This window comes from Curtobacterium sp. VKM Ac-2852 (assembly GCF_013205045.1).
Taxonomy (GTDB): Bacteria; Actinomycetota; Actinomycetes; order Actinomycetales; family Microbacteriaceae; genus Curtobacterium; species Curtobacterium flaccumfaciens.
The window spans coordinates 55772-112849 of the sequence record NZ_JABMLI010000004.1; the positions used below are offsets into that span (position 1 = coordinate 55772).

At 70.3% G+C, this 57078-nt stretch carries 53 protein-coding genes and 1 tRNA gene (2 of these 54 only partly in view); 15 read left to right on the forward strand and 39 right to left on the reverse strand.

The window, feature by feature from the left end:
• The 7 genes from HQQ79_RS15330 to HQQ79_RS15360 form a co-directional block, all read left to right on the forward strand.
• Window positions 1–815: the 3' portion of a carbohydrate ABC transporter permease gene (locus HQQ79_RS15330; protein ID WP_173035462.1), read on the forward strand. The gene continues 163 nt to the left of window position 1, outside the view; the window shows 815 of its 978 coding nt (coding positions 164–978); the start codon falls outside the window, past its left edge; it ends in the stop codon at window positions 813–815.
• 1 nt (window position 816) lies between these two features.
• Window positions 817–1632, forward strand: a complete 816-nt coding sequence (locus HQQ79_RS15335) for a carbohydrate ABC transporter permease (RefSeq protein ID WP_367948112.1) — start codon at window positions 817–819, stop codon at window positions 1630–1632.
• A gap of 48 nt (window positions 1633–1680) precedes the next feature.
• Window positions 1681–3603: a glycoside hydrolase family 127 protein gene (locus tag HQQ79_RS15340; RefSeq protein ID WP_173035464.1), complete on the forward strand. Its 1923-nt coding sequence runs from the start codon at window positions 1681–1683 to the stop codon at window positions 3601–3603.
• A gap of 129 nt (window positions 3604–3732) precedes the next feature.
• On the forward strand, window positions 3733–5460 hold the full coding sequence (locus HQQ79_RS15345) for a CBM35 domain-containing protein (RefSeq protein ID WP_173035466.1): 1728 nt from the start codon (window positions 3733–3735) through the stop codon (window positions 5458–5460).
• A gap of 837 nt (window positions 5461–6297) precedes the next feature.
• Complete coding sequence (locus HQQ79_RS15350; protein ID WP_216852632.1) at window positions 6298–7101, forward strand: hypothetical protein; 804 nt, start codon at window positions 6298–6300, stop codon at window positions 7099–7101.
• Window positions 7101–8279 carry a sensor histidine kinase gene (locus HQQ79_RS15355; protein WP_173035470.1) on the forward strand — a complete coding sequence of 393 codons (1179 nt, stop codon included), beginning with the start codon at window positions 7101–7103 and terminating at the stop codon, window positions 8277–8279. Before HQQ79_RS15350 ends, HQQ79_RS15355 begins: the two co-directional genes overlap by 1 nt.
• The gene (locus tag HQQ79_RS15360) at window positions 8276–8938 is read left to right on the forward strand and encodes a response regulator transcription factor (protein ID WP_173035471.1); all 663 of its coding nucleotides are present in this window, start codon (window positions 8276–8278) and stop codon (window positions 8936–8938) included. Before HQQ79_RS15355 ends, HQQ79_RS15360 begins: the two co-directional genes overlap by 4 nt.
• A gap of 91 nt (window positions 8939–9029) precedes the next feature.
• On the opposite strand, the gene HQQ79_RS15365 is transcribed toward HQQ79_RS15360, so the two are convergent.
• Window positions 9030–10712: a 2-isopropylmalate synthase gene (locus tag HQQ79_RS15365; protein WP_254066350.1), complete on the reverse strand. Its 1683-nt coding sequence runs from the start codon at window positions 10710–10712 to the stop codon at window positions 9030–9032.
• 279 nt (window positions 10713–10991) lie between these two features.
• On the opposite strand from HQQ79_RS15365, the gene HQQ79_RS15370 reads away from it, so the two are divergent.
• Entirely contained in the window at window positions 10992–11660 is a 669-nt protein-coding gene (locus tag HQQ79_RS15370) for a FadR/GntR family transcriptional regulator (protein WP_173035472.1), read from the forward strand.
• A gap of 724 nt (window positions 11661–12384) precedes the next feature.
• Window positions 12385–12717, forward strand: a complete 333-nt coding sequence (locus HQQ79_RS15375; protein ID WP_176709612.1) for a hypothetical protein — start codon at window positions 12385–12387, stop codon at window positions 12715–12717.
• A gap of 395 nt (window positions 12718–13112) precedes the next feature.
• On the opposite strand, the gene HQQ79_RS15380 is transcribed toward HQQ79_RS15375, so the two are convergent.
• From HQQ79_RS15380 to HQQ79_RS15395, 4 genes are all read right to left on the reverse strand, one after another.
• A complete protein-coding gene (locus HQQ79_RS15380; RefSeq protein ID WP_173035475.1) occupies window positions 13113–14138 on the reverse strand; it encodes a S66 peptidase family protein in 1026 nt (341 codons plus the stop codon).
• Between the two features lie 243 nt (window positions 14139–14381).
• Window positions 14382–14455 (reverse strand) — tRNA-Pro (locus HQQ79_RS15385).
• A 137-nt stretch (window positions 14456–14592) separates the two neighbouring features.
• Window positions 14593–15174, reverse strand: a complete 582-nt coding sequence (locus HQQ79_RS15390) for a hypothetical protein (protein ID WP_173035477.1) — start codon at window positions 15172–15174, stop codon at window positions 14593–14595.
• Entirely contained in the window at window positions 15171–16001 is an 831-nt protein-coding gene (locus HQQ79_RS15395; RefSeq protein ID WP_173035479.1) for an endonuclease/exonuclease/phosphatase family protein, read from the reverse strand. The genes HQQ79_RS15390 and HQQ79_RS15395 overlap by 4 nt, the downstream gene beginning before the upstream one ends.
• Before the next feature lie 70 nt (window positions 16002–16071).
• Between HQQ79_RS15395 and HQQ79_RS15400 the strand changes: the two genes are divergently transcribed.
• Window positions 16072–17547, forward strand: coding sequence for a hypothetical protein (locus tag HQQ79_RS15400; RefSeq protein ID WP_173035481.1), 1476 nt, complete (start codon window positions 16072–16074; stop codon window positions 17545–17547).
• A 75-nt stretch (window positions 17548–17622) separates the two neighbouring features.
• Entirely contained in the window at window positions 17623–19779 is a 2157-nt protein-coding gene (locus HQQ79_RS15405; protein ID WP_216852633.1) for an ATP-dependent DNA helicase RecQ, read from the forward strand.
• Between the two features lie 240 nt (window positions 19780–20019).
• Here HQQ79_RS15405 and HQQ79_RS15410 read toward each other — a convergent pair whose 3' ends face one another.
• The 15 genes from HQQ79_RS15410 to HQQ79_RS15480 all read right to left on the reverse strand — a co-directional run bounded on the left by HQQ79_RS15410 (window position 20020) and on the right by HQQ79_RS15480 (window position 34166).
• Window positions 20020–20541, reverse strand: coding sequence for a hypothetical protein (locus HQQ79_RS15410; RefSeq protein ID WP_071244988.1), 522 nt, complete (start codon window positions 20539–20541; stop codon window positions 20020–20022).
• A gap of 139 nt (window positions 20542–20680) precedes the next feature.
• On the reverse strand, window positions 20681–21307 hold the full coding sequence (locus tag HQQ79_RS15415) for a hypothetical protein (RefSeq protein WP_173035483.1): 627 nt from the start codon (window positions 21305–21307) through the stop codon (window positions 20681–20683).
• 137 nt (window positions 21308–21444) lie between these two features.
• Complete coding sequence (gene der, locus HQQ79_RS15420; protein WP_027464783.1) at window positions 21445–22965, reverse strand: ribosome biogenesis GTPase Der; 1521 nt, start codon at window positions 22963–22965, stop codon at window positions 21445–21447.
• 146 nt (window positions 22966–23111) lie between these two features.
• A complete protein-coding gene (cmk, locus tag HQQ79_RS15425) occupies window positions 23112–23807 on the reverse strand; it encodes a (d)CMP kinase (protein ID WP_051596569.1) in 696 nt (231 codons plus the stop codon).
• A 197-nt stretch (window positions 23808–24004) separates the two neighbouring features.
• Window positions 24005–25117, reverse strand: a complete 1113-nt coding sequence (locus tag HQQ79_RS15430; RefSeq protein ID WP_173035485.1) for a prephenate dehydrogenase — start codon at window positions 25115–25117, stop codon at window positions 24005–24007.
• Between the two features lie 58 nt (window positions 25118–25175).
• Window positions 25176–25964, reverse strand: a complete 789-nt coding sequence (locus HQQ79_RS18755) for a pseudouridine synthase (RefSeq protein ID WP_231495626.1) — start codon at window positions 25962–25964, stop codon at window positions 25176–25178.
• Between the two features lie 1297 nt (window positions 25965–27261).
• Window positions 27262–27951 (reverse strand): SMC-Scp complex subunit ScpB, encoded by a 690-nt coding sequence (gene scpB, locus HQQ79_RS15440; RefSeq protein ID WP_216852634.1) that lies wholly within the window; start codon window positions 27949–27951, stop codon window positions 27262–27264.
• Window positions 27941–28744: a ScpA family protein gene (locus HQQ79_RS15445; RefSeq protein WP_171907825.1), complete on the reverse strand. Its 804-nt coding sequence runs from the start codon at window positions 28742–28744 to the stop codon at window positions 27941–27943. The genes scpB and HQQ79_RS15445 overlap by 11 nt, the downstream gene beginning before the upstream one ends.
• Window positions 28728–29603 (reverse strand): ParA family protein, encoded by an 876-nt coding sequence (locus tag HQQ79_RS15450; protein WP_017885900.1) that lies wholly within the window; start codon window positions 29601–29603, stop codon window positions 28728–28730. Before HQQ79_RS15450 ends, HQQ79_RS15445 begins: the two co-directional genes overlap by 17 nt.
• A 115-nt stretch (window positions 29604–29718) precedes the next feature.
• Window positions 29719–30534 carry an SseB family protein gene (locus HQQ79_RS15455; RefSeq protein ID WP_173035489.1) on the reverse strand — a complete coding sequence of 272 codons (816 nt, stop codon included), beginning with the start codon at window positions 30532–30534 and terminating at the stop codon, window positions 29719–29721.
• 4 nt (window positions 30535–30538) lie between these two features.
• Window positions 30539–31285, reverse strand: coding sequence for a bifunctional 1-(5-phosphoribosyl)-5-((5-phosphoribosylamino)methylideneamino)imidazole-4-carboxamide isomerase/phosphoribosylanthranilate isomerase PriA (gene priA, locus HQQ79_RS15460; protein ID WP_017885902.1), 747 nt, complete (start codon window positions 31283–31285; stop codon window positions 30539–30541).
• Window positions 31286–31383: 98 nt separating this feature from the next.
• Window positions 31384–32022 carry an imidazole glycerol phosphate synthase subunit HisH gene (hisH, locus tag HQQ79_RS15465; protein WP_071405609.1) on the reverse strand — a complete coding sequence of 213 codons (639 nt, stop codon included), beginning with the start codon at window positions 32020–32022 and terminating at the stop codon, window positions 31384–31386.
• Complete coding sequence (hisB, locus tag HQQ79_RS15470) at window positions 32019–32621, reverse strand: imidazoleglycerol-phosphate dehydratase HisB (protein WP_027464776.1); 603 nt, start codon at window positions 32619–32621, stop codon at window positions 32019–32021. The genes hisH and hisB overlap by 4 nt, the downstream gene beginning before the upstream one ends.
• Complete coding sequence (locus tag HQQ79_RS15475; RefSeq protein WP_173035492.1) at window positions 32618–33724, reverse strand: histidinol-phosphate transaminase; 1107 nt, start codon at window positions 33722–33724, stop codon at window positions 32618–32620. Before HQQ79_RS15475 ends, hisB begins: the two co-directional genes overlap by 4 nt.
• 64 nt (window positions 33725–33788) lie before the next feature.
• Window positions 33789–34166 (reverse strand): LysM peptidoglycan-binding domain-containing protein, encoded by a 378-nt coding sequence (locus tag HQQ79_RS15480; RefSeq protein WP_173035494.1) that lies wholly within the window; start codon window positions 34164–34166, stop codon window positions 33789–33791.
• 236 nt (window positions 34167–34402) lie between these two features.
• On the opposite strand from HQQ79_RS15480, the gene lexA reads away from it, so the two are divergent.
• Window positions 34403–35047 (forward strand): transcriptional repressor LexA, encoded by a 645-nt coding sequence (lexA, locus tag HQQ79_RS15485; protein ID WP_027464773.1) that lies wholly within the window; start codon window positions 34403–34405, stop codon window positions 35045–35047.
• A 212-nt stretch (window positions 35048–35259) separates the two neighbouring features.
• Here the strand turns inward: lexA and hflX are convergent, their stop codons facing one another.
• On the reverse strand, window positions 35260–36801 hold the full coding sequence (gene hflX / locus HQQ79_RS15490) for a GTPase HflX (RefSeq protein ID WP_173035496.1): 1542 nt from the start codon (window positions 36799–36801) through the stop codon (window positions 35260–35262).
• A gap of 61 nt (window positions 36802–36862) precedes the next feature.
• Here hflX and HQQ79_RS15495 point away from each other — a divergent pair, with 61 nt between their 5' ends.
• Window positions 36863–37474, forward strand: coding sequence for a class I SAM-dependent methyltransferase (locus HQQ79_RS15495; protein WP_173035499.1), 612 nt, complete (start codon window positions 36863–36865; stop codon window positions 37472–37474).
• 158 nt (window positions 37475–37632) lie between these two features.
• On the opposite strand, the gene dapF is transcribed toward HQQ79_RS15495, so the two are convergent.
• The 14 genes from dapF to HQQ79_RS15565 all read right to left on the reverse strand — a co-directional run bounded on the left by dapF (window position 37633) and on the right by HQQ79_RS15565 (window position 52377).
• Window positions 37633–38523: a diaminopimelate epimerase gene (gene dapF / locus HQQ79_RS15500; protein ID WP_173035501.1), complete on the reverse strand. Its 891-nt coding sequence runs from the start codon at window positions 38521–38523 to the stop codon at window positions 37633–37635.
• Window positions 38520–39491, reverse strand: a complete 972-nt coding sequence (gene miaA, locus HQQ79_RS15505) for a tRNA (adenosine(37)-N6)-dimethylallyltransferase MiaA (protein ID WP_367948113.1) — start codon at window positions 39489–39491, stop codon at window positions 38520–38522. Before miaA ends, dapF begins: the two co-directional genes overlap by 4 nt.
• Entirely contained in the window at window positions 39478–40971 is a 1494-nt protein-coding gene (gene miaB / locus HQQ79_RS15510) for a tRNA (N6-isopentenyl adenosine(37)-C2)-methylthiotransferase MiaB (RefSeq protein ID WP_173035503.1), read from the reverse strand. The genes miaA and miaB overlap by 14 nt, the downstream gene beginning before the upstream one ends.
• A gap of 26 nt (window positions 40972–40997) precedes the next feature.
• Window positions 40998–41912: a regulatory protein RecX gene (locus HQQ79_RS19215; RefSeq protein ID WP_173035505.1), complete on the reverse strand. Its 915-nt coding sequence runs from the start codon at window positions 41910–41912 to the stop codon at window positions 40998–41000.
• On the reverse strand, window positions 41909–42970 hold the full coding sequence (gene recA / locus HQQ79_RS15520) for a recombinase RecA (RefSeq protein WP_027464767.1): 1062 nt from the start codon (window positions 42968–42970) through the stop codon (window positions 41909–41911). The genes HQQ79_RS19215 and recA overlap by 4 nt, the downstream gene beginning before the upstream one ends.
• A 272-nt stretch (window positions 42971–43242) precedes the next feature.
• A complete protein-coding gene (locus tag HQQ79_RS15525; RefSeq protein WP_027464766.1) occupies window positions 43243–43467 on the reverse strand; it encodes a DUF3046 domain-containing protein in 225 nt (74 codons plus the stop codon).
• A gap of 86 nt (window positions 43468–43553) precedes the next feature.
• A complete protein-coding gene (locus tag HQQ79_RS15530) occupies window positions 43554–43862 on the reverse strand; it encodes a helix-turn-helix domain-containing protein (protein WP_027464765.1) in 309 nt (102 codons plus the stop codon).
• Between the two features lie 154 nt (window positions 43863–44016).
• The gene (locus HQQ79_RS15535) at window positions 44017–44544 is read right to left on the reverse strand and encodes a CinA family protein (RefSeq protein ID WP_173035507.1); all 528 of its coding nucleotides are present in this window, start codon (window positions 44542–44544) and stop codon (window positions 44017–44019) included.
• Window positions 44541–45194 (reverse strand): CDP-diacylglycerol--glycerol-3-phosphate 3-phosphatidyltransferase, encoded by a 654-nt coding sequence (gene pgsA, locus HQQ79_RS15540; protein WP_027464763.1) that lies wholly within the window; start codon window positions 45192–45194, stop codon window positions 44541–44543. Before pgsA ends, HQQ79_RS15535 begins: the two co-directional genes overlap by 4 nt.
• On the reverse strand, window positions 45191–48124 hold the full coding sequence (locus HQQ79_RS15545; protein ID WP_173035509.1) for a DNA translocase FtsK: 2934 nt from the start codon (window positions 48122–48124) through the stop codon (window positions 45191–45193). Before HQQ79_RS15545 ends, pgsA begins: the two co-directional genes overlap by 4 nt.
• A 96-nt stretch (window positions 48125–48220) precedes the next feature.
• Window positions 48221–49897: a ribonuclease J gene (locus HQQ79_RS15550; protein WP_027464761.1), complete on the reverse strand. Its 1677-nt coding sequence runs from the start codon at window positions 49895–49897 to the stop codon at window positions 48221–48223.
• 49 nt (window positions 49898–49946) lie between these two features.
• Window positions 49947–50924, reverse strand: coding sequence for a 4-hydroxy-tetrahydrodipicolinate synthase (dapA, locus tag HQQ79_RS15555; RefSeq protein ID WP_017885921.1), 978 nt, complete (start codon window positions 50922–50924; stop codon window positions 49947–49949).
• 125 nt (window positions 50925–51049) lie between these two features.
• Entirely contained in the window at window positions 51050–51538 is a 489-nt protein-coding gene (locus HQQ79_RS15560; RefSeq protein WP_367948114.1) for a dihydrofolate reductase, read from the reverse strand.
• 8 nt (window positions 51539–51546) lie between these two features.
• Entirely contained in the window at window positions 51547–52377 is an 831-nt protein-coding gene (locus HQQ79_RS15565) for a thymidylate synthase (protein ID WP_035807687.1), read from the reverse strand.
• Between the two features lie 38 nt (window positions 52378–52415).
• Here HQQ79_RS15565 and HQQ79_RS15570 point away from each other — a divergent pair, with 38 nt between their 5' ends.
• Entirely contained in the window at window positions 52416–53330 is a 915-nt protein-coding gene (locus tag HQQ79_RS15570) for a TIGR01777 family oxidoreductase (protein WP_163343442.1), read from the forward strand.
• Between the two features lie 18 nt (window positions 53331–53348).
• Here HQQ79_RS15570 and HQQ79_RS15575 read toward each other — a convergent pair whose 3' ends face one another.
• Together HQQ79_RS15575 and HQQ79_RS15580 are read right to left on the reverse strand one after the other, a co-directional pair.
• Window positions 53349–53813: a tetratricopeptide repeat protein gene (locus tag HQQ79_RS15575; RefSeq protein WP_173035514.1), complete on the reverse strand. Its 465-nt coding sequence runs from the start codon at window positions 53811–53813 to the stop codon at window positions 53349–53351.
• A 14-nt stretch (window positions 53814–53827) separates the two neighbouring features.
• Window positions 53828–54574 (reverse strand): 4-hydroxy-tetrahydrodipicolinate reductase, encoded by a 747-nt coding sequence (locus tag HQQ79_RS15580; RefSeq protein ID WP_027464757.1) that lies wholly within the window; start codon window positions 54572–54574, stop codon window positions 53828–53830.
• 23 nt (window positions 54575–54597) lie between these two features.
• Here HQQ79_RS15580 and HQQ79_RS15585 point away from each other — a divergent pair, with 23 nt between their 5' ends.
• Entirely contained in the window at window positions 54598–55119 is a 522-nt protein-coding gene (locus HQQ79_RS15585; RefSeq protein ID WP_173035516.1) for a GNAT family N-acetyltransferase, read from the forward strand.
• Window positions 55120–55168: 49 nt separating this feature from the next.
• Here the strand turns inward: HQQ79_RS15585 and HQQ79_RS15590 are convergent, their stop codons facing one another.
• Both HQQ79_RS15590 and HQQ79_RS15595 read right to left on the reverse strand, forming a co-directional pair.
• Complete coding sequence (locus HQQ79_RS15590; protein ID WP_027464756.1) at window positions 55169–55771, reverse strand: histidine phosphatase family protein; 603 nt, start codon at window positions 55769–55771, stop codon at window positions 55169–55171.
• Between the two features lie 8 nt (window positions 55772–55779).
• Window positions 55780–57078 carry the 3' portion of a pitrilysin family protein gene (locus HQQ79_RS15595; RefSeq protein ID WP_071245003.1) on the reverse strand. The gene runs 36 nt beyond the window's last position, so only the last 1299 of its 1335 coding nucleotides appear in the window; its start codon lies off the right edge, out of view — the gene reads right to left on this strand; it ends in the stop codon at window positions 55780–55782.

Consider the following 57078-nt stretch of genomic DNA (forward strand, 5'->3'; position numbering starts at 1 on the left):
TCTACGCGTACCCCCTCTACAAGAACGTCGAACTGAGCCTCCGCCAGTACACAGTGACGTCGTTCATCAGCGGCGACGCCCCGTTCGTCGGGCTCGAGAACTTCCAGGCTGTGTTCACCAACCCGACGTTCCCGCCCGCGATCTGGCACACGGCGGTGTTCGTCCTCGTGTCGATCGCTGTCCAGTTCGCCCTGGGCCTCGCGCTCGCGGTCTTCTTCCACAACCGATTCCCGTTGTCGGGGCTCCTCCGAGCGCTGTTCCTGGTGCCGTGGCTGCTGCCGCTGCTCGTGTCCGCGTCGACCTGGTCGTGGATGATGAACAGCGATTCCGGCATCGTGAACGCCTTCCTCGAGTCCGCCGGGATCGGACAGATCAACTGGCTCACCTCGCCGACCTGGTCCCTCATCGCGGTCCTCGTCGCGAACATCTGGATCGGCATCCCGTTCAACCTGGTGATCATGTACTCGGGCCTGCAGGGGATCCCGGAAGAGCTCTACGAGGCGGCGTCGCTCGACGGTGCGAACGGCTGGCAGCGGTTCTGGCGCATCACCTTCCCGCTGCTGCGTCCGGTCACCGCGATCACCCTGCTGCTCGGCTTCGTCTACACCCTCAAGGTGTTCGACATCATCTGGATCATGACCAAGGGCGGCCCGGCTGGGTCGAGCACGACCCTGGCGATCTGGGCCTACCAGCTGGGCTTCGGCAATCTGCTCCCCGACTTCAGTTCCGCCGCGACCGTGGGCAACGTCCTCATCCTCGTCGCCCTGGTCGTCGGTCTCGTCTACGCGCGCATGCAGCGCCGTCTGGAGGTGTGACGTGCTCCGTCGTCCCTGGTGGCAGACCACCCTCGGCATCGTCCTCACCGCGGTGATGCTGTTCCCCGTGTACTGGATGATCAACGTGTCACTGACGCGCGACCAGGACATGCGGAAGAGCCCGCCGAACCTGTTCCCGATCGACCCGACCCTGCACGGGTACACGACGGTACTCGGGCAGCAACTGCCGTTCCTCGGCACCAGCCTCGTGGTCGGCCTCGGCACGGTCGCCCTCACGCTGGTGCTCTCCGCTCCGGCCGCGTACTCGCTCGCGAAGCTCAATCCCCGGGGCGGCGGCGCGATGAGCTTCGTCCTGCTGATCGCCCAGATGATCCCGGCGATCATCATGGCGATGGGCTTCTACACGATCTACGTGAAGCTCGGGATCCTCGACACCGTCTGGGGGCTGATCCTCGCCGACTCGACGATCGCGGTGCCGTTCGGTGTCCTCATCTTCTCGGCGTTCATGCGCGGGATCCCGGACGAGCTGCTCAACGCGGCGCGGATCGACGGCGCGAACTCGTGGCGCACGTTCACCTCGATTGTGATGCCGGTCAGTCGGAACTCGCTCGTCACGGTCTCGCTGTTCTCGTTCCTCTGGGCGTGGTCGGACTTCCTGTTCGCCAACACACTCGACGGCGGTGGCGACGCCAAGCCGATCACCCTCGGCATCTACGCCTACATCGGCAACAACAACCAAGAGTGGAACTCGATCATGGCGACGGCCGTCGTCGCGTCGATCCCCGCGGCCGTCCTGCTCGTCCTCGCTCAGCGCTACGTCGCGGCCGGGGTCACAGCCGGCGCCGTCAAGGACTGACCGGTTCCCCATTCCCGCCCACTCCAGTCGCACCTCGAAGGAACCCCCATGTCACTGACGCACACCACCGCACCGGCGTCCGGACCGGTCTCACCCTCGTCCTCAACGCTCCGACCGCTGCCCCTCGGCGCGGTCCGGCTCGTCGGCGGGTACTGGGCTGAGTGGCAGCAGCGGAACGCCGACACCGTGCTCGCGCACTGCGAGACCTGGATGGAGCGGATCGGCTGGGTCGGCAACTTCGACCGCGCTGCGAGCGGGGAACCGTTCGAGCACGCGGGCATCGAGTTCGTCGACTCGGAGGTGTACAAGCTCCTCGAGGCGATGGCGTGGGAACTCGGCCGGACGGGCGACCAGGCTCTGGCGGACCGCTACGACCGGCTCGTCGACCGTGTCGCCGCGGCGCAGGAACCCGACGGCTACTTGCACACGAGCTTCGGCAGAACCGGCCAGCCCGAGCGGTGGTCGAACCTCGAGTGGGGGCATGAGCTCTACAGCATGGGGCACCTGATCCAAGCGGCCGTCGCCCGGCTCCGCACAGCCGGCGGCGGGCGGCTGGTCGACGTGGCCGTCCGGCTCGCTGACCACCTCGTCGAGGTGTTCGGGGACGGCGGACTGAACGCCGTGTGCGGTCACCCAGAGATCGAGCCGGCACTCGTCGAGCTCGGGCGGGCGACCGGCGACCACCGGTACGTCATGCTCGCGCGGACCTTCGTCGAGCGCCGCGGGCGGGGGCTGCTCCGGCCGATCGCGTTCGGGCCGGAGTACTTCCAGGACGATGTGCCGGTGCGCCGTGCCACGGTGCTCCGCGGACACGCTGTCCGAGCGCTCTACCTCGCCGCGGGGGCTGTCGACGTGGCAGTGGAGACCGGCGACGTCGATCTCCTGCGCGCAGTGGAACGGCAGTGGGAGAACACCGTCGCCCGACGCACCTACCTCACCGGAGCGATGGGCGCGCACCACCAGGACGAGGCGTTCGGCGCCGACTTCGAGCTGCCACCGGATCGCGAGTACGGCGAGACCTGCGCGGCCATCGCATCGAACATGCTGTCGTGGCGCCTGCTGCTCGAGAGCGGGGACTCGAAGTACGCGGACCTCATCGAACGGACGCTGTACAACGCCGTGATGGTCGCGCCGCGCGAGGACGGTCGCGCGTTCTTCTACGCGAACACCATGCACCAGCGCGTCGAAGGGACGGCCCCGCCGGAGGGTGAGATCAGCGCCCGAGCGCTGTCGAGCCTGCGCGCACCGTGGTTCGAAGTGTCGTGCTGCCCGACGAACCTGGCCCGCACTCTCGCGAGTGTCGAGTCGGTCTTCGCGACGATGACGGACACCGGATTGCAGCTGCACCAGTACGGCGACTTCGACGTGGACGTCACGCTGCCCGGAGGGACGCCGATCGGCTTCGAGGTGCGCTCCGGCTGGCCGTACGACGGCGACGTGGTGCTCACCGCGACGACCTCGACGGACGCCCCGGTCGTGGTCGAGCTGCGGGTGCCGGCGTGGGCCGAGGGCGCCGAGCTCGAGACACCGGAGGGCCGGCGCTCCGTGCCTGCCGGCCGGCGGGTCACCATCGAGCGGGCTTTCTCGGCGGGGGACCGCCTGACCCTCACCGTGCCCGTCCGCGCACGCATCACCGTGCCGGACCCGCGGATCGACGCCGTGCGCGGCACCGTCGCCGTCGAGCGCGGTCCCCTCGTCTATGCGCTCGAGTCGACCGACCTCGGGCACGACGTCCGCGACGTCCGCGACGTCCGCGACGTCGTCATGATGCCGGAGGTCCCGGTCACTGACCATGGTGCGGACGACGTGCGCGTCGCGGTCGCGACCCGATCCGTCGAAGCCGGGTCGGGCCTCCCCTACGGCGATCCGGAGACCGAGACCACCTTCGTCGACACAGTCCGGCTCGTGCCGTACGCCACCTGGGGCAACCGCGGACCGTCCACGATGCGGGTCTTCATCCCCACCATCTGACCTGCCGCGCCGCCGGGTGCCTGATCTCCCCGGCGGTGCGGGTCGGGGCGGCCTGCGCCCCATCCGACAGCGGCCGACCGTCGGCCGCCGACCGGACCCGAGACGGTCATCCAGATGCAAAGGAGCATCATGCACTCGCTCATCCGCCGATCACGCCGATCAGTCCCGTTCCTCGCCGGGGCCACGGTCCTCGCCACCGTCCTCGCCGGTGCCGCCCCGGCACACGCGGACACCAACACGCTCGTCGTGAACGCGGCCGGGTCGCTCGGCCCGGTCACGCACGTGGCATCTGGTGGGCTGTACGCCCTCGCGACGAACACCACGCCTGACCCGTCGCAGCTCCCACCGCTGCACCTGAGCCAGCTCACGCAGCCCGCTCCTGGCGTCCAGCAACTCGGCAACGGTGCCACGACGCCAACCGGGGACGCGCTCAAGGTCGCCGGCAGCGCCACCGACGTCGGCGCGCAGGTCACCATCCGGATGCCTGACGTCTACAACGGATTCCCGTACCAAGGCGTGACGGTGCCGGACTACCTGCAGAAGGTCGACACGATGGTCAAGGCGCGGCTCGCCGCGACCTCCACCACGAACCTCAACGGGTGGGAGCTCTGGAACGAACCGGACGGCACCTGGGACACGAACACGAACGGGCCGTTCAACGACGCCTGGACGCAGATCTACCGTGAGGTCAAGAAGTACGACACCGTCACGCCGATCGTCGGTCCGAGCATCAGCCAGTACAACCACGCGACGATGCTCGCGTTCATGCAGAACGCCGTGGCGACCGGCACCGTTCCGGACGTGACGAGTTGGCACGAGCTCGACAGCGGTGCGAACGGGTGGAACCGCATCACCGGAGACGTCACCGACTACCGCGCGATCGAGAAGACACTCGGCATCAGCCCCCGGCCGATCTCGATCAACGAGTACGCCGCACCCGACCAGGTCGACGTCGCGAGTGCCTCGCTGCACTACATCGCACAGTTCGAGCGTGCGGGCGTGCGCGACGCCGAACGTGCCTACTGGTTCGAGTCCGGCACGATGAACGGGCTGCTGTACAACGACAAGCCCACCGCGAGCTACTGGATGTACAAGTGGTACGGGGACATGGCTGGCCGGATGTTGCCGGTGCAGTCGTCGAACTACCTCGACGGCATCGCATCTCTCGACAGCACCCGAAAGGTGGCGAACGTGGTCTTCGGCGGACAAGCCGGCGACACCGCAATCCGGATCGACGGGCTGAGTGGGTTCGGCACGAGCGTCCAGGTGACGCTCAACCACACGCCCGGCAGCGGTCGTACGACGAACGTCGCAGCACCGGAGACGCTGTCCACGCAGACCTTGCCGGTGACGAACGGGTCCGTGACCATTCCTGTCTCGCCCAACTCGGACTACCAGGGTGCCTACCAGGCGGTCGTCACCCCGACGGCCGGCCCGGTGTCGACCTGGCAGCAGACCTACGAGGCCGAGAACGCCACCGTCGTCAACGCCCAGCGGTTGACGAGCGCCACAGCGTCGAACGGCGGGTACGTCGGACGCATCGACGGAACGGGTGACCCCCGGACGGACAGCTTCGTCGACTTCCTGGTGAACGTCCCGACCGCCCGCAGCTACACCATGTCGATCCGGTACGCGAACGGCGGGAGTGCCCCGTCCACCCAGGGGCTGGCCTACAACAGCAGCGCGTTCCAGACGGTGTCGTACCCCACGACGGGAGCTTGGGGGAACCCGTCGGGAACGGTGCAGACGACCGTACAGCTGCGCGCCGGGTCAAACGTGATCCGGCTGGCGAAGGGGTCGCCGAACTTCGCGGGCGGCACCGGGTACGCCGAGCTGGACTCGATCACCCTGCGGTGAAAGACCGGTCGCCGGTCGTCCGTTCGGGTCGGACGGCCGGCGGCCCCACATTTGCAGAGATCACGGTGCCGGACTCTGATGCGCTGGCGAGTGCTCGGACGCGCTGCCGTTGAGCTCTTCATGCGAGCCGCGACGAAGTGGCACGGCATCGCCGAGCACGAGGTCGGCGTACATCGATTCTTCGTTCAGAACCCCGACGGATACCTTGGATACCGGACACCCTCGGGAAACCGAGCCGATGACATTCGGCAAACCCCAGCTCGGCCTTGGAAGGTGGTGGGACGCAGTGGAATCCGCTCGCGCCGGAACCGAACGTGTCCGACTTCGACCGCAGCTAGCAGCAACTCCCTTCCAGCGTGACCATCAGCCCGGCCAAGGCCCAATACACCGGGATCGGTTATATCTGGTTCCAATCGTCGCGGTTGTCTTGTTCGGCTCGATGGGCTTCGCCCTCTGGGGACGCTGACTCGCAGGACATTGGGCGTGCGGGAAGTGGTCGGTCCCAGCCCCAAGGAGCGCCAACCCACCCTCCCCCGTCGACCTGAGCCGAACCCGTCTGCCGATTGGCGTTCGCAGAATGCGGCCCTGCGCGGCGCCCGCAACGGGCGGAGATCTTGCGTCCTCGAAAGACCCGCATCAGCGGACGTCACTGAGCCCAGCGGGAATCGAGCAAGGAACACCTCCGCGCAACCGTGCTGGTTCGTGCGCCGGGTCCTCCTCGAGGAGGAGCCTCGCCCACCTCACATCTCGTGATCGAAGAGGACGCGGCGACGTGGTCGCGCTCCCTACCGTTGTCTCGTCGGGATGCGCCCGACGTGGTGGAGGGTGATGATGACGATGACGAACACGCCGGCAACTGTGGATCGCCGTGGGGTGGTGTGGTTCACGTTGGCAGGAGCGCTGACGATCGCAGTGGTCGTCTGGCCGGCCGCGATCGCCGGTTGGGCCTCGGGGACAGACCTGTCCGTCGCGGCGCTTCCCGGAGCCGTGGCCTCGGGGTTCGCGCAGTGGGTGGGGTCCGGGCGGACGTCGAGTTCGCCGTTGGCCGCCGCGGTGTCGTACTGGACCGTGTTCCACATCGTGAAGGCGATCGTCGCGGTCGCCCTGCTGGTCGTCTTGGTCCCGGTCGGGCAACGTGTCTGGACCGCGTTCGCACGGGCACGATCGCGGAGGCGTCGCTTCGGGCTGTTCCTGGTCGGTGTCCTGGGCGCTCCGATCGCCCCGGTCGTGCTGCTGGTCGTGATGGCGAACGTGCAGGGTGCAGTGGCGCCGCTGTCATCTGTGCTGACCTTCCTCCCGATGGACGGCGCCTCGGTGCTCCAGGTCCGCAGTGAGCTCGCGTCCGGGACGATGACCCCGCCGTTGGCCGCGCTCATCGAGGACTTCCGCCGCTACCACGCGGCGCTCGTCGTGACCGCGGTTGCCGCGATCGTCGTGGTCGTCGCCGGGACAGCGGCGATCTGGGTGCAGCGGGCCCGGACCCCGAAGGCCGATCGGCGTCTCCGCCGGGTGCTCGCCGGCGGTGGGATCCTGCTCCCCGGGATGCTGTTGTTCCTCGGGATCGTGCTCCTGGCGAACCTGTCAACCGTCGCGGACACGGCACCCGCCCTGGCCGCGTTCTTCGACGGCAGCGGAATGTGATGGTCCTCGGTCACGACCGCACGGTGCGGCAGTGGTGGCGGGCGCACCCGATCGTCGCGGACACCGTCATCGCCGGCGCTCTCGCCGTCGCGGTGACACCGCAGCTGGTCTTCCACGCCCGGGCCGGTGACCCGCTGCTCGTGGCGTACGTCACGCTGTCGCTGGCGATGATCGCGCCGCTGAGTGTGCGTCGACGATGGCCGATGGCTGTCTTCCTCGGCATCAGCGTCGTCGCTGCCGTGCAGTGGTCGATCGGGGTGCAGCTCGCTGCGGACGCTAGCGTGCTGGTGGCGCTGGCGACGGTCGCCGCCCACCGCCCGGTGCGGGACACCGCGGTCGCGGTCGGGATCGCCGAGGGGGGTGCGGTGGCCGCGTCCGTCACGTGGCCGCACGGGCTCCACGTCACCGAGATGCTGACCGTCCTCACCGTGTTCGTCCTCGCGGCGACCGCGTGCGGTGCCTCGGTCCGCAACCACCGCCGCGTGGTCGCGGTTCTGCAGGAGCAGAGCGCTCGGGCACAGCGTGAACGTGAACAGCAGACGCTGCTCGCGGTCGCCGACGAGCGCAACCGCATCGCTCGGGACATGCACGACGTCATCGCCCACGGCCTCGCCGTGATCGTCACCCTCGCGGCAGCCAGCACCGGCAGGGCGACTCGGCAACCGGAGCGCGTGGACGAGGCCGTCGAGTTGATCGAACGCACCGCCCGCACGGCCCTTGCCGACACCCGTCACGCGGTCGGGACGATCCGAGCGAACGATGGACTGCTACCCACGCCAAGCATCGACGGGGTACCGGCGCTGCTCGAACTCGTCACCGCAGCCGGGCTGCGCGCCACACTGCAGACCCACGGCGCCGTCGACCGAGTTCCGGCAGCGATCGGGGTCGCCGTCTACCGGGTGACCCAGGAGGCCATCACGAACACCCTCAAGCACGCGAGTGCGACCACGTTCACCGTGACCATCACGGCCTCGCGAGACGAGCTCGTCCTCAGCATCGAGGACGACGGCACCGGAGGCACGCTCGAGACCCGAGCCGGAGGCTTCGGGCTGGTCGGGATGGAAGAACGCGTCACCCAGCTCGGCGGCATCCTCGATGCGGGACCCGATGGCACCCGCGGATGGCGGATCGCTGCTTCGATCCCCCTCGCCGTCCAGCCGGGAAGAGCACGAGCATGACCATTCGCGTGCTCCTGGTCGACGACCAGGCCCTCATCCGGATGGGGTTCCGGCTCATCCTCGACGACACAGAGGACATCACGGTCGTCGGCGAGGCCCCGGACGGGCGGAGCGCCATCCGTCGGGCGAACGCACTTCGCCCGGACGTGATCCTCCTCGACATCAGGATGCCCGGCATGGACGGCCTCGAAGCCACCGGACGACTCCTCGTCGATGACCCCGACGCGAAGATCCTGATCCTCACCACCTTCGACCTCGACGAGTACGCCTACCGGGCGCTCCGTGCCGGTGCCAGCGGATTCCTGTTGAAGGACGCGCCGGTCGCCGAGCTCCTCGCGGGCGTCCGCGCCGTCGCTGCCGGCCATGCCGTGACCGCGCCCCGCATCACGCGGCTCCTTCTCGACCGCTTCGCACCGCAACTCCCCACCGGGCCGCTGCAGGCACCGGACGGGCGCGCACTCCCGAACCTCACCCAGCGGGAGAACGAGGTGCTCCTCCTCGTCGCGAAGGGCCAGTCGAACGCCGAGATCGCCGCAGGGCTCGGCATCGGTGAAGTCACTGTCAAGACCCACGTCGCCGGAGTCCTCACCAAGCTCGGCCTCCGCAACCGCATCGCGGCAGCGATCTACGCCCACGAACACGACCTCACCCGGACCTGACCGATGGCGAGTTCCGCTTGGATCGAATCGAGGACTGCACCAAAAACCCGTCCTGGTGAGTACGGCTAGGCCGAAGGAGCGTGATGGCTGTTCACCGCGCGAGTGCCCCGGTTTCACCTGCTGTTGAGTTCATGATGGCGGTCAACGAGGCGGTGAGGACTGACCGGTCCTTACCTGCGACCCACGCCGTACGCGGCCCGTGGCGGTATTCGACGAGGGTGATGGCCTCGCTGTTGTTGCCGGCGCTGGTGCTGGTCTGGTGGAGGCTCAGGATCTCGACAGGGACCCCGTTGAGTGCGAGTGCCGCGGTGAGTGCTTCGACGGGGCCGATGCCGTCGTGGCTGGTGGTGTTCTCGATGCCGCAAGCGCGGAGGGTGATGGTGGTGTTCTGGCCGTTCGTGCCGAAGGCGACGAGTTCGATCGACGCCTCGACCGGGGTGGCGAGGTAGGTGGTGTGGAAGATGTTCCAGAGCTGTTCGGCGGTGACTTCGCTGCCGGTCTCGTCTGTGTGCTGTTGGACGTGTCGGGTGAAATCGATTTGGAGGCGGCGCGGGAGTTCGATGCCGTACTCGGTCTCCAGCAGGTAGGCGATGCCGCCCTTGCCCGATTGTGAGTTGACTCGGATGACCGCGTCGTAGTTGCGTCCGATGTCGGCGGGGTCGATGGGCAGGTACGGCACCCGCCACGCGATCTCTGACTCGGGTCGGTCTTCTGCCGAGGCGCGGGTGCGGTGTTCGGCGAAGCCTTTCTTGATCGCGTCCTGGTGGGTGCCGGAGAACGCAGTGTGAACGAGATCTCCGACGTAGGGGTGACGGGGATGGATCTCGATGCGGTTGCTGTCCTCGACGGTGCGGCGGATCTCGTCGATGTCAGAGAAGTCGATCATCGGGTCGATGCCCTGCGCGTGGAGGTTCAGGGCGAGGGTGGCGAGGTCGACGTTCCCGGTGCGTTCGCCGTTGCCGAAGATGCAGCCTTCGACGCGTTGCGCGCCGGCGAGGACGGCGAGCTCGGCGCAGGCGACACCGGTGCCACGGTCGTTGTGCGGGTGCACGGAGAGGATCACCGCGTCTCGACGGGCGAGGTTCTTGTGCATGTACTCGATCTGGTCGGCGTACACGTTCGGCGTGGCGATCTCGACGGTGGCGGGCAGGTTGAGGATGACGGGGCGGTCCGGTGTTGCATCCCACAGTCCTGTCATGGCGTCGCAGATCTCGAGGGCGAAGTCGGGTTCGGTGAGGTTGAACACCTCGGGCGAGAACTCGAACCTGACGTTCGGCAGCTGCCCGGCGAACTGCAGCACGTCTCGGCCGCCGGCGAGGATCAGCTCCTTCAACCCGTCGCGGTCCTGGCCGAGGACGAGGTCGCGCCAAGTGGGAGCGGTGGCGGTGTACATGTGGATCACGACGGGGTTCCGGATCCCACGGATGGACTCCACAGTGCGCTCGATGAGCTCCCGACGTGCCGGCGTGAACACCACGATGGTGACGTCATCAGGCGCAACGTCCGTCTCGGCGATGAGGCGGACGAAGTCGTAGTCCGTCTGCGAGGCTGAGGGGTAGCCCACCTCGATCTCCTTGTAGCCCATCGCGACCATGAGCTCGAAGAAGCGCCGTTTGCGGGCCGGGTCCATCGGCTCAGCCAAGGCCTGGTTGCCGTCGCGAAGGTCCACTGGCACCCACAGCGGTGTCGCTGTCAGCCGGTTCCGCGGCCAGTCACGTTCAACAAGTGGCACATCGACACGGGAGTACACGTCCCGGTATCGGTGCGAGGGCATCTGCGAATGCCGCTGCCGGTTCCACGCCGGCGTGTCGGCCGGGATCGGACCTACGGGGGTGGAAATGGTCGGGAAGGTGCTGCTGGCCACGGTTCGGTTCCTGTCCGGGTCGTTCGGATGTGATCGACCGGCGCGCGTTGCGGCTCCACGTCGGGGAGCCGGTCTGGCTACGCCCCGCCGTGGCAGCGAAGGAGAAGGAACCAGGAGGTGGACACAGGTCGAACCTAGCACAACTCCACAGACAAGTAGAGAACTTGGTGTTGATGGGAGGATGGCCGCATGACAATGGTGCGCCGCGAATCCCTTGCCGAGCAGGCCGCCGAGCTGCTCCGTGCCCGTATCCGGGACGGGGAATGGGAGATCGGCGGGAAGCTGCCGGGCGAGACGACCCTCGCCCCGCAGCTCGGCGTCGGCCGATCCACCACACGGGAGGCGATCCGCATCCTCGCCGGCCGCGGCATCCTCACCACTCGCCAAGGATCCGGGGTATTCGTCACTGCTACCGATATCCCTGAAAGCTGGGATGCCGTCCTTCAACGTGCCGACGTCGTTGCGGTCATCGAAGCGCGCACCGCGATCGAAGTTGAAGCCTCCGCACTGGCCGCCGAACGCCACTCGGCGGCCGAGCTGACGGCGCTGCGCGAAGCGTTGCGCGAACGGGAGCAGTACCGCGCCGACATCGGAGCGCATGTCGAGACCGACATGGCGTTCCATCGCGGCATCATCGTCGCGGCGCAGAGTCCGGTCCTGCTGGAGCTCTTCGACAGCTTCGCGCCCCGCAGCCGCCGGGCCATGTCCGACATGCTCCGCCTCCGCGGTCACCACGGCGATGACGGCGACCAGGGCGTCCACGAACGCATCTACGAAGCAATCGCATCACGCGACGTCGAAGCCGCCGCCGGGCTGACTCGCACCCATCTCCGCGTGCTCATAGGGCTGCTCGGCTGACTCCACCAACTACCTCGCAGCCAACAGCAGCTGGCGCTCGCTCTCGTGTGCCATCTGCTGCTTGCTTCCGGTTACGAACAGAAGCTCTGTGTGTTACCGCGTCTCAGGATTGGCTACCGGCGCATGCGATCCGTCGAGTACGCAGCGGTGGCGTACCTCCCACCCTGCGGCACATCCAGGTCGAGGACTTCGCGAGTCGGGCCCAAGTCGGACGCTCCTTCGACGTCATGGCTGACGTCCAGTTGGGGTAGTCCAACCAGACACGGCACTCAGCTGATGCCACTTCGTAACCCTGAGGGGGCTGTATCCCGAACTTCCCTGCTGTTAGACAAGGAGCGCGTCTTGGGGTCGGTTGCGAGGGGTAGCCGCGGCGCTGCATGAAAGGCCAACTATGCCTGTCCAAGCGAAGACCACTCTGGCGGCTGCTGCAGCCGCCTGCGCACTCGTCGCGACATCGCTGTTCGCGGTGGCACCCGCCTCCGCTGCAACTGTCCCGGCATCCGTGTACAGCTCAGCCCTGTCCGAGGGAGCCCCGGCGGACGCTCCCGCATACGACCCATCAGTTCCCGCTCCTGGTCCGGATGACCTCACCTGGTCTGAGGTTCCGTCCGCCGGAAACGAGACTGCGAGCTTCTCTGCGCCGCCGACATCGGGATCCGTAAGCACCCAGGCAACATCACCGATCGCAGCAGGAGGCCAGCGCTGCACCATCGATACGGGCAACGTGTACAAGCGAGCGTCCGGTGGCAAGTTCCCCTACGGGGCAGTCGGTGGACATCCCGCAACGCAGTGCACCGTCATCATGGTGCGGATCTCACAGACCACAGACATCTACAAGACTGTGTGGTGGGGGCTCCAGAAGGTAGCTGGCCCATTCAACTCGGTCAACGTCGGTCAGGGGCGCCTCCAGCAGACCTCACCCATCCGCAAGTGTGATGACCTCCGCAAGACCACCTTCCGGATGATCGTTCGCAGCACCGGTACGTTCCCCACCGGCACCACCGGAACCGCTTCGGCGTACGAGGAAGCCAAGCTCTCCTGCGGCACCAATCCGTGAAACGGAACTGGGAGGGGGCCACCGCCTCCTCCCAGTTCTCGGGCTAGTCACCCTCGGGCGTGAACTCGACGTGGCCGGGCCCATGGTCGTATCGGTAGCCAACAGCGAAGCGCGAGTAGATGACTCCCTGCGGGAATCGTGCTTCTACCTCGTCGCTGAACTTCGACGCTTCGGACTCAGTCGCGAAGACACCGAGCACCGTGTTGTGTGGTGACTCGTCATGCAGCACGATCCACACCCCTGCGGGCGACGGGGTTTCGCTCCTGCGCCGGCTGCTTCGCGACTTCCACACCAATCAAGCATCGCGCTCCCCCACCCGCCCTGCAAGCCAGTGACGACATAAAGCGGACACAGAGCATCGTGCTCCCGCGACAAGCGATCCCTGACCGGTCGAGCTACGGGACCAGGTGCTGCATGATCGAGCCGTCCGCCCCGTCGAGTCGAACTTCCGCCAGGGCGCCGTTCACGAGTGGCATCTGCGGCGGCTGGTGCCCGGTGTCGAAATCGAGGAGTACCGGCACGTCGAGGTCGCCCAGCACCCGACGCACTGCTTCGTCCTGGGTCAGTTCGGGCACGGCCGCGCCGTCGGTGCGTCCGATCAGAACACCGTTCGCGTCGTCGAACCAGCCCGCGAGGCGCAGCGAGGTGAGCATTCGAAGGACGGCGATCGCGTTGGACTCGGCCGCTTCGAGGTAGACGATCGTGCCCTCCGGGGCGTACTTCCGCGCGAATCCAGGTACGTCGCCGTAGGGCGTTCCGGCGAGCAGCGAAACGGTTTCAAGGCAGCCACCGATCAGGCGGCCGCGCATCGTTACGTCATTCGTTCCGTCGAGGGACCGCCACCTCGTGGGTGCTTCGTACGCGTGTTCGCGATCCAACGGCTCATCAGCCCACGCTCCCCACGGGCGGCTGCGCCGGCGAGGTGCGCTGTACTGCTCGAAGGTGCTCCCTGGCGGAAGCGCCACGACGTCGGTCCATCGCTCGAACTCGGTAGGCAGCTCGTACGGCTCGTCCATGAGGTTGGCGCCGTGAATTGTCGCGAGCCCGGTCCGCGTTGTCAGCGGCAACAGCAACGTCGAGATGTCCGACCACCCCACGAACCAGGGGCGAGCTTCAACAAGGGCGTCCCAGTTGATCTTCTCGACCAATTCGATAGCAAGCTCCCCGCCCCACGGTGGAAGTACCGCGTCGGCCGCCGCGAACGCAGCGTGCAGATCCTCGGCGCGGGCAGCGGCAGACGCCGGCGTGAGACCAGCCGTGGACGTGTGCGGGCGCACATGAGTCTCGAACCCGAGTGCCGTGAGCGCTTCGACCGAAGTCTGCAATCGCTCGAGGAGATGCACGGGAACCCCCATCGACGGTGCAGGAACCTCGATCCGCCCGCCTGGTTGGAGCGGCGTTGGGTAGGTGATGCTCGCCATGATTCGACCGTAGCGGCATCCGAAGCATGTCCCGCAAGCCGGTCCTCCCACGGACCACGGTGTCCAACTCGGACTCGGATTCGAACCGGACGATCCGCGAGAAGACTTGTGTCGCAGATAGGTGGTCCGCTCATCGTCGCAATGACGGAGCCCTATGCGGACGACCCAACGACACCCGCCGGAACGACAGAAGCCCACCGAGATCCTCGGTGGGCTTCTGTCGTCGTGTCAAACACGTTTCGGTCGGGCTGACAGGATTTGAACCTGCGACCCCTTGACCCCCAGTCAAGTGCGCTACCAAGCTGCGCCACAGCCCGCGAGTTCCGGAGAACTCAGGATCCCGGAGGATCCTCGCCCGCGTCCGACCGGAGCGCGAGCGACCGGTCCAGCATAGCGGACGTCAGACCCCCTCCGTGCCACGGCGAGTCGGAGCAGCGCGACCCGAACGACACGCTCAGCCCGGCCGCACCACCTCGCGCCGCGCCGCCAACCACGGCAACCCGAGCCCGACGAGCAACCCGCCGGACCCGTCCGCCGCCAGGTCCCCGATCGTGTCGTCGTACCCGACGAAGATCTTGGAGTCGACGAAGTTGTGCCCGAGCCACTCCCCCATCTCCCATACCGCCCCGACCGCGAGTCCCGCACACAGCGCGAGCACCGCGACGACCACCCGGCGCTCGGCGTGCGGGGCCGGTAACGCCCGCAGGTCGGCACCGATGACGTAGAGCACCGCCGCGAGCAGCCCCGTCAGCACGACGTGCATGAACTTGTCCCACAGGAAGACGGTCGTGTACCACTCGAGCACGCTCGACCACCCGGCGAGGAGCACGAGCACGCACACCGCCACGTCGAAGGCCGGCCGCAGCCCGAGCATCCGCGGCCCCACGACGCCGAGCAGCGCCAGCGCCATGACCGGGAACGCCGTTCCGTCCCAGCCGACGCTCGCCACGACGACGCTTACGAGCGTCAGCGCCCGCACCACGTCGGCCACCAGGAACCGCGGCCGCAGGAACGTCGGTCCGAGCGTGGCGATCACGACGCCCACCGCACGACGGCGTGCACGGCGGCGTGGTCGGACGGCCACACGCCGCCCGGCCGCCGCACGTCGACCGCGACGCGGTCCACCTCCGCCTCAGCGGTCACGAGCACGCCGTCGATCCGCCGGCCACCGACGCGAGGACTCCCGTAGTGCGGGTACGTCCCGTAGGGCTCACCCACCTGCCTGGAGGCCCGCCCCCAGCTGTCCTCGACCCCCGCCTCCGCCAGGGCTCGCCATGGTGCGGAACCGGCGGGGCTGTTCCAGTCGGCCATGACCACGGCGGGCAGGCCGCGCTGCCGGACGATCCGGCCGAGCAGTTCGGCGGACCGCAGTCGGGCCCACGGCGAGGCGACGTCGAGGTGGGTGGCGATCGCCAGGAACCGGACGCCGGTCGCGCGGTCGTCGACGACGGCTCCGACGGCGTGCCGGGGGAAGGACGTGGCCCACGACCGCGAGCCGGGGCGGTGGGGTGTGCGGGAGAGTGCCCAGGTGCGGCGCTCGACGACGTCGAGGCGGGAGCGGTCGAGGAACAGGCCGACCTGTTCGCCACCGCCACGCGCTCCTCGCCCGGCCAGGACGGGCTCCCAACCCGACCCGAGGCCGGACGTCAGGTCATCTGCCTGCGTGGGCAGGGCCTCCTGGACGGCGAGGACGGTGGGCGCTTCGGACGTGACGAGCGCGAGCACGGCGTCGCGGCGTCGCTCCCAGGCGTCCGGGTGCGTCGGCTGTCGCGGCACGCGGCGACGCACGTTGAGCGTCATGCAGTGCACCTCGGGCGACCGGACCGGTCCGATGAGCGGGCGGTCGTCGGGGTGGTGGGGCATGCCTCCCTTCTACGAGACGACACCCGTCGGATTCCCAGGGACCTCTCCGCCTGGCTCGTAGGGTGGCTCGATGCGTTCTCGTTCCACCCCTCGTTTCCTGTTCGCGATCGCGGTCTCCGGGCTGCTGCTCGGAGCCGCCGGGTGCACGTCGAGCGGACCGGACACGAGCCGCCCGACCCTGGCGAAGGCCTCGGCCGACACCGTCACGGTGGCCGACGCTGGGGACGCCGCCGCCCGGTCCGTCCGCGTCAGCAAGGCCCTGTTCGCGAGCGCTCCCGGAGCGGTCGTCGCCCGGGCCGGCGACACCGACGGGATCCGTGGTGCGGCGAAGGCAGCGGCGAGCGCCCACGTCCCGGTGCTGCTGACGACCAAGGACACGAGCACTGCCGTCGCCCGCGAGCTCGACCGGCTCGGTGCCGACTGGTACCAGGCCGAGGGCGACGTGTCGGTCGACACGGACGTCGAACAGCGGCAGGCGCCGGACGGCGATGACGCGCCGGAGTCGACCCGGGCCTCCCGGCAGGCGACCGTGGTGGTGGCGGACGCGAGTGCGGACGCTGCTGCCGTGGCGACCGCGAAGGCCGCCGGTGCCCGCGTCGTGACCATGCCGGAGGGCGTGACCGACCCGGCTGCCGCACCCGACGTGGTGACGGCGCTGCACGAGCGGGCGAAGCACCCGACCGTCCTGGTCGGCGCGGCGTTCGACGCCCTGCCGGACCCGGAGTGGACGGTGCGGGCTGCCGAGGGCGGGTTCCAGCTGCGGAACGGCGGCCAGCGGCCGTTCGACGGGCACCGGTACGTCGCGCTGTACGGGGCTCCCGGAGCGCCGGCGCTGGGCGTGCTCGGCGAGCAGGGGCCGAAGGAGACCGTGCACCGTGCCGAGCAGGTCGCGAAGCCGTACCGGGCGGAGTCCGACGAGCTCGTGACGCCCGCGATGGAGGTCATCGCGACCGTCGCCGCCGGGGACGCCGGCGCCGACGGCGACTACTCGACGGAACTGCCGGTGTCGACGCTCGAGCCCTACGTCGATGCCGCGCACGAGGCGGACATGCCGGTCATCATCGACCTGCAGCCCGGGCGGTCGGACTTCCTGTCGCAGGCCAAGAAGTACGAGTCGCTGCTGAAGAAGCCGGGTGTGTGGCTGGCGCTCGACCCGGAGTGGCGGCTGACGAAGGACCAGGTGCCCCTGCAGCAGATCGGCAGCGTGTCGGCGTCCGAGGTGAACGAGGTGTCCTCGTGGCTCGCTGCCCTCGTGAAGAAGGAGGGGCTGCCGCCGAAGGCCCTGGTGCTGCACCAGTTCCGGCTGTCGATGATCCAGGACCGCTCCGCACTGCAGACCCACCCGGAGCTCGACATGCTCGTGCACGTCGACGGGCAGGGGTCACAGCCGGACAAGCAGGCGACGTGGAAGGCACTGCACCAGGGCGCGCCGGAGTGGCTGCACTGGGGCTGGAAGAACTTCTATGACGAGGACACGCCCATGCTGACGCCCGCGCAGACCATGCAGGACGTGCAGCCGACGCCGTCGTTGGTCACGTACCAGTAAGCGCGCCCCGTCGCGTTGTCCACAGATAGGAGGCTCGGGTCGGGTTTCGTCGGTCGGTGCTGACAGCATGGGGGCATGTCTGGTCTTGGTGTCGGGTCCACCGCGTCGTCTTCCGTGTCCCCCTCTGCGGACATCGCCGCCGAGGCGCAGCAGGCGCTCGCTGCGCTCACCGGGCGCCCCGACGCGGTGTTCCACCCCGGCCAGCTCGAGGCGATCTCGGCGCTGGTCGAGCACCGGCAGCGCGCCCTGGTCGTGCAGCGCACCGGGTGGGGCAAGTCCGCGGTGTACTTCCTCGCGACGCTGCTGCTGCGCCGACGCGGAGGCGGCCCGACCGTCCTGGTGTCGCCGCTGCTCGCCCTGATGCGCGACCAGGTCGCCGCCGCCGCGCGGGCCGGTGTCCGCGCGGTGTCGATCAACTCCGCGAACGCCCACGAGTGGGGCGAGACCCAGGCCGCCCTCGCCCGTGACGAGGTCGACGTGCTCCTGGTCTCACCCGAGCGGCTGAACAACCCGAAGTTCCGCGACGAGCAGATGCCGACCCTGATCGCCCGGATGGGCATGCTCGTGGTCGACGAAGCGCACTGCATCTCGGACTGGGGCCACGACTTCCGGCCGGACTACCGTCGACTGGCCGAGCTCATCCGGTCGCTCCCCCACGGCGTCCCCGTCCTCGCGACCACCGCGACGGCCAACGAGCGCGTGGTCGAGGACGTCGCCGAACAGCTCACCGCCGGTCCGGCCGACCCGGTGTTCACCATCCGCGGGTCCCTGGCTCGCAAGTCCCTGCGCCTCGGCGTGCTGACGCTGCCCGATGCCCGGCAGCGGCTCGGCTGGCTCCTCGCGCACCTCGGCGACCTGCCCGGCAGCGGCATCATCTACACGCTGACCGTCTCGGCGGCCGAGGACATCGCACGGCTGCTGCGCGACAACGGGTACGCCGTCCGTGCCTACACGGGGCGCACCGACACCGACGAGCGCGAACAGCTCGAGCAGCAGCTCAAGGGCAACGAGCTGAAGGCCCTGGTCGCCACGAGCGCGCTCGGCATGGGGTTCGACAAGCCCGACCTCGGGTTCGTCGTGCACGTCGGGGCTCCCTCGTCGCCCGTCGCCTACTACCAGCAGATCGGTCGTGCGGGTCGCGCGACCGACAACGCCGACGTCCTGCTCCTGCCCGGGCGCGAGGACCGCGAGATCTGGCAGTACTTCGCCAGCGCCTCGATGCCGACCGAGGCCCGCGCCGCCGCCGTGCTCGGCGCCCTGTCCACCGACACCGCGATGTCGACCGTGGCGCTCGAGGGCCTGGTCGACATCAAGCGCTCCACCCTCGAACTCCTGCTCAAGGTGCTCGACGTCGACGGCGCCGTCCGACGTGTCACCGGGGGCTGGGTGTCGACCGGGCAGCCGTGGGAGTACGACGCGCCCCGGTACGAGCGGGTCGCAGCGGCCCGTGCTGCCGAGGCCGCGTCGATGCTCGACTACGAGTCCACCTCGGCCTGCCGCATGCAGCTGCTGCAGCAGGACCTCGACGACCCCTCGGCCGAGCCCTGCGGCCGGTGCGACAACTGCGCCGGGGCGTGGTTCCCGACCGCCGTGTCCGACACCGACTCGTCCGGGGCGGCGGCCGCGCTCGACAAGGTCGGCGTCGAGATCGCCCCGCGTGCCCAGTGGCCCTCGGGGATGTCGTCGCTCGGGGTCTCGGTGCGGGGCAAGATCGGCGCGGACGAGCTCGTGCAGCCCGGCCGTGCGGTGGCCCGTCTGACCGACCTCGGCTGGGGCGGTCCCCTGCGCGCACTCTTCTCGACGTCCACCCCCGATGCCCCGATCTCGCGCGAGCTCGTCGACGGCTGTGTCCGGGCGCTCAAGGACTGGCCGTGGGAGACCCGGCCGACCGGCGTCGTGGCGATGTCGTCACGGTCGCGGCCCGAGCTCGTCGGGTCCCTCGCCCAGGCGCTGTCCACGATCGGTCGGCTGCAGTTCCTCGGCACGCTCGGCCGCGCCGGCGGGACCCCCCGCGGCGACGGTGCGACGAACAGCGCCTACCGACTGTCCGGCGTGTGGGACACCTTCGTGGTCGATCCGTCGCTCGCCACCGCCCTGCAGGCGCACGAGGGCCCGGTGCTGCTCGTCGACGACCTGGTCGACAGCCGGTGGACGATGACCGTGGCCGGCCGGGAGCTCCGGCGCGCCGGGGCCTCCGCCGTGCTGCCGTTCGCCCTGGCCACGGTCGCGTAGCCCGGTCGCGCCGCCCCTGCACCTGTTTTGCGACAGTCCACGTGTCGATCGACGCGTGTGCTGTCGTGGTGCCGGTCCGCCCGCGCGAGCGTCGACGCCGAACGACACCACCGACGTCGTACGACACCGACATCGTCGCTCCCGAGCGTGCGCAACAACCCGCGCCCGCAAGAAGCGGCACCACCGACGTCGTACGACACCGACATCGTCGCTCGGCGTCGGTACCCGCCCGCCGGAGCCTCAGCGCCGCGCGGGCTTCGGGAACGTCGCCCGCATGTGGTCGCTCGTCAGCACGTCGCCGATGCCGACCATGAGCACCGAGAACAGGATCTGCTCGATGACCATCCAGAACGGGTAGAGCCCGGGGATCGCCGCGACGATGAGGGTCACGATCGGGAAGATCCGGCTGAACAACCGCAACCGCTGGTACGCCCAGTAGTACCCGAGCTGCGCCCGCCAGGCGAACACGTAGAGCGTCAGGGTGATGAGCAGCACCACGGTGGACCGGAACCACACCGCCCACGACAGGGACTCCCCCGCGCGGGTCAGCAGCACGGCGACCACGATGGCGGTGAGTCCCACGACGGTCTCGGCGACGAGCAGCCACCGGATCCACCGGAACGAGCGGACGGTGTCGGGGTGTCCGAGCATGTCCTCGCGGATCACGTACCCGGACTGCCGGCCTCCGGCCAACCGGTCGAGCCGCAGACGGCACCACACGCGGTCGGCGAGCACACCGAGTCCGTCGTTCTGCTGCGTCACCAGTACATCGTGCCCCATCCCGGCGGCGGCAGCGGACGCGGCACAGCCACGGGCACCGATGCGGAACGACACTGTCGACGTCGGACGACCACGACAGTGTCGTTCGGCGTCGGTTCAGCACGGCCCCAGCGCGCCCCGCTCAGTCCGACGGGACGAGTGCCGCGCCGCCCAGCACGGTGCCGGTGTCGGCGTCGAGCAGGACCAGGGAACGGACCTCGTCGGGCAGTGACCACGGATCGCTGAGCACGACGGTCAGTCCCTGTTCGACCCCGGCGGCCTGGAACAGGTCGTAGGACTCCCCGGCCGGCGTCCACACCGGCTTCGAACCACCGCGCACCGTCCCCGCGGACAGCACGACGTCGACGGGGCCGTCCCCGCCGGTCTCCAGGTGGTCGATCTCCACCGCGAGGGTCTCGTCACTCGTGTTCGCGGCGATCCGGACGTGCCCGGAGGCCGCAGCCCCGATGCCGACGATGTCACCGGACACCGGCGGGACGCGGCGCCACCACGGGTCGATGGGCGAGCCGTCGACCGGACGGACGGGTTCGGGCTCGATCGGTTCCTCGAGGCCGTTGGACGGCGGCAGTCGGACGTCGGGCGACTGCGCTGGCTCGGAGGGCACGGGGTCGGCACGGGTGACCGTGTCGCCGTCGTCGGACGTGTGCGAGATCGTCCAGAGGGACACCGAACCCACGACGACCACACCGACGAGGACGCCCACCAGGGCGAGCCGACGTCGGTCCGCTGCCCACGGCCCGGTACGCACGCCTCCATGATGCCGCACCGGTGTGCCGGACCGGCTGCGGGCCTCCAGGCCGAACACGGGTAGCCAGCCCACCGGAGCCCGGACGCAGAACGCGCCCCGACGGATCGAGGCGCGTTCTGCGTGACGGGTGGGACGGCTCAGCGCTTCCGGCGCTCGCGCACCCGCATGTTGACGTTGATCGGCGTGCCGGAGAAGCCCCAGACCTCGCGGAGGCGACGCGTGATGAAGCGTCGGTACTGCGGGTCGAGGAACGCCGACGTGAAGAGCACGAAGGTCGGCGGCTGGCTCGACGCCTGGGTCCCGAACAGGATGCGGGGCTGCTTGCCGCCTCGCACGGGGTGGGGGTGTTCCTGCACGAGCTCGGCGATGAAGGCGTTGACCTTGCCGGTCGGGATGCGGGTGTCCCACGACTCGAGGGCGGTCTCGAGTGCCGGCACGAGCTTCTCGAGGTGGCGGCCGGTACGGGCCGAGATGTTCACGCGCGGAGCCCAGGCGACGTGCGCCAGGTCCTGCTCGATCTCACGCTCCAGGTAACGGCGGCGCTCGTCGTCGAGCAGGTCCCACTTGTTGTAGGCCAGCACGAGGGCACGGCCGGACTCGAGGACGAGGTCGATGATGCGGAGGTCCTGCACGGAGACCGGCTCGGTGACGTCGAGGACGACCACCGCGACCTCGGCCTTCTCGAGCGCGGCGGTGGTGCGGAGCGAGGCGTAGAAGTCGGCGCCCTGCTGCATGTGCACGCGCTTGCGGATGCCGGCGGTGTCGACGAAGCGCCACACCTTGCCGCCGAGCTCGATCTGCTCGTCCACCGGGTCGCGGGTGGTTCCGGCGATGTCGTTCACGACGACCCGCTCTTCACCGGCGGCCTTGTTGAGCAGCGAGCTCTTGCCGACGTTCGGGCGGCCGAGGATGGCCACGCGGCGGGGGCCGCCGACCTCCTGCTTGGCGACGGCCGAGGTGTCGGGCAGCGTCTTGATGATCAGGTCGAGCAGGTCCGCGACGCCGCGGCCGTGCAGGGCCGACACCGGGTGCGGCTCGCCGAGCCCCAGGTTCCAGAGTTCGTAGGCGTCGAGTTCACGGCGCTCGTCGTCGGCCTTGTTCGCGACGACGATGACGGGGCGGTCGGTGCCGCGGAGCATCTTGACGACGTGCTCGTCGGTGGCGGTGATCCCGACCGTGACGTCCACGACGAACAGCACGGCGTCGGCGAGGTCGATCGCGACCTCGGCCTGCGCGGCGACCGAGGCGTTGATGCCCTCGGCGCCGGGCTCCCAGCCGCCGGTGTCGACGAGCGTGAAGCGCTTGTCGTTCCAGTCGGCCTTGTAGCTGACACGGTCGCGGGTGACGCCGGGGACGTCCTGCACGACGGCCTCACGACGACCGAGGATGCGGTTCACGAGCGCGGACTTGCCGACGTTCGGGCGGCCGACGATCGCGAGCACCGGGTAGGCGGGCAGGTAGTGGACGCCGTCCTCGCCGACCTGACCGGCCTCGAGCAGGGCGAGGTCTTCGTCTTCGAGGTCGTACTCCTCGAGCCCGGCGCGGAGCGCGGTCGCGCGCTGCTCGGCCTCGGCCTCGTCGAGTCCGGCGAGCCGCTCGCCGAGGGCGTCGTCGTACTGGGGGAAGTCGTCGTTGTCCGGGTTGTCCAGCTGAGCCATCTTGGGTTCCTCGCGAGCGGCCGGGGCCGCGGTGTCGGTGGCCGTTGCCGGCCGGGGCCGGGGGTCCGGCCGTGGTGGACCGTCCCGCCGAAGCGGTCCGGTCTGCGTCAGTGCGTGATCGGCCCGCCGAGGCGGTCCGGTCTGCGTCAGTGCGTGGCCGCGCGGGCCAGGTCGACGACCGCCTGCACGGTCTGGTCGAAGTCGAGGTCGGTGGAGTCGAGCGTCGTGACGCCGTCGGCGGCGTTCATGAAGTCGACGACCTTCGCGTCCGCCGCGTCGCGACGAGCGAGTGCTGCGGAGGTCTCGGCGGCCGACTGGGTCGTGACCTCTGCCGAGCGTCGGGCCATTCTAACGGACTCGTCGGCCGTCAGCAGGATCCGGACCTCGGCATCGGGTGCGACGACCGTGGTGATGTCCCGGCCCTCGGTGATGATGCCCGGGGCGTCGGTCTTCCGCATCACGTTCCGGAACAGCTGGACCAGGCGCTTCCGGACGTCCGGGAGCTTCGCGATGTGGGCGACCGCGCCGGTGACGTCGGGGGTGCGGATGGCCTCGGTCACGTCGGTCTCCCCCACCTTGACGTAGTAGTCGTCGGGGTCGGTGCCGATGGCGTAGTCGAAGGTGTCCCAGCTCGCCAGGATCGCCGCGGCGTCGTCGAGGTCGACCCGCTGCTGCAGGGCGTGCCACGCGAGTGCACGGTAGGCGGCGCCGGTGTCCTGGTAGCCGTAGCCCAGGGCGCGGGCCGCCGCACGGGAGACGCTCGACTTGCCGCTGCCGGCGGGGCCGTCGACCGCGATGACGATCTTCGCCACGTAGGCGCCGTCGGCCAGGCCGGACGGCATCGGGGCGCTGGTCGAACCGGGCTCCCCGCCGGGTTCGCCGAGGCCGCCGGCCGGACCACCGAGGGGGCCACCCTCAGCACCGCCGCGTGCCCCGTCGCCAGGAGTCGGGGTCGGCGTCGGCAAGCCGGAGTCGGGCCCGTCGGTCCCACCGGCCGGAGCGCGTCCACTGATCACGCCGGAGTCGTTCGTGTCGTCGTTCAGGCCCATGCTGCTGCGATCCTCCATCCGCGCCCCTCGAGTTCCTCGACGAGTCGCTGTTCCTGCTCGGGCAGCACCGACACCTCGACGATGCCGATCTGTGCGCCCGGTGAGTGCTCGAGGCGCATGTCCTCGAGGTTGATGCCGATCTCCCCGATGAACGTCAGGAGTGCGGCGATCTGCCCGGGGGTGTCGTCGACCAGGACGACCACCTGGGCGAAGCGCTTGGTGGTGCCGTGCTTGCCGGGGAGCCGTTCGACCCCGCGGTTGCCGTCGGCGATGGTCTCGGCGATGGTGCGCGGCGATCCGGCACCGTCCGGGTCGCCGAGCGCGTCGATCACACGGGACAGGTCGTCGCGCAGGTCGGTGAGCACCGGCCGGATGTGCCCGGCGTTCGCCCCGATGATCTGCACCCAGAGCCCCGGGTCGCTCGCGGCGATCCGGGTGACGTCGCGCACGCCGCCACCGGCCAGGCCGAGCGACCCGTCGGGGGCGTCCCGCAGGCGCGAGGCCATCAGCGTCGACACGAGCTGCGGCGCGTGCGAGACGTACGCGACGGCGAGGTCGTGCGACTCCGGGTCCATCGGCACGACGGTGGCGCCGACGTCGAGCGCGAGGTCCTCGACCACCGCGGCACGCTGGTACGTGATGCCGTCGTGCCCCGCGATCACCCACGGGCGACCGACGAACAGGTCGGCGCGGGCGGCGGTCGGACCACTGCGCTCGCGTCCGGCCATCGGGTGCGACCCGATGTAGCGGGAGACGTCGGCCCCGGCCGCCACCAGGGCGGCGAGCGGCCCGGACTTCACGCTGGCGACGTCGGTCACCACGGCGTCGGGGTGGGCGGCGAGCTCGCGCTCCACCACGGTCGCGACGACGTCCGGCGGTACCGCGACGACGACGAGCTCCGGATGGTCGCCGGCAGCCGGTCGACGCCCGGCGCCGTAGTCCACGGCGAGCGCCAGCGCGGCGGGCGAGACGTCGTCGAGGACGACGTCCACACCCTTCTCGCGCAGGGCGAGACCGATCGAGGCGCCGAGCAACCCGGCACCGACGACCCGGACCGGGCCGCGCAGACGGCGGTCGATGTCGGTCGGGGTCACGTCGGTCACCGGGCAAGCCTACCGATCGAGGCTCGGGCATCGGTCGATGCCCGAGCGTCGGGTTCGGTCAGTCCGCCGACTCGTCCTCGTACTCGTCGTCGTCCTGGTCGAGGGCGACGTCGCGGTCGTCACGAGCGGACGGCTTCGCGTCACGGACGGTGCTGAGCAGCTTGCCCACCTCGACCGTGCCGAGCTCGCGCATCTTGCCCGGCGGCAGGCTGCCAAGGTGCAGCGGTCCGAACGACCGGCGGACGAGTTCGAGGACCGGGTGGTCGACGGCCTCGAGCATGCGACGGACGATGCGGTTGCGGCCGGAGTGCAGCGTGATCTCGACGAGCGACTCACCCCGCGAGGACTCGAGCAACCGCACCTTGTCGGCCTTGATCGGACCGTCCTCGAGCTCGACGCCCTCGGTCAGGCGCTGCACCACGGCGGGGTTCACGTTGCCGTGGACCTTCGCGATGTACGTCTTCTGCACGCCGAACGACGGGTGCGCCAGCACGTGTGCCAGGTCGCCGTCGTTCGTCAGGACGAGCAACCCGGACGTCTCGGTGTCGAGTCGGCCGACGTTGAACAGGCGCTCCTCGTAGCGGTCCACGAACTCGGTCAGGTCGCGGCGACCGCGCTCGTCCTGCAGGCTCGAGACGACGCCGGTCGGCTTGTTCAGCACGATGTAGCGCCGCGAGGAGTCGATCTGCACGGGCACGCCGTCGACGCTGATCGCGTCCTTCTCGGGGTCGACGCGACGCCCGAGGGCGTCCACGACCTCGCCGTTGACCGTCACGCGGCCCTCGACGATCAGGTTCTCCGCGACCCGGCGGGATGCCACGCCGGCAGCGGCGATCACCTTCTGCAGGCGCTCACCCTCTGCCTGGAGGCCCGGCCCGGCCCCGGCAGGAGCCGTTCCGTCCGCCGCGTCCCAGTCCTCGATGATCGGCCGTTCGGGCGTGCCCTCGGCCGGGTTGCCCCGGTCGTCGCGCTGCCCGCTCGGCTTCGGGGTGGTGCGGTCGCTGTTGCGGACACTCGTGGTGCCGCCGACGTAGCGGCGGCCGTTGTGCCAGACGCGGCTCTGCTGGCCGTCCGGGGTGCGGCGGTCATCACGCGGCGCGGAGCTGCCACGGTCGTCGCGGCCGCGGTACCCACCACGGTCATCGCGCGGGGCCGAAGCACCGCGGTCGTCACGGCCGCGGTACCCACCACGGTCATCCCGCGGGGCGGAGCTGCGGTCATCCCGGCCGCGGTACCCACCACGGTCATCCCGCGGGGCGGAGCTGCGGTCGTCACGGCCGCGGTACCCACCACGGTCATCGCGCGGAGCGGAGGTCCCGCGGTAGCCACCACGGTCACCGCCACCGGATCGGTCGTCGCGACCCCGGTAGCCGCCACGGTCGTCGCGCGGAGCCGAAGCACCACGGTCGTCACGGCCGCGGTACCCACCACGGTCGTCGCGCGGTGCGGAGCTCCCGCGGTCGTCGCGACCCCGGTACCCACCACGGTCGTCACGCGGAGCCGAGCCCCGGTAGCCACCACGGTCGTCACGCGGAGTCGAGCCCCTGTAGCCACCACGGTCGTCACGCGGAGCCGAAGCCCCACGGTCGTCACGGCCGCGGTACCCACCGCGGTCGTCACGCGGAGCGGAGGTCCCGCGGTAGCCACCACGGTCGCCACCACCGGATCGGTCGTCGCGACCGCGGTACCCACCACGGTCGTCACGCGGAGCCGAGTTGCCGCGGTAGCCACCACGGTCGCCACCGCGGTCGTCGCGCGGCGCGGAAGCCCCACGGTCGTCACGGCCCCGGTAGCCACCACGGTCGTCACGCGGAGCGGAGTTGCCGCGGTAGCCACCACGGTCTCCACCACCGGAACGGTCGTCGCGACCCCGGTAGCCACCACGGTCGTCACGCGGAGCCGAGGCCCCGCGGTACCCGCCGCGGTCGCCGCCACGGTCATCACGCGACGGGTACCCGCCACGGCGGTCGTCGTCACGCGGCGGGCGTGCGCCCCCGCGGTCGTCGCGGCCGTACCCGCCGGAGCGGCCACCGGCACTGGAACCGGCCCCGCCGCGTCCGCCGGCCGGGCGGCCGGAGCGATCCGGGCCTCCTGAGCGTCCGTTGCGGTCGTCTCGGTCTCGGGGCGCGCCGCGCCCCCGGTCGTCAAACCCTGCCATCGGGGATCCCTTCGTTCTGCTCGAAGCCGTCCGCACCGTCGTCCAGGAGGGGCGAGATGAGCGGCAGCTCGTCGAGCGAGTTGATGCCGAGCTGCTGCAGGAGCAGGTCGGACGTGACGTAGTTGATGGCGCCGGTCTCGGCGTCGGTGAACGACTCCTCGATGAGGCCGCGTGCCACCAGGGTTCGGACGACGCCGTCGACGTTGACGGCACGGATCGCAGCGATCTGCGAGCGGGTGATCGGCTGCTTGTATGCGACGACCGCGAGGGTCTCGAGCGCGGCCTGCGACAGCCGCGAGGGACGCTCGGCCTCGACGAACTGCTCGACCACGGGGTCCAGGTCGGCGCGGACGTAGAAGCGCCAGCCGCCACCGACCTCGCGCAGTTCGAACCCACGGCGGATCGTGCCGTCGACGCCGTCGAAGTCTGCGACCAGGCGGTCGATCGCCTGGCGGACGGCGGGGACAGGCGACCCGACGGCAGCGCCGAGGGCGACGAGCGACTGCGGCTGGTCGGCGATCATCAGGATGGCCTCGAGCTGGCGGTCGATGGGGATGGTCGGGTGGGCCTGCGATGCGGCGCGCTCGTGGATCTCGTGCTCGATCGCACGGGCGTCGGCCATCTCGTCGGCGCCGCCGGGTTCGGCGCTGGACGTGTCGTGCACGTCATCCGTCATAGTCGGCTCCCAGGTTCGCGAGGCTCTCGTCGGACCAGTCCTCGGCGGTCCACCGCAGTGTCAGCTCCCCGAGCGGCTCGAGCTGCTCGAACGAGATCGACGCGTTCCGGTACAGCTCGAGGATCGCGAGGAAGCGAGCCACCACGATACCCGTCTGGTCGACGCCCGCGACCAGTTCACGGAACGAGACGCCCTCACCATCGCGGGTGCGGAGGATCGAGACGACGATCGCGGCCTGTTCGCGGATGCTGATGAGCGGGGCGTGCAGGTGGTCGAGGCCGACGGTCGGGATCTCCCGCGGAGCGAAGGCCAGCGCGGCCAGTGCTGCGAAGTCCTGCACCGACAGGGTCCAGACGAGCTCCGGCGTCCGCGCACGGAACCGCTCCTCGAGCCGGACGCTGCGGACGTGCCGGCGCGACTCGACACCCCAGCGCTCCCCGAACCAGTCGGCGGCCTGCTTGAACGCCCGGTACTGCAGCAGTCGGGCGAACAGCAGGTCGCGGGCCTCGAGCAGGGCGACGTCCTCGGCGTCCACGAGCTCACCCTGGGGCAGCAGCCCGACGATCTTCAGGTCGAGCAGGGTCGCCGCGACGACCAGGAACTCGCTGGCCTCGTCGAGCTCGTCGGCGGACTCGGCCTGCCGGACGTACTGGATGAACTCCCCCGTCACGGCACCGAGCGACACCTCGGTGATGTCGAGCTCGTGCTTAGTGATGAGCGACAGCAGGAGGTCGAACGGCCCGTCGAAGTTGGCGAGCCGGACCCGGAACCCCGCGTCAGGCGACGGCGCCACGCTGGACGAGCTCTCGTGCGAGCTGCCGGTAGGCGTGGGCGGCAGGGTGGTCCGGCGCGGTCTGCGTGATCGGGCGTGCGGACACCGTGGCGTCCGGGAACTTCACGGTGCGGCCGATGACGGTGTCGAGCACGCGGTCGTCGAAGGTGTCGACGACCCGCTCCATGACCTCGCGGGAGTGCAGCGTGCGCGAGTCGTACATGGTCGCCAGGATGCCGTCGAGCTTGAGCGCCGGGTTGAGGCGGTCGCGCACCTTGTCGATCGTCTCGATGAGCAGGGCGACACCGCGGAGCGCGAAGAACTCGCACTCGAGCGGGATGAGCACGCCGTGCGCCGCGGTCAGGGCGTTCACGGTGAGCAGGCCGAGCGACGGCTGGCAGTCGACCAGGATCACGTCGTAGTCGTTCGCGACCTTGCGCAGCACGCTCGCCAGGATCTGCTCGCGGGCGACCTCGTTGACCAGGTGCACCTCGGCCGCGGACAGGTCGATGTTCGCCGGGATGACGTCGAGGCCGGGGGTGTTCGTCGGCTGGATGACCTGGTTCGGGTCCTTCACGGCGCCCATGAGCAGGTCGTACACGGTGTGGATGTCGTGCGTCCGGACCCCGAGGCCGGCGGACAGCGCGCCCTGCGGGTCGAAGTCGACGGCCAGGACCTTGCGGCCGTACTCGGCGAGCGCGGCGCCCAGGTTGATGGCCGTCGTGGTCTTGCCCACGCCGCCCTTCTGGTTGCAGAGCGCGATGATGCGGGCGGGTCCGGTGCTGTCGAGCTCCTCGGGCACGGGGAAGTCCCGGACGGGACGCCCCGTCGGACCGTGGGTGGTCGCGCCGGTGGGGTTGGTCGTCGGGTTCGGGCTCACCCCGTCATCGTACCGGCGACCTCGGGCTGGGCCGGGTCGCACCGCCGCGCGAGCGCTGCGCTGCTGGCTGGCAGCCCGGCCACGGGCGCTGCTGCTGCGCTGTTGCTGCTGCTCGTCAGGCAGCGCGCAGGGCGACGCGCATGCTGTCGACCCGCTCGGCGATCACGGGGTCCGTCGACCACCGCTGCTGCAGCCGACCGACGAGCTCGCCGACCTGCTCTCGGTCGAGCCCCGGGTGCAGTGCCAGGCCCACCGTCAGCTCCGGCCCGGCGAACCGGCCGACCGGGTCGCCCGGCGCGAGTTCGACACGGGCGACGCTCGACTCACCCTCGACCGAGGCGGCGAAGGCGCGGGCCACCTCGGGGTCCTCGAAGCACGGGGCCCACGGCAGGTCCTGCCCGAGCGCCCACACCGCCGGACGACGCAGCACGAACTCGGTCGGCGACTTCGGGTCGAGCACGACGAGCTGGGTGTCCTCGCTCGCCGCGGCCATCGCCACGCGGCGAGACTCCACCGGCACCGGGCGCGCGTCCGGGTCCCACGCGTGCATGGCGTCGACCGAGGTGAACGCCGGCATGACGCTGCGACCGTCCGGACCGGCGACCGTGACGATCGAGAGTTCCTGGGTCTTGTCGACGAGCTTGCCCTCGTCGGTCTCCCCCACGTCGCCGGCCTCGGCGATGAGTGGGATGAGCAGGCGGGCGGTGCGGAGCGCCTCGACGACCGCTGCCTGGGAGGCACCGCCGGCGAGCGCGCCGATCGCGGCGACCACCGCGGGGTCGGCGAGTCCGTCGTCCTCGGCGAACGCGGTGTCGTGGTGGTCGAACGTGCGGCCTTCCCACGAGAAGCCCGCCGAGTCCGCCGCCCCGCCGGGGGTGTGCGCGTCGTCGGCGTCGGGCCCCGTGCCACGGCCGTTCGAGATGCCCGCCACGGCGTTACTCGGAGGCGATGTCGAGTGCGGCCGGCAGCGTGAACGCCCCGGAGTACAGCGCCTTGCCGATGATCGCGCCCTCGAGCCCGTACGGCACGAGTTCGCGGAGCGCACGGAGGTCGTCGAGCGTGGAGATCCCGCCCGAGGCCACCACGGGCTGGTCGGTCCGGTCGCACACCTGGCGGAGCAGTTCGACGTTCGGCCCCTGCAGCGTGCCGTCCTTGGTGACGTCGGTCACCACGTAGCGGGCGCACCCGGCGGCTTCCAGCCGGTCGAGCACCTCCCACAGGTCACCGGCGTCCTCGGTCCACCCACGGCTCGACAGCGTGGTGCCGCGGACGTCCAGCCCGACGGCGATCTGCTCGCCGTACTCACCGATCACACGGGCGGCCCAGTCCGGGTTCTCGAGCGCCGCGGTGCCGAGGTTCACGCGCGCCGCACCGGTCGCCAGTGCCGCTTCGAGCGAGGCGTCGTCGCGGATGCCACCGGACAGCTCGACGGAGACGCCCTCGACCTCGCGGACGGCGTGCGCGATCACCCGGCGGTTGTCGCCACGGCCGAACGCGGCGTCGAGGTCGACGAGGTGGATCCACTCGGCGCCCTGGTCACGCCAGGTGCGGGCAGCGGCGACGGGGTCGCCGTAGCCCGTCTCGCTCCCCGCCTCGCCCTGGGTGAGTCGCACGGCCTGCCCGTCGACGACGTCGACAGCCGGCAGCAGGACGAGGGGCGGGGTGTCGGTGAGGTCGGTCATGGTCCTGTCGGTTTCGTTGCGGGTGGAGAAGGGGCTGCGGACGGCCGGGAGGCCCGGTGCGCGTCCGGCACGGCCGTCGCGCCCGGCGCCGGCCGGGTTCAGAGCGAACGCACCCAGTTGGAGAGCAGGCGGATGCCCGGCTCGCCGGACTTCTCGGGGTGGAACTGCGTGGCGGTGAGCGGCCCGTTCTCGACCGCGGCGATGAACGGCTGCCCGTGCTCCGCCCAGGTCAGACGGGGCGCACGGAACGGCCCGTAGGCCTCGAGGGGGAAGTCGGTCACGCCGTAGGAGTGCACGAAGTAGAAACGCTCGTCGTGCAGCCCGTCGAACAGCACGGAGTCCTCGGGGGCCTGCACGGTGTTCCAGCCCATGTGCGGCAGCACCTCGGCCTGGATCTCCTGCACGGTGCCGGGCCACTGGCCGAGCCCTTCGACGTCGGCACCACGCTCGATGCCCCGCGAGAACAGGACCTGCATGCCGACGCAGATGCCGAGCACGGGTCGCCCGCCGGCCAGACGGTGGTCGACGATCTCACCACCCTGCACGCCCTCGAGCTGGTCGATCACGGCGGCGAACGCCCCGACACCGGGGACGAGCAGGCCGTCTGCCTTGAGCGCAGCCTGCTTGTCGGAGGTCAGGGTGACCTCGGCCCCGGCGCGCTCGAGCGCCTTGGCGGCGGAGTGGACGTTGCCCGACCCGTAGTCGAGGACGACGACGTTCGGCTTGGCGGCGGTCACAGGGCGCCCTTCGTCGAGGGGATGCCGTCGACGCGCGGGTCCAGTTCGACCGCCTTGCGCATGGCTCGGGCGAACGCCTTGAACTCGGCTTCGGCGATGTGGTGGGGGTCGCGGCCCTCGAGCACGCGGACGTGGACGGTGATGCCGGCGTTGAACGTGATGGCCTCGAACACGTGGCGGACCATCGAGCCGGTGAAGTGGCCACCGATGCGGTGGAACTCGAAGCCCGCGGGTTCGCCGGAGTGCACCAGGAACGGGCGCCCGGAGACGTCGACGACGGCCTGGGCCAGCGCTTCGTCGAGCGGCACGAGGGCGTCGCCGTACCGGCCGATGCCGGAGCGGTCGCCGAGGGCCTGCTTGATGGCCTGTCCGAGCACGATGCCGGTGTCCTCGACCGTGTGGTGCACGTCGATGTCGGTGTCTCCCGTGGAGCGCACGCGCAGGTCGATCAGGGAGTGCTTGCTGAACGCGGTCAGCATGTGGTCGAAGAACGGGACGGAGGTCGAGATCGACGAGGTCCCGGTGCCGTCCAGGTCGAGCTCGAGTTCGACACTCGATTCGCTCGTCGAACGGCTGATCGAGGCGGTGCGGGCGGTCATGCCTCAACCCTAACCGGCGGCTGCTCGGCGGCGACCTGCCGCATGGCGTCGAGGAACGCGGTCGTCTCGGCCTCGGTCCCCGCACTCACCCGCAGGTGGTTCGGGATCCCGAGGTCACGCACGATGACGTCACGCTCGAGCAGCGCCTCGAACGCGGCGTTCGGGTCGGCGACACCACCGAACAGGACGAAGTTCGACCAGGTCTCGTAGGTGCGGTACCCCATGGCCTGGAGCTCGGTGACCATGCGGTCGCGCTGCCCCTTGATGTCGTCGACCATCGCCAGCATCTCGGGAGCGTGCCGGAGTGCCGCGACCGCCGCCGCCTGGGTCAGCGCGGACAGGTGGTACGGCAGCCGGACCAGCCGGACGGCGTCGACGACGGCGGGGTGCGCGGCCATGTACCCGACCCGGGCACCGGCGAACGCGAACGCCTTGCTCATCGTGCGGGAGACCACGAGGCGCTCACGACCGGGCAGCAGCGTGAGGGCGCTCGGAGCGTCGGACGGCATGAACTCGGCGTACGCCTCGTCCACCATCACGATGCCGTCGGTCGCGTCGTAGGCGGCCGCGATCGTCTCGATCTCGAGCGGGGTGCCCGTCGGGTTGTTCGGCCCGCACAGGAACACGATGTCCGGCTGGTGCGCACGGATGGCCGCCACGACGGTCTCGGGCGAGATGCGGAACTCGTCGTCCCGCTGGGCCGGGATCCACGTGGTGCCGGTGCCCGACGCGAGGATCGAGTGCATCGAGTAGGTGGGCGGGAACCCGAGCACCGAGCGACCGGGCCCACCGAACGCCTGGAGGAGCTGCTGCAACACCTCGTTGGACCCGTTCGCCGCCCAGAGCTGCTCGGCGGTCAGGTCGTGCCCGAGGTAGTCGGCAAGTGACTGCCGGAGCTCGGTGAACTCGCGGTCCGGGTACCGGTTGACCGTCAGCAGCGCCTGCCGGATCGACTCGACGATGTCGGCAGCGACGTCATCCGGAACGGGATGCGTGTTCTCGTTGACGTTGAGCTGCACGCGGACGTGCTTCTGCGGGGCGCCGTAGGGGCTCTGCCCGCGCAGGTCGTCTCGGATCGGGAGGTCTTCGAGCGTGAATGCCACCGATCCATCGTAGGCCGCTGTCACCGTGCGACGACCAGCCGTCTGGACGGCGCTGCCCGAGTGGCTACTCGCCGTCGGTGTACTTGGTGGGGATGGAGATCTCTTCGCCGGCCTGCAGCGCGGAGCCGTCGAGCGCGTTGAGGCTCACGACGTCCTGCACGAAGTCACGCGGGTCCGAGTCGGGAGCCGTCTGCTCGGCCAGCTGCCAGAGCGTCTCGCCCGGCTGGATCGTCACGGTCTCGAACTGAGTGCGGGCGCCGCCGGCGGTGGCGTCACCTGCGGAGGCCTGTCCACCGTTCAGTACGCCGAGCGCGACGACGATGAGGAGCGGGAGCGCGGCGAGCGTCGTGAAGACGATGCGGCCGCGACGCGTCAGACGCAGGCGGGTACGCACGGCGGGCGCCGCGGCGCGCTGGATGTCAGCGATGGCGATGGTGCTCATGTCGTTCTTGCCTTCCCGTTCGGTGGAACCGAAGTCGTGTACCGAACATAGTTTCGAATCAGACGACGCACAAGTCCTGGGAGGGGATTTCTGCGGGGTTTTCTTGCGACACGCTCGAACAGGTGTTTGTCCGGCCCTGGCTGGTCGGATACTGTTTCGATCGACTGGGACAAGCCTGACGGGGACCACCGACATTCCCGCCGCGGCAGGACCGGCACCGACGAAAGCGAGACGACGTGGTGGACGAACTGCGGGGCCAGAAGCCGCTGACGCCGAAGCAGCAGGCGATCTTCGACGCGATCCGTGCGTCGATCGCCTCACGGGGCTACCCGCCGAGCATGCGCGAGATCGGCGACGCCGCCGGGCTCTCCTCGCTCTCCAGCGTCTCCCACCAGCTCGGCCAGCTCGAGCTCGGTGGCTGGATCCGCCGCGACCCGAACCGCCCGCGCGCGCTCGAGGTCCTGGTCGACGAGCCGTCGTCCGACGTCGGCGGCCCGGACATCGACGCCACCACGCTCGTGCCACTCGTCGGCCGGATCGCCGCCGGTGTCCCGATCACCGCCGAGCAGCACGTCGACGAGATCATCCCGCTCCCCCGACAGCTCGTCGGCACCGGCGAGCTCTTCATGCTCAAGGTCGTCGGTGAGTCGATGATCGACGCCGCGATCTGCGACGGCGACTGGGTCGTCGTCCGGTCGCAGCAGACCGCCGAGAACGGTGACATCGTCGCGGCCATGCTGGACGAAGAGGCGACGGTCAAGGTCTTCCGCCAGCGCGACGGTCACACGTGGCTGCTGCCGCGCAACTCCGCCTTCGAGCCGATCCTCGGCGACGCCGCCTCCGTGCTCGGCAAGGTCGTCGCGGTCCTCCGCTCCCTCTGACCGCGGCCCGCGACCCGCGCTGCACCGGCGCGAGACGCCGTCGTCAGTGCACGAAACCCCTCGTACGACGCCCCCAGCACGACGAAACGCCGCCGGATCCGGCGGCGTTTCGTGTGTTCGGGGCGTCTCGGTGACGCGACGGCGTCCGGCGGACCCGTGACGGGCCTCCAGGCCGCGCGGCAGCGCTCTCCAGCGCCCGCCGGGGCCGAGCGTCAGACCGTCGGGACCGGCGTGACCACGTAGGGCTCGAGCTCGGCGACCTGCCGCTGGAAGACGCGCACCCGCAGGCGCGTGCCGTCCTCGACGTAGTCGACGGACTCGACCGAGCCGGTGTCGTGCAGCGACGACACCAGGTCGCCGCGGTCGTACGGCACCACGATCGTCAGGTCGACGTCGGGCTCGGGCAGGCGGTCCTCGATGACGCGGAGGAGCTCCGGGATGCCCTCACCGGTGCGCGCCGACACGAACACCGCGTCCGGCACGAGTCCGATGAGCACCAGACGCTGCGCGTCGTCGATCAGGTCGGCCTTGTTGAAGACGACGATCTCCGGGATGTCACCCGCACCGACGTCGCCGATGACCTCGCGCACGGTGGACAGCTGCGCCCCGGGGTCGGGGTGCGAGCCGTCGACCACGTGCACGATGACGTCGGCGTCGCCGACCTCTTCGAGGGTGGAGCGGAAGGCCTCGACGAGCTGGTGCGGCAGGTTGCGTACGAAGCCGACCGTGTCGACGAACGTGAACTCCCGGCCCTTGGCGCTCTCGGTCCGACGGACGGTGGCGTCCAGAGTCGCGAACAGCTGGTTCTGCACGAGCACACCCGCGCTCGTGAGCCGGTTCAACAGCGACGACTTGCCGGCGTTGGTGTAGCCCGCGATCGCGACGCTCGGCACCTCGTTGCGGTTGCGCTCGGCACGCTTGGCCTCACGGGCCGGGGTGAACCCGGCGATCTGCCGGCGGAGCTTCGCCATCCGCGTGTGGATCTTGCGGCGGTCGAGCTCCATCTTCGTCTCGCCGGGGCCACGAGAGCCCATGCCAGCACCTCCGGAGACCTGGCCACCGGCCTGCCGGGACATCGAGTCACCCCAACCGCGCAGTCGCGGCAGCAGGTACTGCAGCTGGGCGAGTTCGACCTGCGCCTTGCCCTCGCGGGTCTTCGCGTGCTGGCTGAAGATGTCGAGGATCACGGCCGTGCGGTCGATGACCTTCACCTTCACGACGTCCTCGAGCGCACGACGCTGCGAGGGTGCGAGTTCGGTGTCGGCGATCACCGTGTCGGCGCCGGTGGCCTTGACGACCATCGCGAGCTCCTGGGCTTTGCCCTTGCCCAGGTAGGTTGCCGGGTCCGGGTTCGGCCGACGCTGGAGGAGCCCGTCGAGCACCACGGCACCCGCGGTCTCGGCGAGTGCCGCGAGCTCGCGGAGGGAGTTCTCGGCGTCCGAGGCGTCGCCCTGGGGGTACACGCCGATGAGGACGACCTGCTCGAGCCGCAGCTGGCGGTACTCGACCTCGGTGACGTCCTCGAGTTCGGTGGAGAGGCCGGCGACACGGCGCAGCGCCGCACGGTCCTCACGGTCGTACTGGTCGCCGTCGCCGGTCCAGCTGCGGTCGTCGACCGACTGCGTCTGGATGGCCTGAGCGGGTGCGAAGATGGACGATGCTGCGCGGTGGTCTGCGTTGCGCAACACCCTCTCGACGACACCGTCTGCGCTGTCGTCGTTGGTCTGGTGGTTCTGCTGATGGGTATCCGTCATCCTGTGCACAGGCTACCTCCGGACGCCCTCCGACACACTCGGTTGCCGGTACGGTTCATCCATGGCGAACGACCACTACTTCTCGGCCACCCCCGAGAGCGAACTCCGGCCGCGCCAGGTGCACGTCACGCTCGCCGGTCAGCCCCTCACCCTGTCGACCGCGGCGGGGGTCTTCAGCCCCGACGGCGTCGACCGCGGCACGAAGGTCCTGCTCGGTTCGGTGCCGGCACCGGCTGCCGAAGGTGCCCTGCTCGACATCGGCTGCGGCTGGGGCCCGATCGCGATCACCATGGCCCTGCAGTCCCCCGACGCCCACGTGTGGGGCGTCGACGTCAACGAGCGAGTGCTCGGACTCGCGCGCGCCAACGCGGCTGCTGCCGGTGCGTCGAACGTCACGATCGCGCTGCCCGACGACGTGCCGGCCGACCTGCGCTTCCGCACGATCTGGTCAAACCCGCCGATCCGTGTCGGCAAGGACGAGCTGCACCAGATCCTGCTGACGTGGCTGCCCCGGCTCGAGGTCGGGGGCGACGCCTGGCTCGTCGTGTCGAAGGACCTCGGGGGCGACTCGCTGCAGAAGTGGCTCGTCGGTGCGCTCGGTGAGGGGTTCGCGGTCACCCGCGAGTCGACGGCCAAGGGCTTCCGCGTCATCCGGGTGCGCCGCAGCGCGTAGCGCGCGAGCGCGAGCGTAGAGCGCGAGCGCTCACATCGTGAGCACAAATGGTCGGGTCCCCGCTGGGCACCCGACCATTTCTGCTCACGAAGCGCAGCGGGGCGAAGCGCGCCCACGCACCGCGCCCGCGCACCGCGCACCGGGGCGAAGCCCCGGCGTCAGACCGTCAGGTCGCCCGAGAACACGAGTTCGGCGGGACCGGACAGCGACACGTGCTCGCCGTCCTCGGTCGCCGTCATCCGCACCGTCAGCAGCCCGCCCGGCACTCGCACGCGCCAGGTGTCCGGCGCCCCCGCACCGGCCCAGTAACGGGTGGCGAGGGCTGCCGCGACGGCCCCGGTGCCGCACGAGAGCGTCTCACCGCTCCCCCGCTCGTGCACCCGCATCGTGATCTCGCCGACGCCGTCCTTGATGAGGGGGTCGCCGGGCAGCACGAACTCGACGTTCGCGCCGTGCTCCGGTGCCGGGTCGAGCACCGGCAGGAAGGTCAGGTCGAGGTCGGCCAGTTCGTCCTCGGTCTCGACGGCGACGACCACGTGCGGGTTGCCCACGTCGATGCCGATGCCGGGCCGCGCCCCGTCGAGGTTCTTGGCCCGGACGAGCACGTCGTCGGAGCCACCGCCCTCGATCCCCAGGCCCCAGCGGCCGAGGTCGGCGGCGAACCCGTTCGTGGTGCGCTGGATGTCGACCAGCCCCTTGCGGCTGCCCACGGTGAGCGTCTCGCCGGGAGCGAGCTCGACCAGGCCGGACTCGGTCAGGTACCGGGCGAACACGCGGATGCCGTTGCCACACATCTCCGCGACCGTGCCGTCGGCGTTGTGGTAGTCCATGAACCACGTGGCCTCGGGCTCGACGGCCACGAGCGCACGCCCCTCGGGGATCGCCTCGGACCGAACCGCCCGGATCACGCCGTCGCCGCCCACGCCGAAGCGTCGGTCCGCGATGGCGCGGATCCGCTCGGGGGTCAGGTCGACGGTGGCGTCGGGGTCGGCGAACAGGACGAAGTCGTTGCCGGTCCCCTGGCCCTTGGTGAAGTGCAGCTCGGTCACGGCACGATCCTACGGGCCAGTTCCGACAGGTCGCCGCGGTCCGCCCCCGTGACGTCGAGCGTCTCGGCCTCGGCGTACCGGCGGAACCACGACACCTGCCGCCGGGCGTACTTCCGGGTCGCGATGCCGGTCGCCTCGACCGCCTGCTCGCGGGTCGACGTGCCGGCGAGCACCTCGAGCGCTTGCGAGTACCCGATGGCGCCGCGCGCGGTCCTGCCCTGCTCGAGTCCTTGCTCGCGGAGCGCCGCGACCTCGTCGACGAGTCCGGCCTCGAACATCCGCGCGGCCCGCCCGTGCAGCGCCGACACGAGATGCTCGCGGTCACGCCGCAGGTGCAGGATCCGGGACGGTCGCCAGGCGCGGGGCGCGGCCGGGAGGCTCGGGGTCACGACCTCGGATCGGCTCGCGATCTCGAGTGCACGGATCAACCGCCGTGGGTTGCGTGCGTCGATCGTCGCGGCGGCCGCCGGGTCGAGGGCGCGGAGTCGCTCGAGCAGGATGCCCGGGCCGAGCTCCTCGTGCTCGCGCTCGAGTTGCGCACGGAGCGCGGGGTCGGTGCCCGGGAACGCCAGGTCGAAGAGCACCGCGGAGACGTAGAGGCCGCTGCCGCCGACGAGGACGGCCACGCCACCGTCGGCCTGGATCCGGTCGACGTCGGCCCGGGCGGCGACCTGGTACGCGGCGACGCTCGCCTCGTCGGTGACGTCGAGCACGTCGAGCTCGTGGTGCGGGATGCCGCGCCGTTCGGGCAACGGGAGCTTCGCGGTACCGATGTCCATGCCCCGGTACAGCTGCATGGCATCCGCGTTGATGATCTCCGCGGGGCGTCCGGCAGCGCGCAGCCGCTCCGCGATCGCGATGCCGAGGTCGGACTTCCCGGTGCCCGTCGCCCCGACCACCGCGATCAGGTCGGCAGTGGCAGCCGCAGTGGCACCGGCACCGGCGGGCGGCAGGTCAGCGCCCGACACGGAGCGTGGGCAGCCCGAGCGAGACCGGACGGGGCCCGTCACCGGCGGCAGCGGGCGTGGGCACGCCGCAGCTCTCGGCCTGCGCGCGGTCCCAGGCGTCACCGGCCCGGGTGCGTCGGATGCGCAGCGGAGCGTCGTCGTCGGCGAGCAGGAAGTGCGGTGCAGCGCGGGTGATGTCCACAGTGACCACGTCGCCAGGGCGCGGGACCTCGGACCCGGAGGGCACGGTGAAGTGCACGAGCCGGGAGTCCTCCGCGCGACCGGAGAGCCGGCGGGTGGCGTCGTCCTTGCGGCCCTCACCGGAGGCGACGAGCACCTCGACACTCCGGCCGACCTGCAGCGCGTTCTCTTCCGCGGTGATGCGTTCCTGCAGGGCGACGAGTCGCTCGTAGCGCTCCTGCACGATGTGCTTCGGCAGCTGGTCGTCCATCGTCGCCGCCGGCGTGCCCGGGCGGATCGAGTACTGGAACGTGAACGCCGAGGCGAACCGCGCCTGCTCGACGACGCGCAGGGTGTCCTCGAAGTCGGCGTCGGTCTCACCGGGGAACCCGACGATGATGTCGGTGGAGATCGCCGCGTTCGGGATCTTCGCGCGGACGCGGTCGAGGATGCCGAGGAACCGCTCGCTGCGGTAGCTCCGGCGCATCGCCTTGAGCACCCGGTCGGAACCCGACTGCAGCGGCATGTGCAGCTGGGGCATCACGTTCGGGGTCTCGGCCATCGCGTCGATGACGTCGTCGGTGAAGGCCGCCGGGTGCGGGCTCGTGAAGCGGACGCGCTCGAGCCCCTCGATGGTGCCGGTGGCCCGCAGCAGCTTGCCGAACGCCTGTCGGTCGCCGAACTCGACCCCGTAGGAGTTCACGTTCTGCCCGAGCAGCGTGACCTCGATCGCGCCGTCGTCGACGAGCGCCTGGATCTCGGCCAGGACGTCACCGGGTCGGCGGTCCTTCTCCTTGCCGCGGAGCGAGGGGACGATGCAGAACGTGCAGGTGTTGTTGCAGCCGACCGAGATCGAGACCCACCCGCTGTACGTCGAGTCGCGCTTGGTGGGCAGCGTCGACGGGAAGACGTCGAGTGCCTCGAGGATCTCGATCTGCGCCTCGTCGTTGTGCCGTGCGCGTTCGAGCAGGGTCGGCAGGGACCCCATGTTGTGCGTGCCGAAGACGACGTCGACCCACGGCGCCTTCTCGAGGATGACGTTCTTGTCCTTCTGGGCCAGACACCCACCGACGGCGATCTGCATGCCGGGGTGCTCGCGCTTGATCCCCGCGAGCTGCCCGAGGTTGCCGTAGAGACGGTTGTCCGCGTTCTCGCGCACCGCGCAGGTGTTGATGACGACGACGTCGGCCTGCGCACCGTCCGCCGCGGTGTAGCCCGCGGCCTGCAACGACCCGCTCAACCGCTCGGAGTCGTGCACGTTCATCTGGCACCCGTAGGTGCGGACTTCGTAGGTGCGGGGGCGCGCTTCGACGGTGGCCATGGTCGTTCCAGTGTAGGTCGGAGCGACTACTCGAATCGTACGGTCCCGCGGCCGGGCTGCGGCCGTTTCCCGCCACCGTCGAGGGCACGTGCCACAGCGATCCGGACGACGCCGGAGCTGTAGCCCTTGCGCATCAGGAAGCCGGACAGCCGGCGTTCTGCCGTGGCCCGGTCGAGCCCGCGCATCTGCGGCGCCCGCTTGTCGGCGAGCTCTTGCGCACGGAGGAACTCGTCGTCCTCGTCGTCGGCGGCTTCGTCGAGTGCGGTGTCGATCGCCACCTGGTCGATGCCCCGGCGACGAAGCTCCGTCACGACACCCTGTCGACCGAGGCCCTTGCGGGCGTGCAGTCGATCCACCAGGTCGGTGGCGAGGGCGACGTCGTCGAGGAGCCCGACACGGGTCAACCGTTCGATCTCGTGCTCGACCACGTCGGGGTCGAGGTCCTGCTGCAGCAGCAGGGTCCGCATCTCGGACTCACTCACGCCCTTGCGGCCGAGCGCTCGCAGGCTGATCCGTTCGGCATCCGCGCGCTGTTCGTCGAGCGGACGCGGTGCGTCGGCCGGGTCGATCTCCTCGCCGCCGGCGATGGAGAACACCGACGCGGTGGTGGCGTCAGCGGTCTCGGCGTCGTAGCCGTCCTGCTCCGCACGGCTCGAGCGCCCGCTGCCGTCGCCGATCACGGGCGACACCCACGCTGCCGGCCCCCGGGCACCGTGCAGGGGCACCGGCGAATCGGCGTCGAACGATGCGGGGAACTCGTCCGCCCGGCCTTCGTCGGACTCGAGCAGGGCCCAGCCGTCGGAGTCGCGCGGTTCGTCCGGTGACACCGGAGGCTCGGGGATGGCGGGCATCACCGGCGTGACAGGAGCGCGACGACGCGACCTCGCACCGAACAGGTCGGTGACCGGTGCGAGGCCGTCGTCGTCGTGGTCGGTGCTCACGCGCCCTTGCGCTCCGCGAGCTTCGGCGCGATCGACTCGACCGGGGCATCTTCGGCCTTGGCGCCGCCGACGCCGAGCTTGGCGAGGATCTTGCCTTCGATGTCGGCAGCGATCTCGGGGTTCTGGATGAGGAAGGAACGCGAGTTCTCCTTGCCCTGCCCGAGCTGGTCGCCGTCGTAGGTGTACCAGGCACCCGACTTCTTGACGATGCCGTGGTCGACACCGAAGTCGAGCAGCGAGCCTTCGCGCGAGATGCCGACGCCGTACAGGATGTCGAACTCAGCCTGTTTGAAGGGCGGCGCCATCTTGTTCTTGACGACCTTGACGCGTGTGCGGTTGCCCACCGCGTCGGTGCCGCTCTTGAGCGTCTCGATGCGACGGATGTCGAGGCGGACGGACGCGTAGAACTTCAGAGCCTTACCACCCGAGGTGGTCTCGGGCGAACCGAAGAACACCCCGATCTTCTCGCGCAGCTGGTTGATGAAGATCATCGTGGTCTGCGTCTGGTTCAGGCCACCGGCGAGCTTTCGCAGGGCCTGGGACATGAGGCGGGCCTGCAGACCGACGTGCGAGTCGCCCATCTCGCCCTCGATCTCGGCACGGGGCACGAGGGCCGCGACGGAGTCGATGACGATGAGGTCGATGGAGCCGGAGCGGACCAGCATGTCCGCGATCTCGAGCGCCTGCTCGGCGGTGTCGGGCTGCGACACGAGCAGGGCGTCGATGTCGACACCGAGCTTCTTGGCGTACTCGGGGTCGAGCGCGTGCTCGGCGTCGATGAAGGCCGCGATGCCACCGGCGCGCTGGGCGTTGGCGATGGCGTGGATGGTGAGGGTCGTCTTACCCGACGACTCGGGGCCGTAGATCTCGACGATGCGGCCACGGGGCAGGCCACCGATGCCGAGCGCGACGTCCAGCGCCACCGACCCGGTCTGGATGACGTTGACGGGGGCGCGTTCGTCCGAACCGAGGCGCATGATCGCACCCTTGCCGAACTGCCTGTCGATCTGTGCGAGTGCGGTCTCGAGGGCCTTCTCGCGGTCTGCCGGTGATGGCATGGGGTGCTCCTTCGTGCTCGTGTTCGGCCGCCTGTAGGCTGTCGCGTCCACGCCGGCCGATGGTGCAAGGCCGATGGTTCTGCGACAAGGCTTCGGGCTGTTCCCGATGTCCATCAACCTATGGCGAGCCACCGACATCACTGCCGACGGTCACGCGATCTGTGGATGGAACACCCGGGCGACGCCGCTGTGGAGGAAGCTACCACCGATCGAACACGCGTTCGAGCAACACGCCGAACACAGTTTCGGGTACTCGGCCCCGCGGAACCGGCTCAGTCCTGGGGTTCGGCCAGGCCCTTGCCGTGCCGACGGTCCATCGGGACGTCCTGCGAGTCACACAGCGCGTCCCACACCCGGCGGGCGTCGACACCGGCGGCGAGGGCGTCCACGGCGGAGCGACCGCCGAGCCCTTCGAGCACGACGTCACGGGTGACCACGGAACCGTAGGCCTCACCGAACACCTGGTCGACGGCTCGCCAGAACTCACTCACGCGCATCCGACCAGCCTAGGCGCGTGGTCGCGGGCCGGAACGCAGAACGCCCCCGCCGGGAAGGACCGGCGAGGGCGTTCGGTGCGATGCGCTCAGCGCACCGCGAGGTCGTTGTCGAACTCGGCGACGAGGTCGTCCGGGAGCGTGTCGGGGACGGGGGTCAGCCCCTCGACGATCGCGAGGCGGTCGCCCACTTCGCGCATGATGGTCGAGATGGGCGTGTCCAGAGCATCCGCGACGGACGCGAGGATCTCCGAGCTGGCTTCCTTCTGCCCGCGCTCGACCTCACTGAGGTACCCGAGCGCGACACTGGCCTTGGACGCGACCTGACGGAGGGTCCGGCCCTTCTGCAAGCGGAAGTCCCGGAGCACATCGCCGATTTCCTGACGAACGAGAACCATGAGAACTCCTCCTCTCTGTCGTCTCCGCGCCCGCTCGGTCCGGTGGATCGAGTTCGGGTTCAGCAACAATAGCGTTGCCGGTTGCAGCATGTTAGCCAGGCTGGCTGCCGTACTGCTGGAGATTTCGTGAGATGTAACCCAGTGGAAACGGGACCTATTCCCGGCCCCGGACCTCGGACGACATCCGTGCAAGGAGTTCGGAGACGGTGGCGTGCCGGATTGCTCCTCGGTCACCGTCGAGGTGCAGCTCGAAGGCCTCTGCCCCCGCGGCGGAGGCGATCCCCAGGTACACGGTGCCGACTGGCTTGCCGTCCTGCGGATCCGGGCCGGCGACGCCCGTCGTGCTGATCCCCCACGTCGCGGGTTCCCCGTCGACGGACAGCGCGATCCGGACACCGGCGGCCATCTGCCGGGCGACCTCGGGGTGCACGGCACCCTCGGCCTCGAGCAGTTCCGCCGAGACCCCGAGCACCGAGTGCTTCACGGGCGTCGCGTAGGCCACGACGCCACCGCGGACGACGGCGCTCGCGCCCGGCACGTCGACGAGGGTCGCGACCACGAGGCCGCCGGTCAGCGACTCCGCCACGGCGAGGGTCTCGCCCCGCGCCGTCAGTTCGGCGATGAGTCCCGGTGCGACCGGGACTGGAGGCGCGGCCTGCGTCGAGCGCTCGGGTCCGGTCATGCGGTGGTGCGGTTGTGCTTCCATGCCTGCCAGAGGTAGTCGATCCCGCTCAGGATCGTTGCCAGGAACGCGGCCGTCATCAGGATGCCGTTGACCCAGTGCGCCCAGTCTCCGACCAGGTTCCACCACGGGAACAGCGCCGCCGTCAGGGCGACCGCCTGCAGCACGGTCTTGATCTTGCCGCCGCGGCTGGCCGGGATCACCCGGTCGGAGAGCACCGCGAACCGGAAGACCGTGATGCCGATCTCGCGCACCATGATCAGCACGGTCACGTACCAGGGCAGCTCGGCCAGGATCGACAGCGCGACGAGCGCACCACCGATGAGCACCTTGTCGGCGATCGGGTCGACGAGCTTGCCGAAGTCGGTGACCAGGTTCTGCCGACGGGCGATGATGCCGTCGGCGCTGTCCGTGACGATCGCCACGACGAAGACGACCGCGGCCCAGATGCGCAGGGGTCCGTCGTTGCCGGCGTCGGCGAGCAGCAGGACGAAGAACAGCGGCGCCATGAGGATGCGCACCACCGTGATGATGTTCGCGACGTTCGCGGTCGACGCCGGGCCGGGGCCCTTGCGCAGCAGCCGCCCGCGCCACGGGAACCGTGCGCCGTGCGTGGTGTTCGTGCTGTCCGAGGCGGTCATCGCCGTCACTCCCTGCCCGTCAGTCCCCACGCGTCCTCATCGGGCTCGTCGTGGACTTCATCGTACCCGCGGGTCATGTCCCCGACGGGGTCTGCTCCGTAGCGGTCACCGTCGCCGGACGGCGTCGGGGCCGGCGCTGCCGGAGCGGCCGCGGCGGGCGGCTCCTCGCCGCGGAGCTTCGCGAGCACCGCGGGCAGCTGGTCGGCGGTCACCAGGACGTCGCGGGCCTTCGAACCCTCGGACGGCCCGACGATGTCGCGCGACTCCATCAGGTCCATCAGGCGACCGGCCTTGGCGAAGCCGACGCGGAGCTTCCGCTGCAGCATCGACGTCGAACCGAACTGGGTCGACACGACCTGCTCGACGGCCGCGAGCAGCAGTTCGAGGTCGTCGCCGATGTCGGCGTCGATCTCCTTGCGCTCGACCACGGCCTGGACGTCCTGGCGGTACTCGGGCTGCGCCTGCCGCGTGACGTGCTGGACGACCTCGGCGACCTCGCCCTCCTGCACCCAGGCACCCTGCGCGCGGAGCGACTTGGACGAGCCCATCGGCAGGAAGAGCGCGTCGCCCTGACCGATGAGCTTGTCGGCGCCGGGCTGGTCGAGGATGACGCGGGAGTCCGTGACGCTCGTCACCGCGAACGCGATGCGCGACGGCACGTTCGCCTTGATCAGGCCGGTGATGACGTCGACCGAGGGGCGCTGCGTCGCGAGCACCAGGTGGATGCCGGCGGCACGGGCGAGCTGGGTGATCCGGACGATCGACTCCTCGACGTCACGCGGTGCCACGAGCATGAGGTCGGCGAGCTCGTCGACGACGACGAGCAGGTACGGGTACGGCTTGAGCTTCCGCTCGCTGCCCGCCGGCAGGACGATCTCGTTGTTCTCGATCGCCTTGTTGAAGTCGTCGACGTGGCGGAACCCGAACGACGCCAGGTCGTCGTACCGCATGTCCATCTCCTTCACGACCCACTGCAGCGCTTCGGCCGCCTTCTTCGGGTTCGTGATGATGGGCGTGATGAGGTGCGGGACACCGGCGTAGATCGACAGTTCGACGCGCTTCGGGTCGACCAGGACCATGCGGACCTCGGACGGCTTCGCGCGCATCAGCAGCGACGTGATCATCGAGTTGATGAACACCGACTTGCCGGAACCGGTGGAGCCGGCGACGAGCAGGTGCGGCATCTTCGCCAGGTTCGCGACGACGAAGCCGCCCTCGACGTCCTTGCCGACGCCGATCGTCATCGGGTGCTTCGACTTGCGGGCGGCGTTCGAGCGCAGCACGTCACCGAGCGAGACGATCTCGCGGTCGGTGTTCGGGATCTCGACACCGATGGCGCTCTTGCCCGGGATCGGCGACAGGATGCGGACCTCGTTCGAGGCGACCGCGTACGACAGGTTCTTCGACAGGGCCGTCACGCGCTCGACCTTGACGCCGGGGCCGAGCTCGATCTCGTACCGGGTCACCGTCGGCCCGCGGGAGAACCCGGTGACCTTCGCGTCGACCTTGAACTCGGTGAGCACCCCGGTGATGGCGGCGACGATGTCGTCGTTCGCCTGGCTCCGCGCCACCGAGGGCGTCCCGGAGCTCAGCGTCGTGGCGGCGGGCAGTCGGTAGGGCTTCGACGGATCGTCGTCGGAACCGGCGGCGGCCGCGCTCAGCTCGGCGGCGGCGTCGATGTCCTCCGGCTCGTCGACGATCTCGGGCTCGGACAGCACCTCGGGCACCGCGGGACGGATGTCGGCCGTCGGCTCCGGCCGCGCGGGGACGTCGGTGCCGAACGCGCGGAGCGCCTGCTCGGCATCCTGCAGGTCCTGCTCGACGGAGTCGTTGAGGTTGACCGACGCGGGCTCGGCCGGCGTGAGGTCGACGAGCCCGGCGGCGGCACCGGCGTTCGGGCTCACTGCGGGGGCAGCGGGCACGACGGGCGCAGCTGGTGCGACGGCAGCGGCAGCCGGGGCGACCCCGGTGGCCGGCGGCAGCACCGGGCTGTCGTACGCCGGGTCCTCTTCGCGCCCGGACTTGTTCCGGCGCCACCACGGCACGTTGTCGCCACCGGCTTCGGCGTCGGCAGCGGCCTGCTCGTCACCGAACCCGAGGTCGTCGAACAGCTGGAAGTCGGCGTCGCCCTTCTTGCCGCGCTTCGACGTGCGGGCACGGGCGGCGGGCTCCGCCGCAGCGGCGGCGTCGGCCTCGGGTTCGGCTGCGGGGGCCGGGGCGCCGAACAGGTAGGCGTAGAGCTCGTGCAGGCGTCGCCCGAGCTTGTTCGGCGGCGTCTTGGTGATGATGAAGAGCGAGAGCACGAGCAGCACGATCGCCACGGGGACGGCCACCCAGGCGGTCGCGATCGTGACGAGCCAGCCGATGACCACCCAGCCCAGCACCCCACCGGCGGCGGCCAGCGCGGGCATGCCGTCGGCCGCGCTCGGTCGGCCACCGAAGACGTGGCAGAGCGAGGCGATCGACACGATCATGATGCCCAGGCCGATGCCGATCCGGGTGTTGTCGTGCACCGAGGCCGGGTGCCGGAACAGCCACCCGGCGAACACGATCATGATGACGGGCAGGGCGAACGCCAGGCGGCCGAACAGCCCACCGAACGTGTACGCGTCGAGTGCGACGGAGACGCTGTTCGTCGGGTTGAGCCACTCCACGACCCCGCCGGCGATGGCCAGCAGGAACAGCAGGAACGGGAACCCGTCGCGCCGCTGGTCCTTCTCGAGGGTCTCCTTGCCGAGCAGCCGGAACATCGCGCCGACGCCGTGCGCCATCGCGAGCCAGAAGGTCACGAGCGGGTTCTGCTCGCGGAACACCGGTGTGGGTGCAGCCTGCGGCAGCTTCTTCGTCGTGGCCTGGGTGCGCGACGAACCGCGCGTCCCGTTGCCACGGGACGACGTGGACGCGCGCGAGCGCGTGGTCGACTTGGTGCCTCCGGCCATGGGCAGAACCCTAACGCCCGCTCAGGACAAACGCAGGAAGGCCCGCCGCAGCGTCCGTGACGGACGCTGGACGGGCCTCCAGAGCGGGGGCGGACGCTACGCCTCGATGACCACCGGGACGATCATCGGACGACGACGGTGCTTCGTGTTCACCCAGCGACCGACCGTGCGACGGACGACCTGCGCGAAGGCGTGCGAGTCGCGCGTGCCGTTCGCGGCAGCCTCGGAGATCGCCTTGGCGATCTGCGGGCGGACGTCGTCGAACACGGAGTCGTCCTCGGCGAAGCCACGCGACTGGATCTCCGGGCCGATCACGCACTGCCCGGTGGTGAAGTCCACCGCGCAGAAGATCGAGATGAAGCCCTCTTCCGCCAGGACGCGGCGGTCCTTCAGGTCGGCGTCGGTGATCTCGCCGACGGTGGAGCCGTCGACGTAGACGTAGCCGATGTCGAGCTGACCGGCGACCGTCGCGACGCCGTCCTTCAGGTCGACGACGATGCCGTCCTGCCCGAGGATCACGTTGCGCGGCGGGACACCCGTCTGGATCGCCAGGTCGGCGTTCGCGTACAGGTGGCGGTGCTCGCCGTGGACGGGGAGCACGTTGCGCGGCCGCAGGATGTTGTAGCAGTAGAGCAGCTCGCCGGCGGAGGCGTGTCCGGAGACGTGCACCTTCGCGTTGCCCTTGTGCACGACCTTCGCACCGAGCTTGGTCAGCCCGTCGATGACGCGGTACACGGCGTTCTCGTTGCCCGGGATGAGCGACGACGCGAGGATGACGGTGTCGCCCTCGCCGATCTCGATCTGGTGCTCGAGGTTCGCCATGCGGGCCAGGACGGCCATCGGCTCACCCTGCGACCCGGTCGACATGTAGACGATCTGGTCGTCGGGGACGTTCTTCGCCTTCTTCGTGTCGATGAGCACGTTCTCCGGCACCCGCAGGTACCCGAGGTCGGCGGCGATCGTCATGTTGCGGATCATCGAGCGCCCCATGAACGCGACCTTGCGGTTCGCGGCCGCGGCGGCGTCGAGGACCTGCTGCACGCGGTGCACGTGCGACGAGAAGCTCGCCACGACGACCTTCTTGCGGGCGCGCATGATGATGTTCTCGAGCACCGGGCCGATGTCGCGCTCCGGAGCGGTGAAGCCCGGCACGTCGGCGTTCGTGGAGTCCGGCAGGAACAGGTCCACGCCGGCCTCACCCAGACGGGCGAACGCACGGAGGTCGGTGATGCGGTCGTCCAGCGGGAGCTGGTCCATCTTGAAGTCACCCGTGTGCAGCACACGACCGGCGGGGGTCGTGATCGCGACGGCGAGCGCGTCCGGGATGGAGTGGTTCACGGCGACGAACTCGAGGTGGAACGGACCGATCTGCTCGGTCTGGTCCTCGGCCACGACGAGCGTGTACGGCTTGATCCGGTGTTCCTTGAGCTTCGCCTCGACCAGCGCGAGGGTCAGCGTGGAGCCGATCAGCGGGATGTCGTCGCGGAGCTTGAGCAGGTACGGGACGGCGCCGATGTGGTCTTCGTGGCCGTGCGTGAGCACGACACCGAGGACGTCGTCGAGGCGGTCACGGATCGGCGAGAAGTCCGGCAGGATCAGGTCGACACCGGGCTGGTGCTCCTCGGGGAACAGCACGCCGGCGTCGACGATGAGCAGCTTGCCCTCGTACTCGTAGACGGTCATGTTGCGACCGATCTCGCCGAGGCCCCCGATGGGGACGACGCGGAGGGTGCCGGCTTCGAGCGGCTGCGGTTCGGAGATCTGTGTGGGCATTCGGTCCTACGGATTCGGGCGACGCGCGTGCTGCGCGCCGCGGTGTTCGCTAGCGGGTGGTGCCTGGCACCTTCGGTAGTGCACCGCCGGCCGCCGCGTTGCGGTCGGGGCGGAAGTTCGAGAAGTCGGCGCCGGGCACGTCGCGCACGGCTTCGAGGGAGGTCTCGATGGCGTACGCCTCGGAGTCCTCGGGGCCGACGAGCGGCAGTCGGACGCGCGGGCTGCCGATGCGGCCGAGCCCGTGCAGGATGTACTTCGCGGCCACGGTACCCGGAACGTGCGTCATCACGGCGCGGACGAGCGGCTCGAGTCGCTTGTGCTCGGCCGTCGCGGTGGCCAGGTCGCCCCGGTTCACGGCGTCGACGATGGTGCGGTACGGCGCGCTCGTGATGTTCGCGGTCACGCCGATCAGGCCGGTGGCGCCGATCGACAGGTGCGGGAGCACGTTCGTGTCGTCGCCGGAGAAGTACATGAGGTCGGTGTTGTTCAGCACCCGCGAGACCTCGGCGAAGTCGCCCTTGGCGTCCTTCACGGCGAGGATGTTCGGGTGCTTCGACGCACGCAGGATCGTGTCGTACGTGATCGGGATGCCGGTGCGGCCCGGGATGTCGTACAGGATGACCGGCAGGTCGGTGGCGTCCGCGATCATCCGGAAGTGGGTGAGGACACCCGATTGCGTCGGCTTGTTGTAGTACGGCGTGACGATCATCACGCCGTCCGCGCCGGCCTTCTCGCTCTGCTTGTACAGGTGGATCGCGTGCGCGGTCTCGTTCGAGCCACCGCCCGTGATGATCTTCGCGCGGCCGGCGGCGACGGACTTGCCGACCTCGACCAGACGGAGCTTCTCCGGGTCGGTCAGCGTCGACGTCTCGCCGGTCGTGCCGGTGACGACGATGCCGTCGGCGCCGGCGGTGATGCAGTCGTCGATGTGCTGCTCGACGCCGGGCCAGTCGACCTCGCCGTCGGCCGTGAACGGGGTCACGAGGGCGACGAGGACCTGACCGAAGGGATTCTCACGCGGGGACACGGGCACCAGCGTACCGGGGATGCGCGCGAGGACCGCCGTCCGTGTGGACGGTGGACCGCCTGCGGCGCGGCCGGGAGGCCCGGATCACGTCCGTCCCGCCGGTCACGCCCGGCGACACCGGGCACTCAGGCGCGGCGCTGCCACTCCAGGAACCGGTAGCGGGTGCCCGTGCGGGACTCCTGCCAGGGGCCCTCGTCGGCGAGCGTCCAGCCGGCAGCCTCGCCGAGCGTGGGTGCGACGGTGTCGCCGACGACGTCGACGTCGATCAGGGTCTCGGAGACGTGGTCGGCCGCGTCGAGTGCGGCGTCGTACACCTGGCCGCCGCCGATGACCCAGATCGTCTCGTCGGCACCTTCGGCCCCCTCGAGCACGGCCTGCAGGTCGTGCACGACCTCGGCGCCGTCTGCCGTCCACGTCGTGTCCCGGGTGAGCACGACGTTGCGCCGACCGGGCAGCGGCCGGAAGCGCTCGGGCAGGGACTCCCAGGTGCGTCGGCCCATCAGCACGGTCGCGTCGCCGGTGACCTGCTTGAAGTGCGCCAGGTCCTCGGGCACGTGCCAGGGCATGCCGCCGTCGGCACCGATGACACCGGTGGTCGAGCGGGCCCAGACCATGCCGATCATCAGACGGCGACCGCGGCCTTGATCGCCGGGTGGTGCTCGTAGCCGACGACGGTGAAGTCCTCGTACTCGTAGTCGTCGATCGAGTCGCGCGGTGCGAGTTCGAGCGTCGGCATCGGGTACGCCGTGCGGGACAGCTGCTCCTCGACCTGTTCGACGTGGTTGTCGTAGATGTGGCAGTCGCCGCCGGTCCAGACGAAGTCACCGACCTCGAGCCCGGTCTGCGCCGCGATCATGTGGGTCAGCAGCGCGTACGAGGCGATGTTGAACGGAACGCCGAGGAACATGTCGGCGCTCCGCTGGTAGAGCTGGCACGAGAGCTTGCCGTCGTTCACGTAGAACTGGAAGAACGCGTGGCACGGGGCGAGCGCCATGTCCGGCACGTCGGCGACGTTCCACGCCGAGACGATGAGCCGGCGGCTGTCCGGGTTGGTCGTGATCTGCTCGATGACCTGGGCGATCTGGTCGACGTGCTCACCCGACGGGGTGGGCCACGAGCGCCACTGCACGCCGTACACCGGGCCGAGGTCGCCGTCGGCGTCCGCCCACTCGTTCCAGATCCGGACACCGTGCTCCTGCAGCCAGGTCGCGTTGCCCTCGCCGCGCAGGAACCAGAGGAGCTCGTACGCGACCGACTTGAAGTGCACGCGCTTCGTGCTGACGAGGGGGAACCCCTTCGACAGGTCGTAGCGGAGCTGCGCGCCGAACAGGCTGCGGGTGCCGGTGCCGGTCCGGTCGCCCTTCGGCGAACCCTCGGTCAGGACCCGGCGGAGCAGGTCTTCGTAGGGGGTCGGGACGGAGGCGTCAGGCTGTACGGTCTCGCTGTCGGTCACACACAGAAGCCTACGTCGGTGTGAGTAGCGTTGCGGGCATGCCCGACACGACGGAACAACCGCTCTCGATCCTGGTGGCCGGCTCGTCCGGGTTCATCGGAACGCCCCTCGTCCGCACCCTGCGCGAGGCGGGGCACCACGTCACCACGCTCGTCCGCCGCGAAGCGCGCACCGCGACGGAGTTCCGCTGGGCGCCGGGGCGGCGTCCGCTCGACCCGGCGATCCTCGACGGCGCCGACGTGGTGATCAACCTGGCCGGCGCGAACATCGGCAAGCTGCCCTGGACGGACGCCTACCGCAAGGAGATCCGCAGCTCGCGCATCGACGCCACCGACACCCTGGTCGAGGCGATGCGGCACGCCGCCACTCCCCCGGCGCTGTTCCTGTCGGGCTCGGCCTCGGGCGTGTACGGCGACCGCCCGGCCGACGTGCTGCAGGACGACGCCGCCCCGGGCACGGGCTTCCTCGCCGACGTCTGCACCGCGTGGGAAGCCGCCGCGAACGCCGCTCCCGCCGGGGTCCGCGTCGTCACGCTCCGTACCGGCATCGTCATCGGCAAGGGCGGCGGTGCACTCGCGCCGCTCGTCCCGCTGACGAAGCTCGGCGTCGGCAGCCGACTGGGCACCGGTGGCCAGCACTGGCCGTGGATCGCGCTCGAGGACGAGGTGGGCGCGATCGTGCACCTGGCGACCGCGGCACCGGACGTCTCCGGCCCGGTGAACCTGGCGGGCCCCGAGCCCGTCGTCGCCGACCGCATCACGAAACACGTCGCCGAGGTCCTGCACCGCCCCTACCTGTTCCGGATCCCCGAGTTCGCCCTGCGCCTGGCGCTGCGGGACGCCGCCGACGACATGCTCCTGTCGAGCCAGCGGATGGTCCCCACGAAGCTGCTCGAGTCCGGCTACACGTTCCGGTACACGCAGGCGGCGGACGCGATCGACGCCGTCTTCTGATCCGACGCCGACCCGGGGTCAGCGGTCGGCGGCGCGCGCCAAGGCGGTGCGCATCGCTGATCGCGCACGCTTGCGGTCACCGGCGGCGTCGTAGACCACACCGAGCCGGTACCAGGCACGCCAGTCGGCCGGGTCCTGCTCGACCGCGTCGCGGTACCGCGGGAACAGCTCGTCGGCGGCGTCGCGGATCGGTCGACCGGAGGGCCGCACCGGGACGACGTCGTCCGGGGTGCCGCCCTCGGCCTCGAGCCGTGCACCGAGCCGGGTGATGCGGATGCCGAAGCGGAACTCGAGCACGAGCAGCAGCGTCCCGATCGCGGCGACGACGAACAGCGCGACGCCGATGCCGATGCCGATGGGGATCCCGGTCGCGATGAAGGCCACGGCGCGCTGCCCGACGAGCACGATGTACAGGGCGAGCAGCACCGCCATCAGCGCCGCACCCCAGAACGGCGAGCGGATCGTGCGTCCGGCCCGCTCCATCCGACCCACGGCGGTCAGCCGATGCCGAGGACGCTGCCGAGGCCCACGGTGAGACCCCGCGCCGACACCACGTTCGCCAGCGCCGCTCGGATGCCCGCGACGTAGGCGACGTCGTCGTTGGTGTCGTGCCGGATCGTCAGCGTCTCGCCGGGGCCGCTCAGCACGACGTCCTGCACGGCCTTCACCCCGGGGAGCCGGAGCGAGTGGATGGGCACGCTGGCGACCTGCTGGCCGCGGGCGCGCTGGTCGACGTGCGGGGCGTCCACGGGACCGACCTCGCGCCGCGCGTCGGCCATCAGCTCGGCGGTGCGCACCGCGGTGCCCGAGGGCGAGTCGATCTTGCCGGCATGGTGGGTCTCGACGATCTCGGCGGCGGGGAACCACGGGGCCGCGATCGTCGCCAGGTGGGTGCCGAGCACGGAGCCGATCGAGAAGTTCGGGACCACGAGCACCCCCTGGTCCGGGCGTTCCTGCAGCCCGGTGCGGAGCTTGGCGAGCCGGTCGAGCGACCAGCCGGAGGTGCCGACGAGCACGTTCGCGCCGCTCGAGAGCGCGTTCTCCACGATCGCCGGGCTGAGCGACGGCACCGTCACGTCGACCACCAGGGCCGCGCCGCCGAAGACCGACGGCGGCGCCTCGTGCGCGCCGTCCTTCGACGACAGGCGGGCGACGAGTTCGAACTCCGGGAGTTCCTCGACGACGGACGCCACGAGGCCCCCGAGACGACCGGTGGCGCCGACGACGGCGACGGGAGTGACCATGCGGTCCATCCTAGGATCGACGCATGTCAGTCGAGGTCAGGACCGTGCCGGCCGATCTGCCCGAGGTCGACGCGCTGCTCGATGCGTACCTGGACGAGCGTGAGGCGACGTTCCCGAGCGCGCAGGGCACGTACTCGCGGAAGCGCACCCCCGCGGCCGAGTTCACGCCGCCGAACGGGGTGTTCGCGGTGGCGTACGACGACGGCGTCGCGGTCGGCTGCGGCGGCCTCCGTCGGATCGCGGACGGGGTCGACGCGACCCGTGCCGTCGACGTCCGGTTCGAGGTCAAGCACGTCTTCGTGGCGCCGGCCGGGCGCGGCACGGGTGTGGCGACGGCCGTGATGGACCTGCTCGAGCAGGCAGGGGCCGACCTCGGTGCGACGAGCATCGTCCTCGACACGAACGACTCGCTCGTGGCGGCGGGCGCGATGTACCGCGGCCGCGGGTACCAGCGGGTCGAGCCGTTCAACGACAACCCGAACGCCACCGCCTGGTACCGCAGGGCGGTGGAGCGCACCGAGACGGGCCGCGAGCCGATCGCCTGAGCCGCCACGGGCCTCCCGGCCGCGCCGCCGCGGACCGAACGGGCAGCCGCTAGACGGGCTGGTCGACCGGCAGACCGGTACGCAGCTCCACCGGCAGGTGGGCCAGGTCGTTCAGCGTGACGACCTCGGCGGGCTTCGCCGAGCGGATCCGGATGATCGTGAGCGCGGTGTGGGCGACGTTCGTGCCCATCCAGCGCCACTCGGGGGCCTGGAACGCCTCGCGCACGAACCAGCCGATCACGGCGTTGTGGGTGATCAGCAGGTCGTGCCGGTCCTCGCGCGCCGGGGTGAACCACTCCGACACGGCGTCGCCCATCTGGGCCTGCCCGGCGACGATCTCCTCTTCGGTGATGCCGCCGTACCAGCCCTGGTAGGCGTGCGGCATGTCCGGGGTCGGGCCAGAGGGGATGCAGTCGAACAGCAGTGTCGAGGGCTCGGGCTGGATCGACGGCAGGCGCTGCGACAGGAACGCGGCGGTCTCGCTCGGGGCCTCGAGCGGCGAGTGGTACACGCCGTCGAAGGGCACGCCGCCGAGACGGTCCGCGATCAGGGTCGCCTGACGCTTGCCGCGTTCGGAGAGCTTGCCGTCCCGCAGGCCGTGTTCGGCGTCCTGGTGTTCGCCGTGCCGGACGAGGTACAGGTAGTGCGACATGTCCGTGCTCAGCTGCCGATCCCGATGGCCGCGGCGAGTTCGTCCTGCTGCACGGCACCGACGACCGAGGTGATCGTCGGGCGGGTGAGCAGGTCGCGCGCGAGTTCGAGCACGCCGTCGGTCGTGACACCGTCGACACGCTCGAGCGCCGTCGACAGGTCGGTGTACTCGCCGGTGCCGAGCTCGGAACGGCCGAGCCGGGTCATGCGGGCGTCGGAGTCCTCGAGTGAGAGCGTCAGCGCGCCCTCGATCTGGCCCTTGGCACGTCGGAGCTCGTCGTCGGTGATGCCGTGGTCGACCATCCGGCGGAACTCGGCGTCGACGATGTCGATGACTCCGGCGACGTTGTCCGGCGCGCACCCGGCGTAGACACCGAAGGCGCCGTTGTCCAGGTACGCGGGGGCGAACGACGACACCGCGTAGGCCAGACCGCGGCGCTCGCGCACTTCCTGGAACAGGCGCGAGCTCATGCCACCACCGAGCACGGCGTTCAGGACGCTGAGCGAGGGACGGCGGTCGTCGCGCAGGTCGAGGCCCTGCGAGCCGCGGAGCATGCTGACCTGCTCGGTCGGGCGGTGCACCACGGACAGCTTCGCCTCGACCGGGTCGGCCACGGTCTCGGGCGTGCGGCGCGGCAGCGGCTCGGCGTCGGGGGCGTCGTGGAAGACGCCGGCGACGAGTTCGCAGAACCGGTCGTGGTCGACGGCACCGGCGGCGGTCACGACGATGCCGTTCGGTGCGTAGTGCTCGCGGTAGTGGGCCAGCACCTCGTCGCGCTGGACCGCACGGATGCTGTCCGGGGTCCCGCCGATGGGACGGCCGAGGGGGTGTCCACCGAAGGCCGCGGCGAAGAACGCCTCGCCCGCGACGTCGGCCGGGTCGTCGGCGGCCATCGCGAGTTCCTCGAGGATGACCCCGCGCTCGACGGCGAAGGCGTCTGGTTCGAGCACCGAGCCGGTGACCATGTCACCGATGACGTTCACGGCCATCGGGACGTCGGTGTCCCGGACCCGTGCGTAGTAGCAGGTGTACTCCTTGGCGGTCGCAGCGTTGTGCTCACCGCCGACCGAGTCGAACGCGATGGCGATGTCGAGCGCCGATCGGGTCTCGGTGCCCTTGAAGAGCAGGTGTTCGAGGAAGTGGGTCGACCCGAACTGCCCGTCGCGCTCGTCACGCGAACCGACGCCGACCCAGAACCCGATGCTCGTCGACGCGGCACCCGGCACCGCCTCGGTCAGCACACGGACACCCGAGGGCAGCACGGTGCGACGGACGAAGGCCCCGCCGGACGTCAGGAACGACGTGTC

Excerpts from the sequence above, each read along its gene's own strand:
- der (WP_027464783.1), bottom strand. The coding sequence starts at position 22,965 with ATGGCTCAGCTGGACAACCCGGACAACGACGACTTCCCCCAGTACGAC.
- HQQ79_RS15480 (WP_173035494.1), bottom strand. The coding sequence starts at position 34,166 with ATGAGCACCATCGCCATCGCTGACATCCAGCGCGCCGCGGCGCCCGCC.
- hflX (WP_173035496.1), bottom strand. The coding sequence starts at position 36,801 with ATGACGGATACCCATCAGCAGAACCACCAGACCAACGACGACAGCGCA.
- HQQ79_RS15345 (WP_173035466.1), top strand. The coding sequence starts at position 3,733 with ATGCACTCGCTCATCCGCCGATCACGCCGATCAGTCCCGTTCCTCGCC.
- HQQ79_RS15380 (WP_173035475.1), bottom strand. The coding sequence starts at position 14,138 with ATGGCGAGCATCACCTACCCAACGCCGCTCCAACCAGGCGGGCGGATC.
- recA (WP_027464767.1), bottom strand. The coding sequence starts at position 42,970 with ATGCCATCACCGGCAGACCGCGAGAAGGCCCTCGAGACCGCACTCGCA.
- HQQ79_RS15535 (WP_173035507.1), bottom strand. The coding sequence starts at position 44,544 with ATGACCGGACCCGAGCGCTCGACGCAGGCCGCGCCTCCAGTCCCGGTC.
- HQQ79_RS15580 (WP_027464757.1), bottom strand. The coding sequence starts at position 54,574 with ATGGTCACTCCCGTCGCCGTCGTCGGCGCCACCGGTCGTCTCGGGGGC.
- HQQ79_RS15400 (WP_173035481.1), top strand. The coding sequence starts at position 16,072 with ATGCGTTCTCGTTCCACCCCTCGTTTCCTGTTCGCGATCGCGGTCTCC.
- HQQ79_RS15590 (WP_027464756.1), bottom strand. The coding sequence starts at position 55,771 with ATGTCGCACTACCTGTACCTCGTCCGGCACGGCGAACACCAGGACGCC.
- HQQ79_RS15350 (WP_216852632.1), top strand. The coding sequence starts at position 6,298 with ATGACGAACACGCCGGCAACTGTGGATCGCCGTGGGGTGGTGTGGTTC.
- miaB (WP_173035503.1), bottom strand. The coding sequence starts at position 40,971 with ATGGCCACCGTCGAAGCGCGCCCCCGCACCTACGAAGTCCGCACCTAC.
- HQQ79_RS15560 (WP_367948114.1), bottom strand. The coding sequence starts at position 51,538 with ATGGTCTGGGCCCGCTCGACCACCGGTGTCATCGGTGCCGACGGCGGC.
- HQQ79_RS15545 (WP_173035509.1), bottom strand. The coding sequence starts at position 48,124 with ATGGCCGGAGGCACCAAGTCGACCACGCGCTCGCGCGCGTCCACGTCG.
- hisB (WP_027464776.1), bottom strand. The coding sequence starts at position 32,621 with ATGACCGCCCGCACCGCCTCGATCAGCCGTTCGACGAGCGAATCGAGT.
- HQQ79_RS15530 (WP_027464765.1), bottom strand. The coding sequence starts at position 43,862 with ATGGTTCTCGTTCGTCAGGAAATCGGCGATGTGCTCCGGGACTTCCGC.
- priA (WP_017885902.1), bottom strand. The coding sequence starts at position 31,285 with ATGACCGACCTCACCGACACCCCGCCCCTCGTCCTGCTGCCGGCTGTC.
- HQQ79_RS15395 (WP_173035479.1), bottom strand. The coding sequence starts at position 16,001 with ATGCCCCACCACCCCGACGACCGCCCGCTCATCGGACCGGTCCGGTCG.
- HQQ79_RS15405 (WP_216852633.1), top strand. The coding sequence starts at position 17,623 with ATGTCTGGTCTTGGTGTCGGGTCCACCGCGTCGTCTTCCGTGTCCCCC.
- HQQ79_RS15525 (WP_027464766.1), bottom strand. The coding sequence starts at position 43,467 with ATGCGCGTGAGTGAGTTCTGGCGAGCCGTCGACCAGGTGTTCGGTGAG.
- cmk (WP_051596569.1), bottom strand. The coding sequence starts at position 23,807 with ATGCCGTCCGGCCTGGCCGACGGCGCCTACGTGGCGAAGATCGTCATC.
- HQQ79_RS15585 (WP_173035516.1), top strand. The coding sequence starts at position 54,598 with ATGTCAGTCGAGGTCAGGACCGTGCCGGCCGATCTGCCCGAGGTCGAC.
- HQQ79_RS15370 (WP_173035472.1), top strand. The coding sequence starts at position 10,992 with ATGACAATGGTGCGCCGCGAATCCCTTGCCGAGCAGGCCGCCGAGCTG.
- HQQ79_RS15340 (WP_173035464.1), top strand. The coding sequence starts at position 1,681 with ATGTCACTGACGCACACCACCGCACCGGCGTCCGGACCGGTCTCACCC.
- HQQ79_RS15575 (WP_173035514.1), bottom strand. The coding sequence starts at position 53,813 with ATGGAGCGGGCCGGACGCACGATCCGCTCGCCGTTCTGGGGTGCGGCG.
- scpB (WP_216852634.1), bottom strand. The coding sequence starts at position 27,951 with ATGACGGATGACGTGCACGACACGTCCAGCGCCGAACCCGGCGGCGCC.
- HQQ79_RS15360 (WP_173035471.1), top strand. The coding sequence starts at position 8,276 with ATGACCATTCGCGTGCTCCTGGTCGACGACCAGGCCCTCATCCGGATG.
- HQQ79_RS15495 (WP_173035499.1), top strand. The coding sequence starts at position 36,863 with ATGGCGAACGACCACTACTTCTCGGCCACCCCCGAGAGCGAACTCCGG.
- HQQ79_RS15570 (WP_163343442.1), top strand. The coding sequence starts at position 52,416 with ATGCCCGACACGACGGAACAACCGCTCTCGATCCTGGTGGCCGGCTCG.
- HQQ79_RS15550 (WP_027464761.1), bottom strand. The coding sequence starts at position 49,897 with ATGCCCACACAGATCTCCGAACCGCAGCCGCTCGAAGCCGGCACCCTC.
- HQQ79_RS15365 (WP_254066350.1), bottom strand. The coding sequence starts at position 10,712 with ATGCCCTCGCACCGATACCGGGACGTGTACTCCCGTGTCGATGTGCCA.
- HQQ79_RS15355 (WP_173035470.1), top strand. The coding sequence starts at position 7,101 with ATGGTCCTCGGTCACGACCGCACGGTGCGGCAGTGGTGGCGGGCGCAC.